The sequence below is a fragment of the Micromonospora sonchi genome (assembly GCF_014646235.1).
GTDB classification, from domain to species: domain Bacteria; phylum Actinomycetota; class Actinomycetes; order Mycobacteriales; family Micromonosporaceae; genus Micromonospora; species Micromonospora sonchi.
Window position 1 is genome coordinate 1 of record NZ_BMNB01000025.1, and the last position, 55,493, is coordinate 55,493.

Consider the following 55,493-nt stretch of genomic DNA (forward strand, 5'->3'; position numbering starts at 1 on the left):
GGTGGTCGAGCTGCTACCGAGCCTGCTGCGCGATGTGCAGCGCACCTATGCCCGGGATCCGACGGCTGGCCGGCTGGTGGTGGAGGCGTACCGGGTGACGGCGGCGTTGCTGGTGAAGCTGGACGAGGCGGATCTGGCCTGGCTGGCCGTCGATCGGGCCATGTCGGCCGCGACGGGGAACCGGGTGCTGGTGGCGTGCGCGGCGGTGCAGCTCGGCCAGGTGTTGCGGTCCTCGGCACGGGCGCGGTCGGTGCTGCTGGCCGCCGCGTACCGGATCGCTCCACCGGATGTTGACGCCGGCTGCCCGCAGGAGTTGTCGCTGTGTGGGGCGTTGCTGGTGCAGGCGGCGTTGGTCGCGGCCCGGTGCGGTGACGAGCATACGACCGGCGACCTGCTGGACGAGGCCGCCGAGATGGCGGCTCGGGTGGGCGACGGGCACGACCATCACCGGACCGCGTTCGGGCCCACGGCGGTGGAGTTGGCCCGGTGCGCTGCCGCCGTGGAGCGGGATGACGGGTCGGCGGCGATCGCGCGGCACAGGCAGGCGGTTCGGCGGGACGGGTGGCGATTGTTGCCGGTCGAGCATCGGGCGTCGCACCTGATCGACGTCTCTCGCGCGTACCTTCAGGCCGACGATCCGGGAAGCGCGGCTCGGGTGCTGCTCGATGCGGAGATCCTGGCACCGTACGAGGTGCGCCGCCGGCCGATAGGCCGGGACGTGCTCGCCCAGGTCGCCCGTGATCCGAAGGCTCCGGCGATGATCGGTGAGCTGGCCCTCAGCCTCGGGCTGGTGTGAGGGTGACCGCGCCGTTCCTGTCCCTGGCCCAGATCCGCAACCGGCTGACCCTCACCGCCCGGCACGCCCTCCGCAACCCGGCTCGGCAGAAGGACCGGTGCCCGGTGTGCGGGGCTCCAGCGGCAGACGCTGAAGTACAGCAGCGGAGTACAGCAACCCAGCCCACCGAACCCGACCGCGACGAGCGCCAGCAGGCCCAATGACCTCGCATGACACCCGATCCGACCGGCTTGCCGAGGGTTCGGGACGAAGCGTCGGAACGCTCAGGCCGAGCGTGTGGCCTGGTGGGCCGGCGACTGCACGATGTGTTCCGCCTTCGGAGCGCACAGTAGGCTGCAACTCGCACGTCATGGACGGGAGGCTGAGGTGGCCGGGACGACGGTGGCCGAGGTGATGGCCGAGCTGGAGGACCCGAAGATCCGCGCGGTGAACGAGCGGCACGGCGACGATCACGGGGTGAACCTCGGCAAGCTGCGCGCGGTCGCGAAGCGGCTCAAGACGCAGCAGGATCTCGCGCGCCAGCTCTGGCAGACGAAGGACACCGCGGCGCGGCTGCTGGCGCTCCTGATCTGCCGCCCGAAGGCGTTCGAGCGTGAGGAGTTGGACACCATGGTGCGCGAGGCGCGCGTACCCAAGGTGCACGACTGGCTCGTGAACTACGTGGTGAAGAAGAACCCGCACGCCGAGGAGCTGCGCCGGGCGTGGTCCGCCGATCCCGATCCGGTGGTCGCCAGCGCCGGCTGGGCGCTGACCGCCGAGCGGGTGGCGAAGAAGCCCGAGGGCCTCGACCTCGACGGGCTGCTCGACGTCATCGAGGCGCAGATGAGGGACGCCCCGGACCGCCTCCAGTGGGCGATGAACAACTGCCTGGCCCAGATCGGAATCGAGCACCCCGAGCACCGCGCCCGCGCGATCGACATCGGCGAGAGCCTGGAGGTGCTCAAGGACTACCCCACCTCACCCGGTTGCACGTCTCCGTTCGCCCCCGTCTGGATCGGCGAGATGGTACGCCGACAGCACGTCGGATAGAGGGCTGCCCCGTCGGGCGAGCAGCCGGCGGTACGCCTCCAGGCCGTCCGGCACCCATGTCCATTCGGTGAGCCGCCGGTGCAGCTCCGCCTCGGTGAGAAACGCGTGCCAGGCCACCTCCTCGGCCTGCGGAACGACCGTCGACGGGCAACGCACCTCATAGATGAAGGACCACCAGGTGTGCTCCGGCGATTCATAGAGGAATTTGAACAGCGGCACGGGTGCGGGCAGCCCGGTGACCCCCAACTCTTCCTCCGCTTCGCGTAGCGCTGCCTCGTCGTACGATTCGCCCGCACCCACGACCCCACCGACGAACATGTCGTAGCACGACGGGAAGACCAGCTTCTGCGCCGTCCGGCGGTGCACGAAGATGCGCCCGGCGGCGTCCCGCGCCAGTACGAACACGCAGCGGTGCCGCAACCTGCGGGCGTACGCCTCATCCCGCCGCGCCTGCCCGATCACCCGGTCCTGGTCGTCCACGATGTCCAGCAGTTCGTCGGCGGAGCGCGGCGAGTGACCATCCATGCGGATATGTAAGCAGCCGCGCGGGATGGCGACCAGGGTTCAGGTCAGGACCCGGGACGCAGCGCCGCGAGTTGGATCTGCAACGCCAGCCGCGCTCGCGGCGAGTCGAGGTCGACCTGGACGACCTCGGCGAGGCGGCGCATGCGGTGCCGGAGCGTGTTGGGGTGCACGTGCAACTGCCGGGCGGCCTTCGTCGGGTCGCCCTGCTGATCGAGCCAGGCCGCGACCGTGGCGACGTAGTCGGTGCCGTGCTTGCGGTCATGGGCGACGAGGTCGGGCAGCGGCCCGCCGACCAGCAGGTCACCCTGTGGCACCGCAGTGACCACACGGTGTACGACCACCTCGGCCCAGACGTCCTCGAAGCGCAGCAGTGGGCCTCGCTGTCGAGCCGAGCCGTGCAGCGTCAGCAACTCGGCCGCCTCGGCGCGTGATCGCGGCAGGCCCGTCAGCTGGGTGGCGACACTGCCGGAGGCGGCGCGCACCTGCGGGTCGTGCAGGGCGATGTCGTGAATCAGCCGCTCCATCCAGGCCCAGGAACCGGGCGACTCGCCCGTGTCGACCACGACGGCGAACAGGACGTCGCCGACGTCCGCGATGAGCGGCTGACGCCAACCGTGGCGGCGGGTGATCGACTCCCACAACGCCAGGTTGTGCACCAGTTCCCCCGTCCCGCCGTGCGCCCCGAGCGCGACGACCCGCCACGGGCCCCCGGGGAGGCCCAGGTCCTGCCCCACCGGGGCGGGGGCCCGCAGCGCCGCCCGCAGGCGGTCGGCCGCCGCCCGGCGGGCGACATCGGCCTGCACGCGCAGGCGCAGCAGGTGGAGCGCGAGCACGCTCGCCGCGCCCTGGAGATCGCGCAGGCGCTCCTGCGGCACGGGAGATTCGACGACGGCCCAGATCGAGCCGAGCAGCTCACCTCCGGCACGGATCGGGATCACGAGCCGGGGCAACGTCCCGTCCGGCCCCTGCGACACGAAGATGGGCGAGCTGCCCTTCGCGAGCTTGCGGAACACCCCGCGCGACCGGAAGTAGGCGATCACGTCGCCCGGGACGCGTCGCCCGACGATCGTCGAGACGCGCGCGGGGTCGGTGCGGTCCTGACGCGACGAGTACGCCAGCACCCGGGATTGGGCATCCTCGATCGTCACCGGCGCGTCGACGATGGCGGCAGCCGCGTCGGCAAGGGCGAACAGTTGGTCGTACACCCCGGCATCGCCGGTCTCGGGCGAGCCGGGTGCGGCGGCGGTGTCGATCACTCCCCGGAGCAGCCAGACCAGCTGGGCCCATGATCCGTGGCTCCGCAGCTCGACCAGGGGCAGGTTACGGTCGGCGGCGGACGACGTCAGGTCGGGGTGCGCGGCGAGCGGAGGCTTGAGGACGAGGCCGGCCGCTCCAGCCCGCGCGCAGCGCTCGATGACGGCGAGCGCCTGCTCCGGTGTGGCGATGCCCGCGCCGAGCACGAGGTCGCCGCTCTGGCCGGTCGACGCTTCGTCGAGGTCGGTGATGGTCACATCACGGACCTCCGCGTCAGTGCCGGGTACGACGATCTTGAGCAACGCGGCGCCGACCGCGTCCACCACGCCAGCAACGGTGATCATCACCAGATTATCCCTCGCCGTTGTTCGTTTCGACCAATGGCAGGCAGGAGTATTGGCCTCGCAGAACAATGACGTTCCGGCGCGGCGGGGACAGGATTGCCGCAACCTCGGTTGTTTCGAAGGAGAGATCCATGCCTGCCATCGAGTCCGTGCCGGTCCCCCGACGCGTCGCCGTCATCGGCGCGGGGATGGTCGGGCTGGCCACCGCCTGGTTCCTGCAGGAGCGAGGGGCACAGGTCACCGTCTTCGACCGCACGGGCGTGGCGGCGGGCGCGTCGTGGGGCAACGCCGGCTGGCTCACCCCCGGCATCACCACTCCCCTGCCGGAGCCGGCGGTGCTCCGCTACGGGCTGCGCGCCGTGCTGAGCCCGTCGTCGCCGGTGTACGTGCCGCCGCGCGCCGACGCTCGACTGCTGCGGTTCCTGGCGGGCTTCGCGCGGCACAGCACCCCGGCGAAGTGGCGGACCGCGATGCGGGCGTACATTCCGGTGAACCGGCGGGCGTTCGAGGCGTTCGACGACCTGTCGGCCGGCGGGGTCGCGTCGGTGACGAAAGAGGCGAAGTCGTTCATCGCGGCGTACCGGACCGAGACCGAACGGTCGACCCTGCTGGATGAGCTGGCGCACATTCACGCCGCCGGTCAGGAGATCGAGTTCGACGTCCTGACCGGGGCCGAGGCGCGTGAGGTGGAGCCCTCGCTGTCGGACGACATCGGCGCCGCCATCCGCCTGCACGGCCAGCGTTACATCGACCCCGGGGACTATGTCCACGCGCTCGCCGCGTCCGTTCGCGCCCGCGGCGCAGCGCTGGTGACCGGGGCGGACGTCGTGAACATTCACGACGAGGGGGCCGGGGTCCGGGTGGTGACCGCTGCCGGCACCGACGAGCGTTACGACGCGGTGGTGCTGGCCACCGGCACGTGGCTCGGTGAGCTGGCCCGACGCTTCGGGGTCCGGACCGTCGTGCAGGCCGGCCGTGGTTACAGCTTCAGCATCCCGATCGAGCACGTTCCGACCGGTCCGGTGTACTTCCCCGCGCAGCGCGTCGCGTGCACGCCGCTGGGAGACCGGCTGCGCGTCGCCGGCATGATGGAGTTCCGCAGCGCCGAGGCGCCGCTGGATCGTCGCCGAATCTCGGCCATCGCCGAAGCCGCCCGGCCGCTGCTGCGCGGTGCCGACCTGGACGTCCGCGCCGACGAGTGGGTCGGGTCCCGCCCCTGCACCCCGGACGGGCTGCCGCTGATCGGCCGCACCGGGTCACCGCGGGTCTACGCGGCCGGTGGCCACGGCATGTGGGGCATCACCCTCGGCCCGCTCACCGGCAAGCTGCTCGCCGAGCAGATCACCACCGGCCGGCAGCCCGCGGAACTCCAACCGTTCGATCCCCTGCGCTGAGCCTCGGCCCACACCCCGGCGTCGGCGCCGGTCAGCCCCGGCTGTCGAGCGGTACGTGCAGCGAGAGGTGCGCGGAGAGGGCGCGGAGGAAGTCCGGGGCGTCGAAGGCGGCCCCGGCGGAGACGACGCCGGTGGCCCTGGTCCGGCCGGTGAGGATCCGGTCGACGGCCTCCACCGCGAGCGGCGCGCTGACGGCGTAGATGTCCTGACCGGCGACGACCGCTCGGCGTTCGGCGTCGCCGGAGCGGACGAGGACGTCGACGACGAAGGTCTGCGCGGAGCGGCCGCGCTCGTCCGCGGCGGTCGGTGCCGACGGGTCGGGCGCGAACAGGTCCGCCGCGGCCTTGGTGGTCATGTAGGTGCGCACGTGCGGAACGGCCAGGTGGCTGGGGACGGTGACCACGTCGGCCATGGTGAACTCCGCGATGACCTGCTGGGGGCCGAGCGGAGCCGGGAAGGACCACTCCATGGTCGGCAGTTCGTCGTCGTGGTACTCCAGCCGACCATCGGCGTAGCGGACCCGCTGGCCGTCCCGTCGCTGTGCCGAGACCGCGCCGGACGCGAGCGTTCCGGCCGTCGGGTGCCAACTGCTCAGGCCGTACGCGATGTGCGCCTCGTCGGCCGCTGTCCAGTCGCCCATCGCGGTGGTGACCAACAGGTCACCGAGACCGCCGAAGAAGGCCATCGCCGGGACCACCACCGCGCCTGCGGCACGGGCACGCTCCGCGAAGTGCGCGAACGTGTCGACGTTCGCCTCGATCTCGGCTGCCACGTCGACGTACGGCAGACCGGCGCGCAACGCCGCCTTGACCAGCGGGGCCGCGGTCGAGGCGAACGGCCCGGCGCAGTTGATCACGGCAGCCGCGCCGTTCAGCGCGCGGTCGAGGGAGGCCGGATCATCGACCGACGCCGGCCGAACCTCGAGCCCCGGCTGGGCCTGCGCCAGCGCCAGCAGCTTGTCCCGGTCGCGACCGAGGAGCAGCGGGACGTACCCGCGCTCGCGCAACTCCGCGACGACGAACCGCCCGGTGTGCCCGTAGGCGCCGAACACCGCCACGTTCCGACCTGATCCCATTCCTGCTCCCACCTGCTCGAAGTGATCCATTACGTAGATCCTCTTCCCGTCGGCGCACCGGAGCCAGTGTCTGGAACGACACGACACGTACAGTTTCCGACATGACTTCTTTCCCGCGTTCCGTCGCGGTCGCCGCCACCGACGGGATGCTGCACTTCGAGCTGGCTCTCGCCTACGAGGTCTTCGGCTCCGCCCCGGCCGCTCTACCCGGCCCCTGGTACGACGTCCGGGTGTGTGGCACGCACGCCGTCCGGGTTGGCCGGTTCATGGTCGAGCCGGACTGCGGGCTCGACCAGTTGGCGCACGCCGACACCGTGATCGTTCCCGCCCTGGCAGACGTCGACGAGGACCCGCCGGTCGAGTTGGTCGAGGCGGTGCGCGTGGCCCACGAGTCGGGCGCGCGGGTGGTCTCGCTGTGCACGGGCGTCTTCGTGCTCGCCGCCGCCGGCCTGCTGGACGGGCTGCGCGCGACCACCCACTGGGCCCACACCGAACAGTTGGCCGCGCGTCATCCCCGGGTGCAGGTCGACCCGGACGTGCTCTACGTCGACAACGGCAGCGTGCTCACCTCCGCGGGCAAGGCCGCGGCGATGGACCTGTGCCTGCATCTGGTCCGCCGCGACCACGGCTCGGCGGTCGCCAACGTGGTCGCCCGACGCCTGGTCGTGCCGCCGCACCGGGCGGGCGGTCAGGCGCAGTTCGTCAGCACACCGGTGCCCGCCCAGGACGACCATCCCCTGGGCGATCTGCTCCCGTGGGCGATGCGGCGACTGGACCAGCCGCTCACCGTGGAGGACCTGGCCCGCCAGGCGAACATGAGCTCGCGCCACCTGGCCCGGCACTTCCGCGCGATCACCGGCACCACCCCCCTACAGTGGCTGTCGACGCAGCGGATCCGCCGCGCCCAAGAACTGTTGGAAAACACCGACGACAGCGTCGACACCATCGCCTCGGCCGCCGGCATGGGCACCGCCACGACGTTGCGCCGCCACTTCCACCGCGCGATCGGCGTTCCCCCGGACACCTACCGCCGCACCTTCCGCGCCCCGGAGCCGGCGCCTGCGGACCTCACATCTCGGAGCGCCGTTCCGTCGAACTGGTGAGGCAGCGCGACCGGACGTGGCTACGCGACGTGCTGCCGGCGTGGGCCGATTCGAGCCGGCGCGAAGCCGCCAGACGTGGGCTCCGCCTCAGCTCACCAGGTCGCCGAGAGGGATCCGGGGATCAGCCAGTCTGGCCGCGGCGACCGTCTTACCGGCGTGGCCTTGGCGGACCAACTCCTGGATCGGCTCGGTCACGTCCCAGACGTTGACGTTCATCCCGGCCAGGACCCGGCCGGCGCTCAGCCAGAACGCGATGAACTCTGGAGCCTTGCCGGCAACGATGGCTGGCTCGGGACGGAACACCACCTCGTCATAGCCGCCTGGTTCGACCCAGCCGCTGTATTCCATGCCCAGGTCGTACTGGTCGCTGAAGAAGTACGGTATCCGCGCGAAGCTCAGCGGCTCCCCGAGCATGGCCCGGCTCGCGGCGTTGCCGCCGTTGAGCGCGTTGGCCCAGTGCTCGACCCGGATCCTCCGCCCCAACAGCGGGTGCGCGACACTGGCCACGTCCCCGGCCGCGTAGATGTCCGGGTCGCTGGTCCGCAGGCTGGCGTCGGTGGCGATCCCGTTCTCCAGCGCCAGCCCGGCCGCTGCGGCCAGGTCGGTCGCGGGCGTGATGCCGATACCGACGATCGCCAGATCGGCCGGCAGGCGGGTGCCGTCGGTGAGCACCACCGAACTCAACCGACCATCGGCACCGAGGAACTCCCGTACGCCGCTGCCGAACCGGAACGAGACCCCGCGCGCCTGGTGCAGCTGCGTGAAGACCTCGGCCACCTCGTCGCCGAGGACCCGGCGCAGCGGCGCGCTGTCCTGCTCCACCACGGTGACGTCGCAGCCCCGAGCGCGAGCGGCTGCCGCCGTCTCCAGACCGATCCAGCCGGCGCCCACGACGACCACCCGGGGTGCGGTGGACATGTGCTCGACGAGCGTGTCGGCTTCGGACAGGGTGCGCAGGTACCGCACGCCGGACAGATGTGCGCCCGGAACGTCGAGCCGGCGGACCCGCGAGCCGGTCGCGAGAAGAAGCTTGTCGTAGCGCATCGACTCGTGCCCGTCGAGGATCAGCGTGTGGTCGGCGGGGACGAGCCCGGTCGCCCGCACACCGAGGAGCAGTTCCACATCGTGCTGGCGGTACCAACCCGGCTCGTGCACGTACGCCTTCTCGCGCGGCTGGGTGCCGAGCAGGTATCCCTTGGACAGCGGCGGTCGCTCGTAGGGCGGCTCGGTCTCCTCCCCGATGAGCACGATCCGGCCGGCGAAGCCGGCCTCTCGCAACCCTTCGGCGGCCTTGGCCCCGGTCAAGCCAGCTCCGACAATTGCAAACACCTGCGGGTCGGCCATCGTCACCTTCTCCTTCCGCGGTCAGGGATGTGTCGGTGCGGCGGATCACCGTTGGCCGAGACCATTTCACCAATCGGGACTTCCGTTATTCCTCATGTTGCTCCGCTCAGCCAAGAATTTCAATAGCCATGGCTGGTGATAAAATCCGGGTATGGGCGCAGGTGATCAATGGACGGTGGTGACTGCGCTGGCCGACACCTCGCGCCGGACCCTGTACGACTACGTGCGCCGCCAGGGCGACCCGGTCAGCCGGGAGGAAGCCGCCGCCGCCTGCCACATGTCCCGCAGCCTGGCCGCCTTTCACCTGGACAAGCTGGTCGCCGCCGGCCTGCTGCGCGCGCGCTACCAGGCCCCACCCGGCCAGCCCCGCGGCCGGGGCCGGTCACCCAAGGTCTACCAGGCCGCCGACAACGGCCTGGCCATCACCATCCCCGAGCGCCGCTACGAACTCATCGCCGAGATCCTCGCGGATGCCGTCGTCGACGACCCCGCCAACGCCGACGACGCCGCACGCCGCCACGCTGAGCAACGGGGGCGCCTGCTCGGGTCCCAACTGCGGGGCACCGCCCTGCTCGACGTGCTCACCGGCCTCGGCTTCGAACCCGAGAGTGGGACGGCGACGGTGCTGCGCAACTGTCCGTTCCACGCGCTGGCAACCCGACAGACCGCGCTGGTGTGCGGGCTCAACCACGCCTTCCTCACCGGCCTCATCGACGGCCTGAACGTAACGCAGGTGCACGCGCGGCTGGCCCCACGCACCGGCGCCTGCTGCGTCGAACTTGATGATCGATCGATCTGCCCGTCCCATGGTTGAACGCGAGCGCCTGCCGGGGTCGGGCACCCGGCGACCCAGGTTGAGGCCGTTGGCTGAGGTTTCCCGGCGGAGAGGGCTACGGGAAATCCGGCTCAGTTTCCGGCGGCTTCACCGGTCGACGCTGCCGCGTTCACGGGTCGAAGCCGGCTCATCCGGGCCGCCCCGGCGATCAGGCTCAGGCTGCCGATCAGCGCGAGCGCGATGACGCTGACCGCCAGCGGGTTGGCGATCTGGTTGGCCAGCGGATACAGGTAGTCGGCGGCGAACAGCACGCTGGCGGTGTCCGGGTCCGGGACCATGCTCAGCACGTTGTCCAGGGTGTTCACCCCGCAGGCGATGAGAGCCGGCAGGCCGAGCAGCAGGATCAGCCGCCGGATCGGCATTGGGGTCCGGGCGACCCGGTGAGCCATCCAGGTCATCCCCTGCCACACCACGATCAGCCCGATGGCGAACCCGGCGACCGCGCCAGCGAGCACCCCGCTCGGCTCGATCGGATAGGCGCTGACCGTCACGCCGGTCTGGTTGTCGTATCCGGACACACGCAACAGCACCCCGTCCTGGTACGCCCAGAACACCCCGTGCGGGCTGTGCACGCCGGCCTGACTGTCGACGCCGCCCTGGCTCAGGGCACCGGTCCGCCAGCCCGCACTCGTCAGGTGCTCGTAGGCATCGGCCAGGACGGTCGGTGTCTCGGTGACCTGCGCGTAGACCCGGCTCTGGCCCATCGGCGCCGGCCGCCCGCCGTCCCAGCCCTCCTCAGCGAAATCCTGGAACTCGCCATACGTCCGGTAGGCGTAGGCCATGTCGAGGAGGTCGTCGCCTGGGAGCTCAAGGGCGAACGAGGCCGGCCGGCCGACCAGATCGTCACTGAAGGCGGCAAGATCGGGCTCTTCGGGGTTGGCGAACGCCCAGACAGCCAGGGCGCCGGCCCCGCTGAGCACCACGGCCGCCCAGATCGCCACGAGGCCGGCCGCGAGCCGGCCGATCCAGGTGGGCGGCACGAACCGGTAGCGGAGACCGTTCACCAACAGATAGGCCGCCTCGCCGCGCGACGGCCGGACCTGCCCCGGCTCGGCCGCGTCGAGCAGAGTGGTGAGGATTTCCAGCCCGCGTTCGCGACGGTAGGAGCCGGGGTACGCACAGAGCAGACGGCGGTAGGAGCGCTCCAGGTCAGGCATGCTGAACTCCCCCGATGAAGCCGAACGCCTCGCGCAGCCGGGAGGCGGCCACCTGGGAGTTCGACTGGAGTCGCTCCACCGCGGCTTCGAGCGCCGCCCGGCCGTCGTCGGACAGCACGTAGTAGCGGCGCAGCCGGCCACCCACGGCCTCTTCCCGGTCGACGACGATCAGACCCTCCGTGCTGAGCCGGTCCAGCGCCGCGTACAGCGTCCCGGCCTTGAGCTTGACCCGCCCGCCGGACAACTGCTCGACGGCCTGGATGATCCCGTAGCCGTGCAGCGGGGTGGCGCGCACCAGCGCGGTCAGGATGAAGAACGTCGGTTCCTGCATCATCATGGCCTACACGATAGACCATCGCTATATACAGTCGATCTGGATATGGACTGGCGACTGGGCCTGCCCGGCCCGCCCGCCGCCGCGGCACAGGGCGCACCGTCGTTTCCGTGTCCCGCTCGGTCAAGCCCGTCCCGGCGCCACCCGGCATCAATCAGAAGTGGGGCTGGTGCGGTGGCGTGGGGTTACCAGGCCGGATTCGTAGGCGAGGACCACGAGTTGGGCACGATCCCGGGCATTGAGCTTGGCCATGGCCCGGTTGATGTGGGTCTTGGCGGTCAGTGGGCTGATCACCATGCGTTCAGCGACCTGGTCGTTGGACAGGCCCTGCGCGACCAGGGCGACGGTCTCGCGTTCACGATTGGTCAGCCCCTTCAACCCCTCGCCGACGCGGGTGTGGAACGGCTCGCTGACGTACCGACTGATCAGGTTGCGGGTGATCGACGGCGCGAGCAGGGCGTCGCCCCGCGCGGCGACGCGAACGGCGTGCAGGAAGTCTTCGGGCACGATGTCTTTCACCAGGAACCCGGCGGCCCCGGCGCGCAGGGCGTTGAACACGTACTCGTCCAAGCCGTAATTGGTCAGGATGACGACGTGCACCCGGGCCAGGGCCGGGTCGGCGGCGATGCGCCGGGTCGCCTCGATGCCATCCATGATCGGCATCTGAATGTCGATGAGCGCGACGTCCGGCAGGTGTTCCCTGGCCAGCGCCAGGCCCTCCTTCCCGTCGGCGGCCTCGGCCACCACCTCGATGTCATCTTCAACGTCGAGGAGCGCGCGGAAGCCGCTGCGAAGCAGCGGCTGGTCGTCGACCAGCAGGACACGGATCATGGCATTCGGCCCACGGGGAGTTCGGCCTGGACGGTGAAGCCGCCCTCGCCGCGCGGCTCCGCGCGCAAGCGACCGCCGAGGGCGTTGACCCGCTCACGCATTCCGAGCAGACCGACGCCGGGCATCGCCACGGTGTCCGGCGTGGCCTTCCCGTCATCGTCGACTCGGATCGCGAGGGCGTCCGGACGGTAGTCGATCCGGACCGAAGCCGTAGCGGCGGCGGCGTGACGGGCGATGTTGGTGAGCGACTCCTGAACGATCCGGTAGGCGGTCCGGTCCACCGGGGCCGACACGTCGTATCGCTGCCCTTCGATCATCAGCGTCGCGGTCAGGCCAGTCGCACAGGCCCGTTCCACCAGTTCCGGAAGATGGTCGAGCCCCTGCGGCGGGGGCTTGCCGTCGTCGTCGCGCAGCGCTCCCAGCGTCGCTCGCAGCTCACGGGTCGCGTCACGACCGGCCTCCCGGATCACCAGCAGGGCCTCGGGCACCTGCTCGCCCCGCTTGCGGGCCAGGTGGACGGCGACTTCGGCCTGCACCTTGATGATCGAGATGTGGTGGGTGAGCGTATCGTGCAACTCCCGCGCGATGTGCAGCCGCTCCTCGTTGGCGCGGCGGCGCGCGGTCTCCTCCCGGGTGCGCTCGGCTTCGTCCGCCCGCCGCTCGGCCTGCCGCAGCGCTTCGCCGGCGGCGCCGGCGGCGATCAGCCAGGCCAGCTCGAGGGCACCGCGAGCGTGAGCGAACGCCTCACCCGTGTCGCGCAGGGCGGCCAGAGCCGCGAACAGGAGGGCGGCCAGCATGGTCACGCTCACCGCTGCCGTGATGGCACGGTGTCCCGCCCGCATGGCGGCGTACACCGCGAACAGGTAGGCGACGGCAGGCACATCAAGACCGACCACCTGGTAACCCACCGTGCACAGCCCGGTGACGGCCAGGACGGCCACCGGAGCGCGGCGGCGCGCGGCCAGCGCCAGGCCGCTGGCCGCCAGCAGCGCGTAGCCGAGCAGGTCGAGGTCTCCTGCGGGGTGTTGCTTGGACAATCCGGTGGCCAGCAGAGCGGCCGTCACGCCGGTGGCGATCCCCCAGTCTCTGACACCGGCCGGGATACCGAACCGTCCTTCGTCCATGCGCGCACCCTAACCAAACCGTCGCCATGGGCGAGTCCCGCTCGCGGATGATCGGCTTCCTACCGCACCCGCGGTACCTCGCGGCGGCTCCTACGGCCGTCACAGCAGCGGGTTACGCCTCCGGCGGTAGCTCGGTACGCCCCCGGCGGCAGCGCAAAGTGCCTGCGTCCGCTGGACGACTGGCGGCGAACCAGCGGACATGATCAAGCGAAGTCCAATCGCAAGGAGAAGGAGCACCTCATGTCCGTTCGTCGCCTACTCGCCGCCGCCGCAGCCGGACTGCTCGGAGTTCTCGGGCTCGCCGCCCCGGCAGCCGCGCACATGCTGGTCCAGCCGGCCGACGTCAGTGCTTACACCATGACGGCCGGGCGTTTCTGGTCCCTGGTCGCCGTGCTGCTCGGGCTGGCCGGTGTGCTCATCGGCGGGGTGACTCTGGCTCGCTCCCCTCGTACGGGCGGCGGGAGAAGGGGGGCCATCATGGCCCTGCTGGCCGGGCTGACCTGCACGATCATCGGCGGGTTGGTGGTGGCTGCCGCCAACGGTGGCCCCGGCACCGGCTACGGAATAGTAGGAGGTTTCCTGGACCTGGTGATTGGAGCGATCGCCATGGTCCTCGGCGGGCTGGCCCTGGCCCGCTCCCGCCGCAACGTCTCATGAGCTGACCGCATCGAATCCGATTCGTAGCAAACGGGGCCCGAGGTTGCGATCGGGGCATTGGTCCCGTTTCCACCAACAGATCGACCGAGTTGGTGAAACGATGGTGGGCGTGAGAACCGCAAAATCTGCTACGCCTGCTATCTCGCCGCTCTCCGGCGAGCCGATCAAACGTGCCGATGCGGAGCGGCTCGCGGGAGTGCTGAAGGCATTCGCCGACCCGGCCCGACTCCGGCTGCTCAGTCTGATCCAGTCCGCTCCGAACGGCGAGGCGTCCGTCAGTGACCTCACCGCGCCGCTTGGTCTCTCCCAGCCGACCGTGAGTCATCACCTTCGGATCCTCACCGAGGCCGGCCTGCTCGAACGCGAGAAGCGCGGCGTCTGGGCGTACTACCGCCTGGTGCCGTCCGCGATCGCAGCGATCGCCGAGCTGTTGACGCCGCCCCGCAAACGGGCGACGAAGCGGGCACGCTGAGCGGCGCTGTCGAGGACCGCGCCGTCGTAGCAGGGCTGGCAGGATGGTCCCGCCCCTCGCCTCGTGCGTCATCCCGCGCGCCGGCGACGTGAAGCAGGTTGGCTGAGCCGGCGCCGTCCCCCGTGGCGGCGCAGGCTCAGCCCAACCTGCTCGGGTCCAGGCAGCGGCGCGTGACCGTCTCAGCGCTGCTCAGGACGCGCTCGGACCGGAAGGATCCGGGCGGGTGGCTGGCGGCCCCAGGAGGGCGACCTCGCGTAGCCGGCGGCGCTGCCCGCCCGCTACCGCGACCTCGACGATGATCAGCGTGAGGCAGATCGCGGTGAGGGTGGTCAGCACCCCCAGCGCCGGCATCGATCTGATGATCGGGGCCAGCCCGACGAGCAACCCCACGGCGGCCAGCCGGGGCGAGACGATCGTGGCCACCAGTCGCGTCACTCGCAACTGGAAGCCGACCTGGGCGAGCAGAAAGAGCACAACGCCGCCGTAGAGGGTGTAGAGGGTGACGCCGGGCAACGGCGTTTCCGGACGGTAGCTCTCAGGTGACCCGTAGCCCAGCTCCTTCTTCAGCCCGAGGGAGAGGATGATGATGCCGACGATCATCGGCAGGTGCAGAAAGGTGTAGGCGTCTCGGGCGAGCTGGGGCCGATGTTCGGGCGGGCAGCGCTGCAGAGACTGCTCACCGGCAATCGCCACGACGTCGAAGTAGATCCAGGCAAGGGCCGCGGTGAGGGCGACGCCGAGCAGGGCGGAGAACAGCAGCGGCCAGGACGCGGGAAGGCGGGAACCGGCCAGACCGACCGAGATGATCGATTCGCCGAGGGCAATGACGATGATCAGCGAGTGTCGTTCCGCCCAGTGCACGGGGGAGAAGATTCGTCGTTGGGGTAGTGGCAGACCGATTCCGACCAGGTAGTCGATCACGACGGCGAGGACCCAGAGCCCGATCTGGGCGAGGCTGATCTGCTCGGGACGATCGAAGATCCGCTGCGGTACGAACGCGGCGGCGAGGATGAGACCGGGCCCGGCGAGCGCTGACGCCCCGAGCCCCACCACCGGAAGGCCTCGCACCGCCGGCAGGCTGTACCAGCGCAACGCCAGCAGCAGCACTCGCACGACGAGGTAGCACACAGCGAACACCGACGGCCCGTTCAAGCCGCCGGAGCGGTCGGTGAACGCCTCGGGGGCAGCCACCGCGAGCAGGAACAGCACTGCCATCAACGTGAGGAAGCCGACCTGCACCACGCCGAGATCGACCCGCACCCGGGTGGTGAGCCAGGCGGAGATCGACCAGGCAGACCAGAGCACGGCCAGCACGAGCACCCCGTGTACCACACCTTCGCCGGTGAAGTCGTTGGCCATCAGGGTCGTGACCTGGATGAACGCGAAGACGAAGACCAGGTCGAAGATGAGTTCGGTGGTGGAGACGCGGGTGCCTTCCGCTACTCGCCACACCCCTCGCGGCATCCGGTCCGGTTGCATTGGATCTACCTGCCTCGGCACATGGCCAGTCTGGCAAGCAGCGCGCCCGCCACACGACGTTTTCCGCGACGGGCGCACCTGGCGGCGCACCCGATCCGGGCCGGCTGGTCGACGAGTACCAACTGCCCGACTCGGCAACGCCGCGTCCGGTTGCCGCCAGACGCAACCGCTTCGGCGAACCAGACTCAGCCCGTGTCGAACACGAATCCAGGTACGACCAGCGGCCCAGTAGGGTTTGAGCACTGGTACGACTTCATCGAGGGCGGGCCAGTGCACCGAGCGCTGCTGCCGTTTCCTTCGGCTGCGCCCGCCCCGTTCGAAGTCGCTCGCTGGTCAGTTGCCCCGAAGACGTCCAACGACCTTGATGTGCACCGGTCGCGCGAGGTGTGGATCATCGTTTCCGGATCCGGCACCTTGACGTGGGGGGCGAACCAGACGGCAGTTCTGCGCGCCGGGGACATTGCGGCGTTCGAGAGCAAGGTGCCGCACCAGATTCACAACGACGGACCGGATCCGCTCCTCGCCATCTCCCTCTACTGGCTGCAAGAAGGCGATTGACGCGCGTCCGGGGGTAAGCGTTCGCTGGAGAACTCGTGCCACGGGCGACGGCGCGTCCCTCGCCACCGCTGTGTCGGGGCTGTGCCCGGCCGATGATTCTGGGACGCTGAGCTACCTACCGTCACCACCAGGCTCGAAGGGAAAACCACGATGGCAAAAATCATCTCCACGCTGTTCATCTCGGCCGACGGTGTGGCCGAGATCGACCCCGAATGGCACTTTCCGTACTTCGACGAGAACATGGGACGCGCCGTCGGCGAGGACTACGACACCGCTGACGTGCTGCTCATCGGCCGCGAGACCTACGAGAGTTTCGCCGGGGCCTGGCCCGGGCGCGAGGCCGCGGGTGGGGACGACGCGCCGTTCGCCAAGCAACTCGGAGACGTACGCAAGGTGGTCGTCTCGCGCCAGCCGTTGGAGTTCTCCTGGCGCAACTCCGAGCTGATCAAGGGCGATCTCCTCGATGCTGTCACCTCGCTCAAGGCCGATGCCGGCATCCGGGGCATCCTCATCCCCGGATCGATCTCCGTGGTGCAGCAACTGCTCGCCGCCGGGCTGATCGATGAGCTGCGCCTACTGGTGCATCCCGTGGCGGCGCGTAAGGGCCGCAAGCTGTTCGACGACGGCGACTCGCCGTACCACCTGAAAGTGACCGCGACGGAGGCGTTTCCGACGGGCGTGATCCGCGTGATCTACTCGCCGACGGAGGCACCCACCAAGGCCGGCTACGACGAGGTCAAGGACCACGTACCCGGCGAGAAGTAGTGGCCTTCTCGCACGGATCGCCGCAGCCGCGGACCGGCGTCCGGAATGACGGGATAGCGCTTGGCGGTGGAGGTCAGGAGCAGTCCCGGCAGACCTCCCGGCGGTCGGGCTGTGCGACGAGCTGACTGCGGTGGTGCACCAGGAAGCAGCGCGGGCATCGAAACTCGTCCGGCTGCATCGGTACGACAGCCACGGTCAACTCCTCGCCGGAGAGGTCCGCGCCGGGCAACTCGAAGCTCTCGGCAGCCTCGGCCTCGTCGAGGTCGAGGCTCGCTGCCTGCGACGCCGCGCCGCGCGCCTTGAGTTCCTCCAGGCTGTCGTCTTCGACCTCGACAGCGGGTCGGCGCGGTGCGTCGTAATCGGTTGGCTTGCTCATCGTGACGGCCTCTCCCGCTTATGTGTTTGCACGACCGTAGACCGCGGGGGGCGTGTCGTGTTGCTCGAAAGAGCAGTGGATGAACCTTCAGCCGCTTCGGCGGTTACCCCATTGGCGCGGGTTCTGGACCGAACGCCGGCCGCCGAGGATCTGACCTTTTCCATACGGTTGCGGCGAGGTGACCTTGCCTTTTGCGCGCCGGGCAGCCCGATTCGCGTACCCGGCAGGCTCGTCGGTCTCGGCCGTGGTTGGCGTGTCGGCATCCTCGGCGTGCGCATCTTGATCGGGCTCGAGCTCCGGCATCGACATCTCCCTAGATTGGTGGGCCGCCCTGCGGACCATCGCCAGCCTGCGGACGCCGGCCTGCTCGACGCCGGTGTGGGCGCTTGACGGTACCGCAACACCGAGCCCGTCCGACCGACGGTCCGCAGGTCTCGCGTGCAGCACCGCCATCGGATCTGCGGCCGCCGATACGTGAGCGGAAGGCCCGCAGGCAGCCGCCGCTCTGCCGGGCGGTCTCAGCTGGCCGGGCCACCGGCATGCGCACCCGGCTCGTCAGCGAAGAAGAAAGGCGCCGGTAAGAATCCCCGCCCTGGGCGCACTACCTGGTGACGAGACGCCTTCATGGCGAAGGAGAAGGAGCCAGTGACGCATGCCGAACCAGACGAACGGTTCACCGTCCTCTATCACACACACCACCCTCGGGTGTACGCGTACGCGGTGAGCCGGGCGGGTCGCAAGCTCGCTGACGACGTGGTCGGGGACACCTTCCTGGTGGCCTGGCGCAAGCTTGACGACGTACCTGCCGTACCGCTGCCGTGGTTGCTGGGCGTGGCCCGCAACGTGATCCGCGAGCGCTTCCGTGACGACGTCCGGCAGGCGAGCCTCGCCGCGGAGCTGCGCGCGTGGGTCGTGGAGGCGGACGGCGACGTCGCCGACGGCGTCGTGGAACGCGCGACGATGCTGGCCGCGCTCGCGGGCCTAGGCGAGGACGACCGGGAGGCGTTGACGCTGACGGCCTGGCAGGGCCTGTCCGCCAAGGCCGCCGCCCGCGTCGTCGGCTGCTCGACCGCGACCTTCTTCGTGCGCCTGCACCGGGCCCGAAGACGCCTGGAACAGGCCATGTCCGACGCCGCCGCGGTGGATCGTCACCGCCCCGTCCGTACCGTGGAACAGGAGTAAACCCGATGAGTCACCGTGGCACCCTGTCGGCGCTGGCCGACGCCCGCCCCCGCAGCCTCGACCCCTCCGGCCAGCCGGATCCCACCCTGATCATGGCGCATTCCCGGCCGGAATCCACCACCCGCACCGCGCGGCGGCCGGTGGGCCGGCTCGTGCTCGCGGGCGCGCTGCCTGCCGTGGCGCTCGCCGCGACGGGCGCCATCCTGCTGAACAACGCCTCCGGGCCCGGGGCCTCCCCGGCGCAGCCGGCGGTCTCGTCGCCCGCCCCGGCCGACGCCGGCGGCCTGCTGCTGGTCGCCGCCGAACGCAGTGAATCCGCGCCGGCCACCGCCGGCCGCTACTGGGTGGTGCGGGCCGAGCACGGCGAAGGCGCCCGACGCGCGCAGGACGAGCTGTGGTTGGCCACCACGCCGGGCCTGCCCTCAGCCGCGTACGTCCGGGCCGCCGACGGTGGTTCGTGGACCTCCCGGCCGATGCAGGGCCACCCCGGGGAGAACAACGTCCTGCTCGCCGGGCAGCCCAGGTCCGCGCGGGAACTGGCCGCGCTGCCGGCCAGCCCCGCGAAGCTCAAGGACAAACTGCTCACCTGGTACGCCGACACCGGCGCCGCCGAGGGACGCGACCGTTTCCTGTTCCACTCCGGCGCAGCCCTCGTGCTCGACCTGCCGGTCTCCCCGCAGGTGCGCGCGGCGGCGTACCGGATGCTCGCCGCGATGCCCGGGGTGACGTCGCTGGGTCGGGTGACCGACCAGTTGGGCCGGCCCGGCGTGGCCGTGGCGGTGACCCACCAGGGCGACTTCGGCGCGGCGCAGACCCGCCTGATCGTCGACCCGGCGACCGGACAGGCACTGGCTCAGGAGACCTGGGTCGCGGACAGTCCGGCGAGCTGGACCGCGGTGATCGCCGCACGGTGGTCCGACGACGGTCTGCCGGAGGCGTCCGCACTGCGGTGACGGCATCGAGCGGGCATGAGGCGGTGTGGCCCCGACCGGGCCGCACCGCCTCGTCCGTTGACCGCCCGCCGTGCCCCAATGGCGCCAGCGGTCGACCACCCCGGTCTGCGCTGGGAGGTCACGCGCTCGCATCGCCGCAGATCACGGCGCCGGATCAGGGCCGACGCTCACCGCCCGGGCCGGCAGCACCGCGGTGATGCGCGACGGGGTCGCCCGCCTGATGCGACCGGCAACGGCGAGAGCTCCCGCGCGCACCCGTCGCGGCATCGGGATCGGCAGGTCGACCGGCCGCAGGTACAGCACCAGGGCCGCGAACATCGCCAGCCCGAAGCTCCACAGTCCCATGAGGACGGCGATGCCCAGGTGCAGTGCCAGCCCACCGGCCAGCAGCAGCGGCCACCGGCGGCGGGGCGCGAACAGGCCGAACACGAGCGCGAACTCCAGCGCCAGCGATCCCCACGTCAGTGCGGCGACCGCCGTTCCGTGGCTCAGGACGCCGATCAGCGCGTCCCGCATCCACAGCGGTGCGCCGAACATCGGGTCGGCGAGCCAGTAGTAGAGGGCCGTTCCATCACGCCATTCGGTGACGCCGAGCTTGGCCACGCAGGCGTGCAGGTAGATGCCGGCGACCTGGACGCGGATCAGCACCAGCGCGGTGACGGTCAGCAGCCGCGTCTCCCTGCGCCCCGTGTCGTCGGCTGGCGCAACCCAGTGCCAGCGGCGCCGGTCGGTGAGTGCCATCGGGAGCAGGAGCAGCGTGAGCACCTGGGTGACGTGGTCGCCGCCGTCCGGGATGCTGATCGACACGGGCACGCTGATCGACACCCACCAGTGCGGCAGTGCGGTGAGTCGCGGCCGCCAGCCGGACGCGACGACGACGAGCACCGCGACGGCCACGTACCGGGCGACACCCGGCTGATCGGGTGCCACGCAGAACAGGCTGATCCGCCCCAACCCTTCGCAGTACGGGGCGTCCGGCATGCCGGCCACCGGGGCGAACAACGCGCTCGGCGGGCTGAACACCAGCGTGCCCAACGTTCCGAGGGCGAGCAGGGTGCGCGCGAGACCGTACACGTTGGTCCAGGGTGCGTGCTCCGTCCACCGCAGGGCCGCGGCGCCGAGCCGGGTCAGCACGTGACCACCAGCCGTACCACCAACGCCGGCATGTCGATCGCGCGGTCCGACCCGCTCCATGCCCATGGCACCGGCACCTGGCCGGCGAGGCCCACGTCTCCGCAGAGTGTCGGGTCCGGGCTGGGGTTGTCCATCGGGACGGGCGCAGCCCGTTCCAAACAGGCCGGTATGTCGCGGCGGCACTCCTGCCACTGCTCCGCCTTGAGTCGCGTGGTCATGGTGGCGATCTCGACTCCCTGGGTGCGGGAAGCGCGGTTGAACCCGAAGGCGTTGTGCGGCTGGGAGTGCGGCGCGCGCAGGCCGTTGCGCCACCGCCGGTCCGTGCCGCGTACGAATGCCAGCACGTCCCGCTCGCGCGGGTTGCGGGTGAACATTGCCCAGCCCTGCGGCAGGACCTGCCGCACCGGCGTACGGGCGGACTCCTCGAACGGCAGCGAGACCGCGTTGGCCGGCATCTGCGCGTGCACCACGAAGCCGGCCAGCGCCGCGCCCGCCACCAGCAGCGCGAGTGCCACGGCACCGAGCCGTCTCGTGGCCCGGGTCGCGTCCGGTTGTGTCATGTTGTCGTCCCTTCCGGAATGCCGGAGACGGAACGGGTCGGCACGGCTCCCGCGCGTCCCGACCCGTACCGCTGGGTCACAGGGTGCGGGCGACCGCGTCGACCCACTTCTCGGCGGACAGCGTGCGGACGGCGGAACTGCCGACGGGCGGGGCCAGCATCATGTACTGGATGTTGATCACCGAGATCCAGTTGATCACCAGGACCGCGATCGCCGTCGTGATGTTCACCGCGGTCTGTATGGTGACGGCGAGCATGACCGCGGCGCACTGGCCGCTGCCGGTGCCGTCCGCCATCTGCGCGCGGGCCTCGGTCTCGACGACCCGGGCGATCACGTCGCCCACGTCCTCGAGGCCCAACTGGATCTCGACGTGGTCACCGCTGCGCATCGCGGTGGCGAACCGGTCGACGAACCCGGGATCCACCTTCTCCCCGTCGGCCAGCAGCCGGTCGATGGCCGCGACGTTCTCCGGCGTCGCCGGTACCGACGTCAGGGCCAGGTCCGGATGCTTCTGAGCGACCGGCCCGACCCCGAACACCAATCCCTTGAGCAGCGTTGCGGAGTCGGCGGGCTTTGCCGCGACCGTGACGATCGCGGCCGCAGGCCGCTGCGCCGCAGCCGTCGACGGCCCGACGGCCACCATGGAGCCGGCTGCGGTGACGGACAGCACCACCCCGGCGGCCACCCGCCGCCGGCGGGACCTTCCCCGTCTCTTCTCCATCGTTACCTCCCGATCTCTTGCAGGTGCACCGGACGGTAGATCGGCGCGCTGAACGGTCACTGGTCGCGGCTGAACAATCACTTGGTGCCGACTGACGATGCGGCGACGATTGATGCCTACGACTTGACGACGCTTACTTGCATCGATGGATCACGCGGCACTAGGCTCCGCGGTGTCGCGCGTCGGAGGTCCTGGTGCTGGTGGTGCAAGTCCTCGGACAGGTCCGGGTCTGGCACGGCACCGACGAGATTCCGCTCGGCCCACCCGGCCGGCGTGCAGTCCTGGGGCTCCTGGTGCTGGCCGGTGGCCGCCCGGTCACCCGCGCCGAACTGGTCGACGCGTTGTGGGGTGACGCTCCGCCGACCTCGTCCGCCAATGTGGTGCAGTCGCACGTCATGCACCTGCGGCGGGCACTGGAGCCGACCCGGAGCGCACGCTCGCCCAGCCGTCGCATCTGCACCGTCGGCGACGGGTACCGGCTGGTCACCGACGATGCCAGCGTCGACCTGACAGACTTCCGGGACCTGGTCGCGGCGGCCGACCGGGCCGAGCAGCGCCAGCATCAAGCGGAGGCCGCCACCCTGCTCGGCGACGCGCTCGGGCTGTGGCGCGGTCCGGCCCTGGCCGACGTACCAGCACTGGCACAGCACCGTTGGGTGGTCGGTGTCGGACTGGACCGCCGGCGTGCGTTGGCGCGGTACGTCGACGCGATGGTCAGCATCGGCCGTGGCGCCGGGGTCGTGAGTGCGGCGGTGGCCGACGCTGCGGAGCACCCGCTCGACGAGTCCGCCCAGGCCCGGCTCGTCCGCGTCTACCGATCGATGGGCCAGCGCGATCAGGCCCTCGCGGTCTACCACCGGGCACGGCAGCGCCTCGCCGAGGAACTGGGCGTCGCCCCCGGCCCCGGCCTCGCCGCCGCGCTGAGCGAACTGCTGCGCGACGAACCCGATTCGCCCCTGCCGCAGCCGCACCAGGAGCCGCCGCTGGTGGTGCCACCTCGAGACGGAGGAGGAAGACCGCGGCAGCTGCCCGCCGAGGTACCCGCCTTCGTCGGGCGCGGCGCCGAACTCGATCACCTCGACCGGTTGCGGGCCGGTGCGGGAGAGCCCGGGGATAGGCCGGTGACCGTGGTGATCTGCGGCGCGGCCGGCGTCGGCAAGACGGCGTTCGCGCTGCGGTGGGCACATCGGGCCCGCGACCGGTTTCCCGACGGTCAGCTCTATCTGGACCTGCGCGGCTACGGGACGGGAACGCCGCTGTCCGCGCCGGACGCGCTGGGGTACCTGTGCGTCGCGTTGGGCCGGGCCGAGGCCGAGCTTCCCGCCGACCCGGCCAAACGGGCGGCGCTGTTCCGCACCGAGTCGGCGGGTCGCCGCCTGTTCATCCTGCTCGACAATGCCGCGAACGCCGACCAGATCCGGCCGCTGCTGCCGGGCAGCGGGCCGAGCATGGTGGTGGTGACCAGCCGTGACCACCTCGGCGGGCTGGTCGCGTTGGACGGCGCGAGCCGGGTCGAGCTGGCGCCGCTGCCGACCGCCGACGCGATCGCGTTGCTGCTGAGCCTGATCGGCGGGCGAGTCGCCGACGATCCCGACAGCGCCGGAACGCTCGTCGAGCAGTGCGCGCGCCTACCGCTGGCACTGCGGGTCGCGGCCGAACTCGCCGCCTCCTGGCCGGCGGAGAGCTTGGCCAGCATCGTCGGAAAACTGGCCGACCGGCACGCGCGACTGGAGCTTCTCGATGCCGGCGGCGACACCAACGCCGCCGTCCGTGACGTGCTCTCCTGGTCGTTGCAACACGTGGACGGCGTGGTGGCGCTCGCGTTTCGGCGGCTCGCGCTGCACCCGGGTCCCGAGTTCGACGCCGCGACGGTAGCCGCACTGTCCGAACTGGACGCACGTACGGCGGGTCGCGCGCTCGCGGTGCTCGCCCGTGGTCACCTCATCGAGCCGCGCCGGACCGGACGATTCCGGATGCACGACCTGACGCGCGCGTACGCCGAGGAGATGTCCCGCCAACTCGACCCGCCGGCGGCCCGCGCGGCGGCGACCGAACGCCTGCTCGACCACTACCTCGGCGGGGTCTGCCGGGCCCGCGCGGTGCTGTACCCGACCTGGCACGGTTACCTGCCCGGGCCGTCCACGGCCCGGGCGCCATCCGCCCCGGACCTGCCGGATGCCGCCGCCGCAGTCGCGTGGCTGGACCGCGAGCAGGCAAACCTCAGCGCGCTGTGCGCCCACGCCGCGCGCAACGGGTGGCCGCGACAGGCGATCGGGATCGCCGCGAACCTGCAACGGCACTTCGAGGGTGGCAGGTACCGGGACGGGCTCACGATCCACTCGTTCGCCCTGGCGGCCGCGCGCGAACTCGGGGACGACACCGCCGTCGCGCACCTGCGCACTCATATCGGGGAGATTCACCGGCTGCTCGGCCACTACGACGTGGCCGTCGTCCACCTGCGCGAGGCGCTGTCCGGGCACCGCCGCACCAACGACGTACACGGTCAGGCGCGGGCGCTGTCGGCGTTGGGGGTCGTCGCCGAGCGGCTCGGCGACCACACCGAGTCGATCCGCAACCACCAGGACGCACTCGCCCTGTACCGCCGCTGCCGTGACCGGCGCGGTGAGGCGGGTGTTCTGGTCAATCTGGGCAACGCCTACAGCGGGCAGGACGATCCGAAGCGCGCGGCGGACGCGTTCGAGCAGGCACACGCGATCTTCCGCGACCTGACCGAGCCGACCGGGCAGGCCGCCGCCTTGTCGAATCTGGGCGACGTGCTCCTGACGCTGGGTGAGTACACCCGCGCCGCCGAGCGGCTCACCGAGGCGTTGCCGCTTTTCCAGTCCGCCGGGCACCGCAACGGCGAAGCGGTGGTCCGTGCGAACCTCGCACAGTTGAAGCTGCGGTTGGGCACTCCCGACGCCGCCCTGGACGAGCTCGACACGGCGCTGCGGATCTTCGAGGAAACCGGCCACCGCTACGGCGAGGCCAGTGCGCGCAACGGTATGGGCGAGGCCCTGCGCGCCCTCGGACGGTACCCGGAAGCGCTTGCCGCGCACCGGGCCGCACTGGCCATCGCCACCGATACCCAGGACCACGACGAGCATCGTCGCGCGCTGACCGCTCTGGAAACGCTGCGCGAGCATGGCGTACGCGCCACGGCCTCGCGCCCGTAGTGCCTCACCTGCCCCAGGGATTCGCCGGGCGGCGAGGGTAGGACAGTCCACGAGGGCGTCTGGCTCAGCCGCTACCACTACTACTTCAGCGGTCGGAGAGAGTCCGTCGCCGGGCACGGCTCTCGAATCATGGCGGGCAGGTCGTCCAGGGCGGCGAAAGCCGGGCCGCACCAGCTGGGGTCGGTGTCGTTGTGCTCCGTGGTCCGGAAGACGGTCATACCGACCGCTGCCGCCCCGGCCAGCTCACCGTCTGCGCCGTCGCCAACAAAGATGCATTCCGGCGGCTCAACGCCCAGGCGTTCAGCAGCAACGTGATAGATCGCCGGATCCGGCTTGGCCAACCCGACGTCGCCGGAGGCACTCCGATCATGACCGCCATCTCGCCGACCACCCGGTCACGCTCCTCGTCGGCACCCCGAATCAGGGTATAGAAGAGATCGAAGATCACTGGGCGCGACATGTGAGCATCCTATGGAGATCGCCACCGCGGTCGCCCTGCTTCCCATCCCATCTGCGCGTACTCGGCTTCGCGCTACCGCGACCCCAGGGCCTCCGAGACGTTCGTCGGCCCTCCGCGCATCCGGAAGACCAACGACGCGCGCTCATGCCGCTGATCGCGTGCCTCGGCAAGGAGTGCTGGCAATGACTGTTGGCTTCAGACGCGGCCGGGCAGCACAATGCGACAGTGCCAGTTTCCTCTGAACCACTCGGTTACCGGCTTATCACCGGACCCGATGACGCCGAGTTCTGCGCCCGCGTCAGTGGCCTTCTCGACCAGGGCTACCAGCTGTACGGGTCGCCAGCGCTGACCTTCAACGGGGAACGCGTCATCGCCGCTCAAGCGTTGATCCTGCCAGATTCCGCTGGTCCCGAGTCGTTCGAGGACGGGCACAGGTAGCGACCGCTCCTGCCGCAGACATCGTGCGCTCGTGACGAGCCCCTGCTTCTGCGTCGACTCCCGTCGGTGGTGTCTTGAACCCTTCCGGCGCTGAGGATGGTGGGTCACGGCCGGCTGTCTCTAGGATTCTGCCGAGCGAGGGAGGCGGGGCGCAGGTGCCGTTCACGGGGAGTCACATCGCGGCTGTGCTGCCGTTGACGCGGTCAGCGCGGCTGGTGCCATCGGCCCTGGTGATCGGGAGCATGGCTCCTGATTTTCCCTACTATCTGCCGCTGCCGCTGCCGGTGACGGCGACCCTGACCCACTCGCTCGTCGGCGTCCTCAGCGTCGACGTGGTGCTGGGTGTCGGGGCGATGATCCTCTGGCACGAGCTGCTGGCCCGCTTTCTGACCGCCATCTCACCAACCCGGCTGCGCGAACGCCTACCTTCGCCCAGACGTCGGCGTCAATGGTCGGCCGGTCATACGGCGATGCTGATCGTTTCCCTGGTGATCGGTGCGCTCACGCACGTGCTGTGGGACTCGTTCACGCACAACGGGATGTGGGGCGCCGCCCACATCGGCTGGTTGGCTGAATCGCACCTCGGCACGCCGGGCTATCGCTGGATACAGCGCGCGAGCACCGTCGTCGGCGCCGCCGTGATCATGGTCTGGCTGCTCCGATGGTGGCGCAGGCAGTCGCCCGTGCCCGAGCAACGGCCGCCCGCCAATCAGGTACTCGTGGTGGCCGCCTGGCTGGCCATCGGGCTCGCCGCCGCCAGCGGTGTCGCCCTGGCCGCCGCCGAGGACGTGACACCTCAGCGAATGGTGTTCCTAGCCGTCACCCAGGCCTGCGGTGCCGGTTCAACGGTCGCGATCGTCCTCGCCGCCTGCTACGCCGTCCTGGCCCGGCACGACCAACGGCCCGATGCTCGACCGGCGGCATCCGCCCCGGTTCCACAGCCAAGGCAGGCACATCGATCGTCAGCTGGCCGAACGTCAACTCCGGCAGGGCATCCACCCGGAACATCCTCGCGTGGCGCGGGACGCACCACCGATCCATCGGCCGCCGCCACGCCCGACGCTACCGATCCACACGCCTGACAAACCGTTACCTTCCAGTGCGCTTTGGTGAGCACACGATCGATAGTCCTGCCTTGCGGCGGGACGGTCCCGGTCTGACCCGCTGATGCGGTGCCGGGTTCACGTTTCGCGGCCACCTGCCCGCGTACGCGGGTCTTCTGGTCGGCTCCACGTGCTGCCACCGGGCCACTCCCGGCGGTGTCGAACTGCGCCGCCAGGGCGGCCAGGTTCAGTGCGGCGTTGCGGTCCCGGTCGATGACCAGACCGCACACCTCACAGGCGAACTCACGCTCGTGCAGGGCGAGCTTGGTTTTCACCGCGCCGCAGCCCGAGCAGGTCTTCGAGGACGGATACCAGCGGTCGGCCACGAGGAGCCCTGCGCCGTTCCAGGTGGCCTTGTACGCCAACTGGCGGCGGATCTCGGCGAATCCGGCGTCAGCGATGTGCCGGGCGAGCTTGCGGTTGGCGAGCATGCCGGTCACGTTCAGGTCTTCGACCACGATCGTGCCGTACGTCGTGGCGAGTCGGGTGGTGAGCTTGTGCAGGCCGTCACGACGTAGGTTCGCCACCCGGGCGTGCGCGCGGCCGAGCCGGGCCGCTGCCCGCTCCCATCGCTTCGACGCGCGTTGGCCGGTGCTCCGGTCTGGGCCGGCCTTGCGAGACAGCGCCCGGCCGAGTGCCCGCATGCGCCGCTGCCCGGCCACGAGGTGGCGCGGGTTGCCGACCATCTCTCCGGTTGACAGCACAGCGAGGTGCTTGATCCCGACGTCGACACCGACCACCGCGCCCGGCCGTGCCGGGCCGCGTTCGGCGCGTTCGACCTCGACGGTGAACGACACGTGCCAGCGCCCGCCGTCGCGTCGCACCGTGGCGGACATGATCCGCGCCGCGCCTGCTTCGAGGCGACGACCGAGTTTGCGTGCTGACTCGTGCAGCTTCAACCGCCCCAGCCGCGGCAGGACGACGTGCATCCGGTCGGGCTCGACGCGGATCGCGCCGGTGGTGAACCGCACCGATGCTGTGGTGCGGCGGCGGGACTTGAACCGAGGAAACCCAACCGGCCGTCCGGCGCGTTTCCCCGTGCGGGAATCGGCCCAGTTCTTCAAGCCGCGCGCGAGGGCGTCGAGGCCGGTGTTGAACGCCTCCTTGGACACCTCAGCCCACCACGGCGCAACGTCGGGCTTGGCGGCGTTCCACGCCTTGCGCAGGCCCGCGAGGGACCACGACAGCGACGGTGTCAGTCGCTCGTCCGGCACGCCGTACGAGCGCTCGGCCGTGCGCTGGTCCATCACAGCTTTGACCTTCGCGAGCGCCCAGTTGTGCGCGACCCGGGCGGCCCCGGCGTGCGCCAGGACGTCCCGCTCCTGGCCCGCGGTGAGATCGAGCGCAAATCGGTACGCCTGGACCGTCTTCACGCCAAACCCTCAATCTTCTCGCGATGTCCGCTGAGCGCCGAACCGACCTCGGTCACCACCCGCGACACGACAAGATGCTGCCCGGTAGCCCAGGTGGTGACCCGGGCAACCTGCCAGTCCAGGTCGGGTTTCTGATCAGCCGACGACACCCGGGCGTACACCACGGTCTGCCCGGTATCGATGGCCACGCCGGTCAGCGGTTCACCGACCATAACCAGCCGGCCAAGCCGGTACGCGGGAACAGGCAGCCTCCCGGACTCGTATCGCCGACGCGCGGTCACGTACGAGATACCCGTGGCCACTGCCCACTCCTTCAGATTCACGATGCCAACTACAGCCCACTATTGAGCACTATTGACGACCGACACGCCAGCAGTTGTCACCCCCTCACACGCCGACGACGCCCTTCGAAGGCGTCTTCGCGGGCGAGCCTGGTGGTCAGCCCGAGGTGCTCGACACGGAGCGCCCTACCCGGCATCACCGGGGCGAGCTCTCGATTTCCTCGCGCTCCGCCCTGGTCTGTCGTGCGGGGGCGATGCGCTGTGCTCGGTACACGAACGCGGTGACCGCAGCGATGAACACCAGGAGCCCGATCCAGACCATGGTGCGCGTGACGTTGAGTCCGGCGCCGCCGACGCCGAGAGTGCGCCCGCCGTCACGCCCACTGGCGGCCACGGCGAGCACCATGACGATGGTCGCCGCGGCGCAACTGCGGGCCACGGCGCGTCCCAACAGGTCGAGCCTGCGCTGTCCGGGTCGGCGCGCCGGTGCCAGCAGCCTGGTCAGCAGCAGTGCGGCGACGGGCAGTTGGAGCAGCCAGACGCTAGTGCGGAACCAGCCGTCGTACCACACGTTCGTGCCGTACAGCAGGGTGTGCCAGACGCTGAGGACGTACACCACCAGGATCGAGGCGTGCAGCACCCGCCAGGTCCGCGCGCCGATCGACCTGCGCGCATAGAAGGCGAGGCCGAGCGGGATGGCCAGGTAGAAGGCGAGCAGCCCGATGAAGATGGCGACCTTTCCCGTGCCGCTGGCATACGCCCCCGGGACGAACGTGTCGACGAAGGCACTCCAGGTCCGCCCGCCCCAGCCGCGTCGGTCCTCGTTCTCGCGGACGAATTCGGCGAACAGCCAGAACGCGTGGCCGAACATCAGCGCGATGGTGGTGAGGCTGGTGGTCCGGTGCCACTTCTCGATCCGGGCGACGGAGACCGGCAGCCAGCCGAGGCGACGGCTGGAGCGGAGCAGCCCCAGCATCACTGTGATCCACGCCCACAGCAAGGCCGACCACCCGAACGCCTCGCACATCCAGTACATCCAGTACCTGTCGGCGTCAGCCAGCATCGGCATCACCTGCAGCGTCATGGACACACCGGAATCGATGCGCCGGTAGAGCCAGACGAAGATGACCAGGGTGATCACGAGCGCCGCGGTGGCGTCGGCCAGGGCGGCGCGAAGGTCCTGACGGAACGCGAGGAAGTCGAACCACTGTGGTTGGCAAATCTTTTGGACGTCGGACACCAAAGCCTCCTCAACGACCGACATCGATCTTCCGGGCGAGGCTAACAAAAGATCACCGACAATCACAGTGAGCGATGCCCGGCGGCTCAAGGGGGCCGTCGGTGACCGGCCAGCGGTGGCGTACGCGATCTATGCTTCCGCCGTGGGCCGTCGCCCTACCTGGCGCCGGCGCGACGGCGGGGGAGGCCGGGCCGATGGGAATATCGACACTGGTCGTATCGCTGACCCGGCCGGGCGCGTACAGAGCAATCGGGGCGGCGGTGGCGGCTGCGCCGCACGACGCGGTGATCGTGGTGGAGCCGGGTCATTACGACGGCCAGGTCGCGGTGTGGGCGAAGGCAGTCACCATCCGGGCGGCCCTACCGACTGGGCCACCAGTGGTGGTGGAAAGCCGCGACGCCGCACCTGTGGTCTACTGCGAGGACGCGCAGGTCACGCTGCAGGGCCTCTTGTTACGCACGTGGAGTTCCGAGGCACCCGCCACCGTTTCGACGGTCCGTGGGACCTTGACCTTGGAGTCGTGCACCATCACCGGGCAGGCGGACTGCGCCGTGATCAGCGAACGGGGCACGGCGTACCTGCAAGGCTGTCACATCAGCGGAATGCGTCGCGGGGTGGCTTTCATCGATGCTGGCGGTGGTGTCGAGCACTGCCGGTTGTGGGACCTCGACGAGTACGCCGTGCTGTCTAAACGGGATAGCCATCCAACCGTGCGACACTGCCATGTCCAGGACGTCGGCCAGGGCTTCGAGGCGTTCGAGGGCGGCCGCGGCGCGGTGGAGGACTGCCAGTTCACCGGCGTACGGCAGGCAGCCGTGATGGCAAGCTCTCGTTCTCATCCCACGGTAAGACGTTGCCGTGTCTCTGGCGGCCGGGGCAGTGGGCTGACGTTCAGTGGGTCGGCCAGCGGGCAGGTCGAGGACTGCGAGCTGACGGATCTGGAGGGTTGCGGCGTTGAGGTTTCTGGCGGCGCGGAGCCGGACATCCGCCGCTGCCTCATCGACCGGGTGGGCCGCAACGGGATCCACATCAACGGCTCGCGCGGTACCTTCTCCGACTGCACCGTTACCGCCAGTCGGCTGCCTGCGGTCGCCGTGATCGACGGGGCGGCACCGCGAGTTGATGGCGCCGTGCTGCGAGGTGCGCAGGAGGACGCACTGCTGATCCGGGCCGCCGCCGGCCAGTATGCCAACCTCGAGATCTCGAACCCGGGCCGGTACGCCGTTGTGGTGCAGGGCGGTGGTCCGGTCTTTACGGACCTGACGGTCACGGGCGGCGAGGGCGGAATTGTACTCGACGGTGCCCTTGATGCGGACGTCCGGATCGTGGGTGCCACCGTACGGGGCGCATCGAAGGCCGGAATTGCCGCTGGGGGCCCCGGCCGGCTCGCCGGCACAGCGGTGCAACTGGCGGACGCGCTCGTGGGCCTGGTCGGGACCGAGACGACCTCGATCAGCCTTACCGACTCGACGATCTCCGGCACGGCAGCCGGGGTCATCGGGACGGGCCAGGCCAGTCTGCGCCTCGAACGCAGCACGGTCAGCGGCAGGGACGGGTCGGGGGTGGTGCTGCGGGAGCAGTCCCGGCTGGAGATGCGGACGGGCACCGTACGCGACTGCGGCAGCGACGGCGTGCAGGTGGAGACCGACGGCCCGGTACTGATTAATCAGTGCGAGTTCATCAACGTCACCGGCGAGCCAGTACGGGACGCGGACCGACCACTCGTGTCGGTCCGCGCCCCGCAATCGCCCGACGATTCCGACAAGCCGACCTCGATCGGCTCCGCAGCCAGCGGCGACGCCACCGGCCGCGACGGCGATCCAGATCGCCGCGACGCGGATCGCCCAGGAGGCGGTGCTGACGCCGGCGTCGACGCCATGCTGGCGGAACTGGATGCCATGATCGGCTTGGCGGCGGTCAAGCGTGAGGTGCGAACCCTGGTTCACCTGATCCGGGTGAGTGAGCAGCGGCGGAAGGCCAACCTGCCGGTGCTGCCGTTCAGCCGGCATCTCGTCTTCACCGGGCCGCCGGGCACCGGCAAGACGACCGTCGCACGCATCTATGGGCGGCTGCTCGCCCACCTCGGCATGCTGCCAAAAGGGCAGGTCGTCGAGGTAGCGCGGGTCGATCTGGTGGGTGAATACCTGGGCAGCACCGCGCTGAAAACCGCTGCGGTCTTCGAGCGGGCGCTCGGCGGCGTGCTCTTCGTGGACGAGGCCTACACGCTCGCCCGCCAGTTCGGCACCACCTCAGACTACGGCTTGGAAGCAATCGACACCCTGGTCAAGCTGATCGAGGACCGCCGCGACCAGGTAGTGGTGATTGTCGCCGGTTACCCCGCCGAGATGGAGCAGTTCCTGGCCACCAACCCCGGCCTCGCATCAAGGTTCACCAAGACCATCGAGTTCGTCGACTACACCCCCGATGAACTGCTCGCCATCGTCTCCGGGCTAGCCGGCCAGCACGGGTACGACCTGACGGAATCGACCGCCGTCGCCCTGCTGGACCGGCTCTGCGAGGCCGTCCGCGACCCCGACTTCGGCAACGGGCGCGGAGCACGGAAGCTGTTCGGTGCCATGATCGAACGGCAAGCTGGGCGGCTTGCCGATATACCGGCACCGACAACGGAGCAACTCCGGCTGCTGCTGCCGGTGGACATCCCGCCGACGGGCAACTGAACCCACTGCCTCCGGCAAGACGTCTCGAATGTCTCACAACCCCTCACACGCGGGTGGCTCTCCCCGCGCTTCGGGCAGGCTGGGCACTCCGTCCGGCAGGGTCCGTCCACGTCTGTGACCTCGAACGGCCGGCTGCCGACACCCTGGCAAACTTCCGCTATGCCGTCTGAACCGGAATCCTGGACGATCAGGCACTTCTCACAAGCGAACCCGGTCGGCCCCGGCCAGGACAGCGTCTCCGCGCTGCTCCGCCGCATCGCGGACAGCATCGATGAGCGGCCTGGTATCGAGGTCCAGGACGTCGTCCTGCACAGCGAGGTGACTGCCGACGGCGACTGGTGGTCGGCCACCGTCTACTTTCACGACCGGTCGGTTTAACGAAATCCGGTCAGGCTAGTGCCTCATTCGCCGCAGTTGTCGTACCTGTCCCGGCTGCCGAAAACCGCATCCCCCTTGTAGTACCGCACGTAACCTCTACGCAGCGGCCGGCCGCTCTGTACTTCACTGCGGCGTAGTACTTGTAGTCGCCATAGTCGGTAATGGAGCCCTCCACGGCGTAGATGGGTCGTCATCGCTACCGCGCCCTGGTCGCGCTGACTGTCGGTACTGGCCTGCGGTGGGGCGAGTGCACTCGTCCTCGCGGTGAGGGCTCACTCGGCGTTACTTACTTCTCCGCCTTGGCGGGTTATTGGAGCGCGCCATGGCGCGGCAAGCCAGCTCAGGATGTGTGGCGCAGGAGTGCTTCCACCGCCACCGGCCAGGCCCTCCGCGGCAGGCCCTGACCGATGCCGCGCAACGTGAGCAGTGCGGCGCCGGGGATCTCCTCGGCCAGCGCCACGCCGTTCCCGTACGGGAAGAACGGGTCCTCGTCGCCATGCACCACCAGCGTCGGCACGGCAATCTCGCCCAACCGCTCACGCCACCGGGGCCGGCAGTCGACAGCGGCGAACATGCTACCCAGGTGACTGGCACGCTGCGCCTTCGCCGTCCGTCCCGCCCGGTCGAAGACGAGCCCGGCACCGACGCGTGCGTCCGCCTCGTCGAATCCTCGCGTGCCTGACATCAGCCTTGCGGCTCCGGCCATGTAATCGATGACGCTGTCGCGATCGGTCCAGTCCGGCTCCGGACGGCCGAACATCTCCGCCATCATCTCCGGCGTGTGGTCGGGCAAATCGAGATCCACCGGACCAGGAGCGACGGGCCGGGTGGAAATCAGCGTCAGCGACGCAACCTGGTCAGGGTGGTCCAGCGCAAGCAGTTGCGCGACGAGGCCGCCGACGCCGAGCCCGACCACGTGCGTACCCCTCAGCTCCAGTGCCACCAGCAGCTCCGCCGCATCGGTCACCAGATCACGCAGGTCGTAGGCGGGCGCGTCAGGATCGACGAACGTCGACTGGCCCGCATCTCGCAGGTCATAACGCACCACATAGCGCCAACCAGCTGATCTCTCCCGATAGCAGGTTCGTCGCCGGTGGGCGGCCGACGCCCATCGCTCCCGGTTTTTCCTCGTCTCGCTGTGGACACGGAATAGACCAGCCGGGTCGCGAGATTTCATCGGCCCCGCCTGCGCAAGAAGCCGTTGCTTCGCCGCCTCCCGCTCGGCCGCCTGGAACTGCTCGCCCCGGCTCCCGGACGAAGAGTTCTCGCTCATGCCCCACCTCCGCTGGTAGGGGCGCGACGATGTGCCCTGGAAGGACCAACAGTGCCCGCCGCATCCCGCTGGCAGGGCGAGTGCACCAGGCGGGCGTCGTCCGACGTGCTGGGGATGCCCTCGGCGATCAGGTATTGCTTGGTGATCGCCTTGCGCGTGGTGCGATGCCACTGTTCCACAGGCGCCGCTGTCGCGGTCGCCGAAGACCCACCGGTCCTGGCTGGCGGGGTTGAACCGGCCGTAGTACCTGGAGCCCCTGCCGGCAGCTTCCTGAACCCGTCAGGTGCCGTTGCTGTCAGCGGTTGCTATCAGGTGTTGCGGACACCCGGCCGGTAGCTAGGGAAGCGGCTGTCGGCCTCAGTCGCCCCGAACGTGAACCGTGCGATCGAGTGGCTCGCCGCCGGTCCGAAATCCCGACCGGCCCAACGCCGTGTCCGTGTCTGCAAACCGCCACCGCCGCGCCTGAACGATGCCAGCATGCACCCACTCCTCCCGTACGATCGGCCGGCGCAGCTGGGCTGCGAACCACACCGCTGTCGCCTCTGCGCACTCCTCGACAGATCCGGCAGCATCAAACGCAAAAGCCGTTCGCTCCTCCGGGAGGTGCAGAAGTTGGTTGTGGATTTCGTCGCCGCGTACTCGTCCCCCACCCAGATACGCCCCGAGGGTCAACAGAACCTCACTTTCGGCATCATCGACAACGTCCATCCAGGCCAGCAGCTCGTGGCCGTCTGCACCCCACGCGGCTACCTCTGCAACGTCGTCCGGGTCAGGCAGAAGGAGATACGTATTGACAGGGTCTGCCGGCCATGTCCTTGCCCGGCGACGCAATATCGCGACGAACTCGGCGAGAGGTGGAGCGAGCGGCCCGTCAAACTCGAACCAGTCAGCTACGTCCACGCGCGCACTGTAGCCGAGCAAGCAGCGCGGCAAGACAGGCGAAACCCGTGAGCGTAGGCCGACACCGGGCCAGGGCTGAACCGGGAAAGCATGGTCGACTTCGGCGCTCGACAGTGGCAGGCTCGCGCTGACCGCGTCGAACGGTTCGGTGACACCACCGCCACCGAGGGGCAGTCCACAGCGTTTCGGTCGTCGCCGCATCCGCACGCAGGCATTGTGATCGTCCAGCCCAGTACAGCAGAAAGGCCGAGAGCGACACGGCGGGGGCGTGCCGTAGGTCGTACGGTCGGCGACTCAGCGGGGAGCGCTGCTGTGCCGGTGTGAGCACCTTGCCCGCGCGTCTTCTTGGCGGCTCAGTGCATGATCTTGCGTTGGATGGATCGAGGCAGGCCGGCTGCCTGCTGCGCGACCTACGGCCCTTGCCTGGCGACCTGGCCGGGCAAGGGCCTGAAATCAATTCGAGCCCGCTCGCCTCGCCCGGTACGATCGCGAGCTTGTTCTCACTGCAGGGAGCCCATGAGATCCGCGTGCGGCGACCCCGGCAGTTCCCATGCTGAGAGTAGGTTTCGTCAATGGCATGCCGTATCAGTGAACTCGTGCTCAAGTGCCGCGACCCCGAGTTGCTGGCGCGGTTCTGGTGCGAGGTCCTGGACTTCGTAGAGCTCGATCGCGAAGAGGAGGGCTGCATCGAGATAGGCCCGCGCGAAGGGTTCGGTGGCCCCCAGCCGACGATCTTCCTCATCCGCACCGACGAGCCGAAAAATGGGCATGCCCGGCTGCACATCGACGTCAACCCCACCGACCGCGATCAGGACGCCGAGCTCGAGCGCCTCTTGGCCGCCGGGGCCAAACTCGTCGACATCGGTCAGCCTGCGGATGCGTCCTGGCACGTCCTCGCCGATCCAGAAGGCAACGAGTTCTGCCTGCTCAAGCGCCGCCTCGACCCACTCTGACGGCCCTCGCCAAAACGATCGAGGCAGCCGCCGCCCCGCACCCGCCGACGGCTGTGACGCACGGACGGACGCTGACGGTCCCGGCGGCGGGCTGCTCGGCTCGCCCCGGGTCTTTGGCGGTGGGGAAGCACCTGTCGGGGCGGTGTGCTCCGTGCTCAGATCAGCGGAGAGAGCGCGACAAACGGTCCCTCTCGTGGCGGAGAAGAACGGTGAGGCGAACCGGGTCAGGCGCCAGCTTCTTGTTGGCGCTGGTAATTCTCGTTTTGCCGGAGGGCTTCTTCGAGCTGGTCCTCGAGGATGATGATCCGGCAGGCGGCTTCCAGAGGGGTGCCTTGGTCGACCATCTCCCGAGCCCGGGCGGCGAGGCGCAACTGGTAGCGGGAGTAGCGGCGGTGCCCGCCAGCTGACCGGAACGGGGTGATCAGCTTCGCCTCGTCGAGCCGGCGCAGGAAATCCTGCGAGGCGCCGGCGATCTCCGCAGCGCGGCCCATCGTGTAGGCGGGGTAGTCGTCGTCGCCGAACATGTCATCGGGTTGGGCCATATACATCTCTCTCCATGACGAGGGCCCCGGCGCGAGAACGCCGGGGCCCAGGGTTTCGGGTCGAAAACACCATCTACCGACAGGTTCGTCGGGTTGTCGTATCCGCACCTGCCGCCGTCGGCGGTGTGGGGTGCGAGGATCGCATAAGCGTGACCGGAGACCACCTCTCGTTCGATGGAAACTGCGGTGTCCGCCCCAGAGTTGAAACTGCGTCCTGGCGGCGGGCGATCCAACGGTGTTCAGCCCTCCCTTTCCTCCGCTTCCGATACCTGTGGTGCTGTCGTGCTGCCCGCCGGTGTCGAAGCCCCACGCAACTCCATGGCCCCGCACACGTACGGCGAACTGTCCTGCCAGGCCGGGCGCTCAATCAGCATCGCCCCGCCTGCTTTGCCCTGACCTGGGACTACATCAGGGCTTACCTTCCACGTGCCTTGCTGCGTGCGGTGATGCGTACTTCCGCCGCTGTGCCGAGCGAGCCACGAAATGGGTCCGGGCCCTGCTTGACGCTCGGTCTGACTCGTCTGCGTTTTCCTCGGATCTCTTCTACCAACACCAGGAACACTAGCCAGTCGCGGCAAGAATGTCTAGCACGTTGGCCATAGATTTTCTCGGCGACGGTCCGAGCTTCCAGGATGGCGACGGTGGTTACCCACGGTGGTGACGCTCCGCATCACCGCAGACGTCGATGCCGGGATGTCACGCTCATCGCTGCGGCACGCCTCGCCCACATCACAACGAAGAGGTCACCGAGCAGGAAGCCCTGCTCAGAAGGTTGCCGGTGGGGTTCGCGTCTCAGCCCCCGGGATCCATGCCGACGCCACCACGACGGCACCCAGAGTCATCCGTCGATGCACCATGGCCCTCGTGAATGGCGTCAGCGGTTCCCCGGACGACAGCCGGCACCATCCAGACGGGAACGCCCGGCCGACGGCGTGAGCGAGCGGTGATTTGCCATAGTCAACGCGTGCCGTCACTTGCCACACCTGCACTGCCGCGCGGTTCGATGGCGGCGCTGGCGCAGCCTGAGATCCACGCGAACGACCTACTGCTTCGCCCCTGGCAGCCGTCGGATCGCCACGCTGTCGTGGCTGCCTACGCCGACCCGACCATCCAGCGCTGGCACTGCCGCTCGATGACCGCCGACGAGGCTGGCGACTGGATAGCTGCCTGGCCAGGCCGGTGGCGCAGTGAGACCGGTGCCGGGTGGGCCGTGCTCGTCGCGGGGTGCATCGTAGGGCAGATCAGCCTGCGCCGGGTCGACCTTGCCGAGGGCTTGGCCGAGGTGTCCTACTGGGCGCTGCCTGACGCGCGAGGTCGTCGCATCGCCCCACGCGCGTTGTGCACGGTCACTGCACCACCCTCCGGCTACACCGCGTCGAGCTGTCCCACTCGACGGAGAACGTGGCGTCCTGCCGTGTCGCGCAGTACGCCGGCTTCGCAACGGAGGGCACGAAACGCCGCGAGGGACGCCATGCCGACGGCTGGCACGACATGCACCTCCACTCCCGCCTCGACAGCGACCTGTGAGCGGAACGCTCGCTCATCGGCTACATCCGGACGCCGATGGCGAGCCGAGGTCACCTTCGGTGACGAACACCTCGCGGAAATGAGCGTGCGTCTTCAGCTTTCGCTAAGGAGCGTGGTGTCGGCAACCGATGGCGACCGTGGCTGCCCGCAAACGAACGCTCACGAGCCGCGGGTCTGCTCAGGGTGCCGCAGCCGGGCGGGATTGATGTTCGCCGTGCTGGCGGCGCGTTGGCCGGACAGCGTGACGGTCTGCTGCCGAGCAGCGGCGGCCATCGCCTCGGCGACTTGAATGGCGTTCTTGACGTGGCCGCGCCGGAGCAGGGCGGTGATCCGGTCGACGCCGGCGTGCCGGATCGCGGCCGGGGTCTGCCAGCACGCGAGGACCATCATCGGCCCCTTCCGGTTCAGGTCCACGGCCCGTTCCAGGGTTGGGCTGATCCCGGTGAGCAGCTCCTGCAACCGGAAGAGGGTGGCGACGCGCTGCCCGACCAGGTCGGCTCGGTAGCTCTTCAGGACGGTGAGTTCGGCGAGGAGCCGGTCGCAGGGTTCCAGGACGGGGATGTCGGGGCGCATGCAAATGGTCTGGGCGGCCGATGACCGCGTCGAACGCCGACTGCTCATCGAGCGGATCAGGCAGTTCCACCCCGGTCACCGACAAGCGCCACGCCGCAGCAGTGTGGCCCGGCCCCGCCGGTCGTCCACCTGGTCGCGTCGTGGCTTGAGCACGCTCGTCAGGTGAAGCTGCGCGTCTTCCGGAGCGCCGCTCATCGGCACCTCGTACGTCGCCACCCGCTCCAGCCAGTCGTGGGCCAGGTGGCCCCGGTCCGGATCGCCAACAAGGACCCGAGCGCCTTTCGCCACGACGCGGGCGAGGAACGGCAGCATCCGGGCCGCCACAGCCGGGTGGTAGAGCGCGTCACCGGCCAACACCACATCCATGCCGTCAACGTCGCCGTCAAGCAGGTCACTCGACGACAGGGCCAACTCGACGCCGTTGGCGTGGGCGTTGGCGTTGATTGCCGCGATCGAGTAGGGGTCGATGTCGTTGGCGGTGACTCCGGCGGCGCCGGCTATCGCCGCGGCGATAGCGACCAGTCCGGAGCCGGATGCGACGTCGAGGACATGGCGACCGGCCACGGTGTCCGGGTGATCGAGGATGTAACGCGCGAGACCCTGCCCGCCGGTCCAGGCCGACGCCCAGAACGGCGGCGGGAGGACGTGGCCCGCCTCGGCTTCGAGTCGTGCCCAGAGGACGATCGCGTCCTCTGCCATGACCAGCCGCACCTCCGGCACCAGCGGCACCGGGGCCAGCCGGAGCCGGTCGATGCTGCCGGTCCCGGCCGCGTACGCGGGGGCGGACAGCGCTTGCGACACCAGCGGTTCGAGGCCGGGCAGGACCGCGGTGTCGCAACGAACCGGCATTCGCCGGTCCGTGGTCTCAGCCACCGCCGTGGCGACGGGCGAAGCCTTGCCGCCACGGCTTGGCGGAGTCAACGTCAGACCAGGCGGATGTTGGCGGCCTGGAGGCCCTTCTGGCCCTGCTCGACGTCGAACTCGACCCGCTGGTTTTCTTCCAGGCTGCGGAACCCGCTCGATGAGATGGCCGAGAAGTGGGCGAAGACGTCAGCGCCGCCACCATCCTGCGAGATGAAGCCGAAGCCCTTGTCCGCGTTGAACCACTTGACTGTGCCGAATGCCATGTCTTCTCCTCTGAGTAACTGATGCAGTCACGTACCGGCCCTCGGTTGCCGCCCCTGCTGGTCCGGAAGAACCGGCAGAACAAAGCGCCCGGCGGGTTAGATACCCACCAGGCGCTGGCAAAGTATGCGACAAACCGAAGGTTGCAACCCGATGAGACTAGCACGGGCGCGCCGCGCGGTGGTGTCAGCGCCGACCGCGCCGGCTACCAACCCGCGTGCCGGAAGAGAACGCCGCCGCGCCCCGTGGCGCGGACGTGGTTTCCGCAGCACTCGCCCGACGACCTTCCGAGCCTCTCCCACGCGCTGCGCTGGCGGTCGATCCGCCCGCCGCCGTGCGCGGATCCGGGCGCCGCGTGGCGCTGTGGCCTCGTCCGTGATGCGGCGGCGTCATCGCTACGGGAGGCGCCACGAAGCGGCGCTCGCCCGGGGCGAGTTCGGTGAGCAGCGAGTCACCGGGCCCAAGCTGGGTGATGGTCGGGTTGATGCCGGCCTGGCGGGTGAGGTCGCGCACGTCGGTGACCTGGTCGTCGGTCATCAGGGTGACGACGGTGCCGCTCGCTCCGGCACGCGCGGTCCGCCCCGAGCGGTGCAGGTATGCCTTGGGTTCGGCGGGCGGGTCGGCGTGGATCACGAGAGCCACATCGTCGACGTGGATACCGCGCGCCGCGATGTCGGTCGCGACGAGCGTACGGGCGTCGCCGGCGGAGAACGCCGCCAGATTCCGGGTGCGCGCATTCTGCGCCAGGTTGCCGTGCAACTCCACGGCGGGCACGCCCGAGGCGACCAGTTGGCTGGTCAGCTTCTTGGCGCCCCGCTTGGTGCGGGTGAATACGAGCGTGCGCCCCGGGGCTGCCGCCAGGTCGATCAGGACGGGGAGCCGGTCAGCGTGACGCACCCGGAGCACGTGGTGGGTCATCGCGGCGACCGGGGACCTCGCCGAGTCGACGCTGTGGGTGACTGGGTTGGAGAGGTACCGCCGCACGAGGACGTCGACGCCCGCGTCGAGCGTCGCCGAGAACAGCAGCCGCTGGGAGCGGGGCGGTGTCTTGTCGAGGAGTCGCCGTACGACCGGCAGGAAGCCCAGGTCGGCCATGTGGTCCGCCTCGTCGAGCACCGTGACCTCGACGGCGTCGAGGATCGCGTGGCCGGTCGACACGTGGTCGGCGAGCCGGCCGGGACAGGCGATGAGGATATCGACCCCGGCACGCAGTGCACCGACCTGTGGCCGCGCGCTCACCCCACCGAAGATCGTCAGGGTCCGCAGCGACAGCGCGGTGGCCAGCGGTGCGATCGCCGCTTCAATCTGGGTCGCCAGCTCGCGGGTGGGCGCCAGGATGAGCGAGCGCGGGCGGTCGGGCAGCCGCGGAGACGTGGCGGCCGAGAGCCGGGCGAGGACCGGGAGAGCGAAGGCGTACGTCTTGCCCGATCCCGTCCTGCCACGACCCAGCACGTCGCGTCCGGCGAGTGCATCCGGGAGCGTCGCGGCCTGGATCGGGAATGGCGTGCTGATGCCCGCCTGCTCGAGCGCGGCGACCAGGCGGCCGGGCACGCCAAGGTCGGCGAAGGAGGTGGGTGTGACAAGGGGTGTCTGGCTGGGGCGGCGTGCCGCCATGGGAGTCTCCGAACGTGGAAGGGGTCGCCCTGCACGGCGCTGACCGATTGGTCGCGGCGCGTGGTGATCGACATCAGAGGCAGGCCGTGGTCGGAACCGGCGGACTGGTTGATCAATCTACCCGCACCCGGGCCCAGGCCGTACACGATGGCTTTTTGGGTTAGGGTTCGACGGGCCGAGCGAAACGGATCCACGCCCCCGGGCGAGCGGCCGGATCCGCCCCGCTCGTTTTCCGCACCCGGATTGCATGTGCGAGCGGGTAAGTCGCGCGTTGGCGCGTAAACTTGGAGCAGCTCTTGACTGATGTAACCGGGCATGACCCGAACTTGTTCCGTGAAGCACCGGGAGCAGATGCGGCTTTCGACCACGCACCTGCCGTCGACGTAAGTTCGGCTGCGATGACCCGCCTGCGCACCCCGTTCCGTGTCGAGGGTGACGCCGACCGGAAGCCGACGACTCGTTAGGCATCACGACGCAACGGAGCCCAGCCGGTAAGGGCTACCACGCGTGTCGGTTCGACGCGTCGCAGGTACCGACGTCCTGCGCAGGTCGATCAGCACCTCTCCACGACTGGACCACCAGATCGGGCGGTTGGCGGTGGACCGCCGCTCGGCCTTGCCCGCGTACGTTGTCAGTCATACATCATGCGTCACCACCGGCGATGAAACACCAGTCCACCTAGAGCGGCATGTGCGGACCTTGCCGACACGCGCAGATAGACCGGATGTGCCCGCGTTGGCGTGGTTACGCGTGGCCACCTTGGATTACCGTGCCGATAGTCAGTTGTGGTCTTCCCTCCAGAACCCTCCCGATACGTTCCGCCTGGTCTTCGAGATCCCGGCGCTCGGACACGGTGAGCGGGGTAAGCGGCTCGACCGTGATGGCCAGCTTGGGTCCGCAGCGGCGGTGGTGCCAGACTCCGGCAACGGTGCCGTCGATGAGCAGTACCGGAAAGTTGCCGGCCTGGCCGCCGGAAAGCGCGCGTTGCGCGGCAGGTCCGGGGAAGAGCTGCTCGCGCGGGTGGCAGCCGACGGTGTAGGCGTCGAAGTATGGCAGGAGTCGCACCCCGTACGGCGGCTCGGCTGCCGACGCGGTGTCGCCGGCCGGGACCCAGGCGACAGTTCCGGCGAGGTCGACCTGTTGCAGTTCGTCGGCGAGGGAGTCGAACAACTGGGCCGCCCAGCGGCGCGGCGCGGACAGCCACTGCGCGAACTGCTGCGGTGTGGCCGGCCCGTACGCGTGCAGGTAGCGCCGGATCAGGTCGGCGAGGGCGCCGGGCGCCGGGGCGGGCTGGAATCCTGGCAGCCACCGTTGCGGACTGGTGTAGGTGACCTTCCGCCCGCGGTTCGGGCCGAAACACAGTGCCCCGCGGTGCGCGGCAAGGTGCATCGCCTGCCGCCAGCGCGGCCACATGCTCCCAAATGCGGGCACCACCGGGTCGGCGGCCCAGGGGCCGGTGCGGGCGGCCACCGCCGCGGTGAGTTCGTCGATGGTCAGTTCCGCGTCGGCGAGTGCTTCCGCGAGCGCCGCGACGACCTGGTCGATCTGGTCGGGGGCCAGGCGCGCGTCGGCGGGCATGCTGTTTCGAGCTGGTGGCAACGCGCCGAGCGCACCGGTCCACAGTGGCAGCTCACGCGCCGGCAGCAGGTGCACGGTACCGCGCGGGCCGAACGTCTTGACCAGGCTGCGTTCACCCCACAGCGCGGTGCGGACGTCATCGCGGGTGGCACCGGCTACGCGCAGCCCGATGGACACCTCGGCGGCGGAGAGCACCTGAGCGTGCGCTCCGCACATGGCGGCAACGGCATCGGCTGGCCGGTCGTACACCGCTGCGGACAGGCCGTGCCGGTCGAGCCGTCGGCCCCAGACATCGGGCCAGGACAGCCGCGGCAGCACAGGGATCGGTTGGTCATCGAGCACGTCTCCCGCTGTCGTGGTTCGGGTGGGCGCGGCGGCGGAGGAGGTCAAGGCTGGCCTCAGCCAACCCCGACCTCCTCGCTGCCGTCAGCGGAACTGCCGGAAGAACTCCCGCACGTCGCCGACCAGCAGGTCGGGTGCTTCCAGGGCGGCGAAGTGCCCGCCGCGATCGAACTCGGACCAGTGCGCCACGTTGTGGTCGCGTTCAGCGAGGGGCCGGATGGTGATGTCGTTGGGGAACACCGCCACCCCGGTTGGTACCGATGAGCATGGCTGGGTCTGACCCCAGGTGCGGGCACCCTCGTAGTAGATGCGGGCGGCGGATCCGGCGGTGCCGGTCAGCCAGTAGACCGAGACGTCGGTGAGGATCAGGTCGCGGTCGATGGCGTCCTCGGGCAGGTCGGCGCTCGGGTCGGTCCATTCCTTGAACTTCTCGACTATCCACGCGAGCTGGCCGACGGGTGAATCGGTGAGCGCGTAGGAGATTGTCTGCGGCCGGGTTGACTGGACGACGGCGTACCCGGCCATGTCCCGGCCCCAGGTCGTCATGAGCGCGAGGCGGGCTTGGTCGGCCTCGGTGAGGCCGACCAGTTCGGCCGGGTCGCCGGAGGGGAAGGTGCCGAGGTTGTTGACGTGTACGCCGATCACGTGATCGGGATCGATGCGGCCGAGCTCAGGGGAGACGACCGATCCGGTATCGCCGCCTTGGGCGCCGTAGCGGTGGTAGCCGAGGCGGTTCATCAGCTCGGCCCAGGCGCGGGCCACCCGGCTGGTGTCCCAGCCCGGGGCGGCGAGCGGGCGGGAAAAGCCGAAGCCGGGCAGCGACGGGGCCACGACGTGGAACGCGTCGGCGGGGTCGCCGCCGTGCCGGGCGGGATCGGTCAGCGGGCCGATGATCTTCATGAACTCCACGACCGAGCCGGGCCAGCCGTGGGTGAGGATGAGCGGCAGCGCGTCCGGCTCCGGCGAACGCACGTGCAGGAAATGTACGTTCTGCCCATCGATGACGGTGGTGAACTGGGGAAATTCGTTCAGCCGTGCCTCGTGGACGCGCCAGTCGTATTTTGTCCGCCAGTAGTCGGCCAACTCTTTCAAGTAGTCCAGCGGCACCCCGGCCTCCCAGCCAGCGCCGGGCACCTCGTGCGGCCAACGGGTGCGGGCGAGCCGGTGGCGCAGGTCGTCGAGGCAGTCCTGGGGAATCTCGATCCGGAACGGGATGATCTGTTCGCTCATGAACATCACGCTACGAAGGAGCTAGGACAGGTTCGGCCCTAGCTTGCTGGCAGACTTCCGGGCATGTTGGAAACCTCAGCCCGGCTGCTGCGCCTGCTCTCGCTGCTGCAAACCCCGCGTGATTGGACCGGCACCGAGCTGGCACAACACCTTGAGGTCGACGTGCGAACCGTGCGCCGCGACATCCAGAAACTGCGCAACCTCGGCTACCCGGTGCACGCCACCGCCGGTGCGGCCGGCTATCGGCTCGGCGCCGGAACGAAGCTCCCGCCCCTGCTATTGGATGACGAGGAGGCCGTCGCCGTCGCCGTCGGGCTGCGTACCGCCGCCAGCGGCACGGTCACCGGCATCGAGGAAACGTCGCTACGCGCACTGGCCAAGCTCGAACAGGTACTGCCCTCGCGCGTACGGCACCGCGTCAACCTGCTGAACTCGGTCACCGTCACGGTCCCCACCACCGGCCCCACCGTGGACCCAGCTGTGCTGACCGCCGTCGCTGCTGCCTGCCGCGAGCACCAGCGGCTCCGCTTCGACTACCAACGTCACGACGGCACCGACTCGGTACGCGACACCGAACCGCACCGACTGGTCCACACCGGCCGGCGCTGGTACCTGATCGGCTGGGACACCGACCGGCGCGACTGGCGCACCTACCGGGTCGACCGGATCCGCCCCCGCATCCCGACCGGCCCCCGTTTCACACCACGACCAGCACCCGACGTCAACCTCGCCGGCTACCTCGCGCACGGCGTCTCTACCGCCGCCTACCGCTACCAAGCCCGGATCACCCTTTACGCCTCAGCCGAAGCCGCAGCCGAGCGAATCCCACCCACCGTCGGCGTCATCGAAGCCGTCGACCCGCACACCTGCCTCCTGCACACCGGATCCAACTCCCTCGACGAACTCACCATCTACGTCGCACTGTTCGGCTTCCGCTTCCAGGTCCACGGACCACCCGAACTGATCGCACACATTCAAGACCTCGCCAAACGACTCACCGACGCCGTCCGCTGACCGTCAAAACAACGGCCGCCTAACGTTCGCCGCAGCAGCGCGCTTTCACATCGGCCAGATCCAGTCTCCAACGCGCTATCAGCGGCAGCGGCGAATGCCCGCCACGGCCCCGTGCTCATCCGCCGGACACGACATGATCGCGCCCGACCACCAAGGATCCGGTGGCCCTCGTGTCGGCTGGTCGTCCGGAGATTCCTAGCCAGTGGGCGGGCGGTGAAAGTCAGATTGTATGGATCGTGATGAGGTCTTCGAGGCCTGCAAGGTCCTCGGCGTTGCGAGTGTAGACGGCGGCGCCGTGGGCGTGTGCGGTTGCGGCGATGAGCAGGTCCATTACCCTAGCCCGCGGCTGGCGGCCGGTCTCGACGACGCGTGCGGCCAACCGTGCGTAGCTCGGCGATCGCCTCGTCGATGGGAAGCGGATCAAATCGACGTTGGATGGCGCTCAACCGCGCCAGACGCAGCGCCCTCGCCTCGGCAGTCTTCGCGACCCGGACAACGAACTGGAGTTCGGCAAGACTCGCGACGCTGATAGCCAGCTCGCCCGGAATCGTGGTTACGTCGTTGGCGATGAGGATGCTGGTGTCGAGAATGCCGCGGCTCACCGCTCAACCCACGGATCGGTCACGGTGCCGTCGAGCAGGTCCCGGTCACCCGCCCATCCTGGGTCTGTGGCGGCACCGACTCTGACCTGCGGAAACACAAAGCCGCAGGTGGCGCCGGTGCCGTTGAGTGCAGTTGATCGCCGTTGGATGCAGTTGACTGCCGTTCAGCGCACCCGGCTGCTCCCATCCCGCTCCCCGATCCTCCTACCCACAGTCGCGGCAGATACGGATCACCGGGCGGCAAAGAAAGCCGCGATTCCGGCGAGTCCCCTCGGCGTCGAGTCCGCACTTCGGACGAGTCGGGTTCTGGCGCTCACCTCAAGCGCGGCGGCACCCGGCTCAGCGAGGCGGCCCGGCCGTCGAACGGTCAAACCCGACGGGCCAGTCGTAGCGGAGCGCAGCCGAGGGCGTCGTCACGATGCCGCAAGACGAGTGACCGGTAGCGGCATCGACTGGCCAGCGCGCGGAAAGCGGCATGAGCGGATGCCTTCAATAAGCGATGGCCGGTGGCGTGGTGACGGCGATGGACCAAATCTGGACGAGTCGTCCACCGTCGTAGCAGCTCAGGATTCGTCGACGTCGGGCCCCGGCCGGCCGCGGAAGAACGGCCTGAGGGCGTAGCCGACCAGGCGCATCCATAGCGGGGGCCGGCCCGCCTTCCCCGATCCGCCCCAGCCCGCGACGTTGCTTCCGGATTCGTAGCTGACTGGCGATTCGTGGGTCCACGCGTCGCCGGTGCTGCGCTTTCATAGCGACATAAAGCAGAGGTTGGTTCTGAGCGCGAGTTGCGGTCCTGAATGGGCGCGAGTTTGGGTCTCGGCGTCTTCCGGCGGGTTTCGCTGGGCGTGAGTTTGGGACCCGCCCTGGTCGTGGGTGCTTGGCCTTATCGCCACGGGGTCGTGAGGAATGCTTCAGGTTCGTGTCAAGCAACCCGCGCGCCATCGACCTCGACTGCTTCGAGCACTCGCCAAGCGGGGACTGGCAGACAGACCGTCCGGTGGTGCTCGCCGACGGGCAAGACCCACCTGGCGCGTCGCATCGTCGCCGAGGTCGAGCTGGCGACGTCCGCGAGCGAGCGCAGGCTCGTCCAGACCGACGACTTCAACGAGACGCGGCGCGTGTATCTCGAGCTCGCTGACGCTACGCCCGCACAGGCCGCGACGCCGTGTCGTGGCGCTAGACTCGCCGGCTATGGGTCTCCTCACCTTCAGCCTCAACCTCACCCTGGACGGTTGCGTCGACCACCAGGAGGGGATCGCCGACGATGAGACGCACGCCCGTTTCACCCGGCTTTTGGACGAGTGCGGGGCAATGCTGTGGGGCCGCGTCACCTACGAGATGATGGAGAGCTACTGGCCAGCCGTCGCGCGCGGCGACCAGGAGGCGCCGCCGGCCATGCGCGAGTGGGCGGTCAAGCTGGAGGCCAAACCCAAGTACGTGGTGTCGTCGACGCGTAACGATTTCCCGTGGACCAACAGCCACCACATCGCCGACGATCTGCGCGAGAGCGTGCAGAAGCTCAAGGACGCGACCCCGGCCGGGGTCCTCCTCGGAAGCGGCAAGCTCGCGACCGAGCTCGACCGGCTAGACCTGATCGACGAGTACCAGCTGCTCGTCCATCCCAGGATCGCCGGCCACGGCCCGACGCTGTACCAGGGCGGACTGCCCGGCACACGCCGGCTCGAGCTGCTCTCGGCGGAGCCGCTCCGCAACGGCGCGGTGGCCATGCACTACCGCCGCGCGCGCTGAATCACAGAAGTCCATCGCCGCCAGCTCACCGGCAGCACGGTGTCCTCTCCGCTCGCCGCGCAGCGCCGAACGACTCCTCGAAGGCGAGGACGTCTTCGAAGAGCCGGTCGAGGGCTCCGTGGATGTCACCAGCGGCGCAGGGGATCATGGCCCGTCCTGCGCTCACTCGCCGACGCCTTCAGGGCGGGACCCAAACTGCCGCATATTGATCATGAAGAAACTCTACGCCCTGGGCCCAGAAGAGACGGCTATCTGGGCCCCGTTTCCACGACCAAAGCCAAGAGGCTCTGCTTCCCGCCGGGCGAACCGTCTCAGCTCTTTCGGATCCGCGAGAACTTGCTGATAGATGGAACTGCCGGAGGAGACGGCGGCGCAGCGGACGTAGAGAAACCAGTCTCCTCGGGCGCGGGCGGCACGAGCGTGGTCGCACGTATCCAGTGAGTAGAGAGCGGATGCCACCTGATCCTCAAAAGCGAGGATCTCCCAAGCCTGACGGGTGGCGAGTTCGTCAGCCAGCCGCTCGAAAGCATCGTCATCCGGCTCGGTGCCCATGCTCTCGACGAGGCGCCAGAACTCTTCCTGCTCCATCCAAAGATCATCTCAGGTCCGCCACCAGTAATCGCAACATCCGCTCTTCGGCATGAGCGAGCATGCATCCCGGGGCGATTACCTGCAGCCCGACGGCCGACGCCTTCGGGTGCGCCGAAGAGGTCACCAATCAAGCGGCCCTGGTCAGCGAATTGCCGGTGGGATCCGAGTCTCAACTCGCGGGATCCATTCCGGCGCCACGACGAAGGTGCCCATAGCCGCACCTCGATGCAGCACGGTCTTCGTGAATGGCGTCAGCGGGCCCCAGGACGACAGCCGACATGATCCAGGCGGGGAGCAGCGAACCCTGACCACTTCGGTCCTCTCTGGGAGGTCACGCCGGCCTGCTCGCCCACATCACCGCAGGTCGGCGCGCTGTTCGGCGGCCGACTGCGGTGAGCACTTCGGGCGCGGTGACCACTTCGCCAAGCTGCTTCCAATCTGCACCCACCTGCAAGGCCCGACCATCCATGAGCTCCTTACCGCCCTGACCTGCGGTACTCCCCTACCAGGCGACATAGAGCACCCTCGACTGCTGCTCGATACGGCTGAGCAATCCGTGTGAAGCAGGGCGCCGCACCGCTTCCGACCTGCGGAAACGCAGAACCCCAAGTAGGGGCGGGTGCCGTTGAGTGCTGTTCGGCGCCGTCGGGTGCAGTTGACTGCCGTTCAGCGCGCCCGGCTGCTCCCATCCCGCTCCCCGATCCTCCTGCCCACGGCGGGCAGCAGACGGGCCTCGGCCTCCAGCGCCGCGATGCCGTGGTGATCAAGCTCAGACCGGTCGCTAGATCGTCCGCGTGCAGCTGGTAGTCCAGCATCGAGGAGGTCCGCGCACGTCGGGATGGCGTGGCACCCCGATCTGCCGGAGGTGTGGGAGGCAGCGCATCCAGAGGTGTTCGGGGACGGGCTACACACCTGCCAGCTGACGATTCGTTGCTTGGTCGTGGTCGTCGCGCTGCTCGCCCTGCCCTGTGCCGTAATTTGTCGCGCCCCGGGGCCGACTGCCTCTTGCCGAGGCTAACGTTGTTAGCCTACGGTCCGGCTAACGATGTTAGCCAGATGCGAGGAGGGTTTATGATCACCAGCAGTTCCACCGTGTCGACCACATCGGCGCGGTCGCCGCGATCTGGTCGCGATCGGATCGCGAGGATCATGTTGTGGCTTGCCGCCGTCGGCGCCGCCGGTGCCGCGCTCACCGCGGCCAGCACGGTTTGGGACGCCGATGGCGGGACCAAAGTCGTCGAGACCTGGCGAGCCTACGGCCTCGTCGTCTTCGCGGGCCTGTTCGTGCTGCTTGCGCTGGCGCCGCGCAGCTACCGGGGTGTGTGGGAGCTGGTGATCTTCCACAAGATCGCGCTCACGGTGACCGCCTTGCTCTACGCCGCTCACGGTGGCATCGCCGACACCGCAACGATCGTCGGTTGGGATGGCACCGTCTCGGTGCTCCTCGTCGGCGCCTACGTGCTGAGTCGCGGTTGGACGTCGTCCCCGGACTGGCGCGGCACCACCCAACGCGCCGGATGAGGACGCTGCTAGCGATCCCGGCTTGTCCGAGGCGGCGGTGGTGAACCGCCGCGACGAGGTGGTCGACGCGGCCGAGCGGATCCTGGAACATGAAGGCCCAGACGCGGTGACCATGCGGCGCCTCGCCGACGAACTGCGGATCCAGGCACCCTCGCTGTACAAACACATCGCCGGCAAGACCGAGATCGAAGCTGCACTGCAACAGCGCGCGCTGCAACGGCTCGGTGCCGTGCTGGCCGGGGCCAGCGCCGACCTAGCCACGCTCGTCGCGGCCTACCGGCGATGGGCGCTGGAGCACCCTCGCCTCTACGAGCTCAGTGCCCGCCATTCCCTGGATCGTCCACGTCTCGCGTCCGGCGTCGAGGCCGCGGCGGCCGCGCCCCTGCTGAAGGTCACCGGCGGCAACATCGCAGCCGCACGTGCCATCTGGGGCCTCGCACACGGCCTTGTCGATCTCGAGCTCGCCAACCGATTCCCACCCAACGCCGACCTCGACGCGGCCTGGGCACACGCGATCAACGCGTTCGCCATCTATTGCACACCACAGCCCGAAGGCAGCCCGTGACAAACGCACCTTTTCCAACCACGCCGAACGGCGGTCGGCCTCATGGCGGACGCAGGCTCTCACGCCGACGAACTGCCGTCCGTGCGCATCGTGGCTACCTATTGACTGGTGGTACGACCGCAGCCCGGCCAGGCTTGGTCGAGGTGACCGGTGGAGTCGCTCTCATCGCGGCTGCCCACCGCAGGCTGGTGTGGCTCTCTCGGCAGATGGTCGCCGACGCGAAGCTGGTCAAGACGGGCCCGGGAGGACACACGGAGGCGACTCTGCAATCCAGCGCGGCCGACCCAAACCCCGAGATCGACACTTCGGAAAAGTCACTTCCCGGACCCGCCAAACCCCAGCCTAGAACAACCCTCGCCACGACCTCTTGACACAGAGGGGGTGCCAGATCCGCGCACGTGATCTCGGGTTCATTGCGTCCCAGGGCCGTGGCGGGCCGCTCCCGTGCAAGTGATCTACTCGATGGGTGAGCAACCTGCGAGATCTCATCGTCCGCTGGCAGCGCGGCTGGGGCGTGGCTCGCGCGCTGTCCGTCGCCGAAGACGTAGGCGGCGCGTTGCGGGTCCGGTGCATGCAGCCCGGCCGCGACATCGAGTATGTCGCGCTCGATGCCGGCGAGGACCCCGCGTCGCTCACCACGCTGGCTGAGCTAGTCGCCGGCGAGGACGCCGTCACATGGCTGACCGTGCCCACCACCGACCCGGCGAGGGCGGCCTCGGCTCTGGCGGCCGCCGGCCTGATCGTGCTTAAGCACTCGGAACTGCTGATGAGGGCCGATCTTCGCGGGCATCCGCAGAACATTCCCGTGACACCGTACCGGCTCCTGACCCAGGTCGACTCGCACGGAGGCGACAGCGTGGTCACGGCCACGGTACGGCACGAGGCGGGAGAGGTCGGTGCGCGCGGGACGATGGGACTGGCCGGTACGGATGCGGTCGCAGACCGGATCGAAACCATGCCGGCTCATCGCCGCAAGGGCCTTGCCAGCGCGGTCATGAGTGCACTAGCCCGTTCCGCGATCGAAGAAGGCGCCGAACAGGGCATCCTCATCGCCAGCGAGGACGGTCAGCGCCTGTACATGACGCTCGGCTGGCAGCCGGTGGCCGATGTACTGATCGCAACGACGCCTGGCAACGCGTACCCGTCCTGAACGGCGCAGATGTTCGCGGCCGACCCACGCTCCTCGTCGTCGCCCAGGCGAGCGCGCAATCCAACGTCCGACGACAACGGCGCACTGATCTCGGCATGTCCGCAAGGGAGTCGCAGCGAGGCCGTTCTGACGCAGCGTGACCGGTCTCGACTCAGCGCGCACGACCTGCGGCAGATGAGGGTGGCCCCACCGCTCGATAGGTGAGGTCCAGGTTTGTGGCGATGGGTCATTGCCGGCCAGGTGAGATATCTCGGGTCATCTGATCGACCCTCCGGAGCCTTCCGTCCGCCGAGCGCTGGCCGAACATGTAGATCTCCGTCGCGATGACGGTCCCATTGGCCATGTCGGCGGTCAGGGTGTACCGCGCGGCCACGCGGTCAGCCGTACTTACCGCCTCATGCACCTCGACGCGGACGTCCTTGACGCGCTTGCGAGCCGGTCGTACGTGCGCAAGCAGCTTCTCCCGATCGAGCTGGATGCCGTCGCTGCACATGACATATTCCGGTGTGTGGTATCGGTCGAACACTGCTTCCGCGGCGTCCTCGCCGAAGGCAACCTGCCGGGGGTAGTGAATGAGGTAGTCGGCGACGTCGAAAGTCATGTGCTCGGCCCCCACTATGTCGAGTAACTCTGACAGTGCCGTCAAGGTTAAGCGAATCCGATAGACTTGACAACCATGTCTGACCTACGGGATCCGGGGCAGCGGCGGCAGCGAGCCGACGCGCGACGCAGCATCGCCGCGGTCCTGGGCGCATCCGTCACGCTGCTGGGTCGGCACCCCGACGCGTCAATGGAAGAGATCGCACGAGCAGCCGGAGTCTCCCGCCAGACGATCTACGCTCATTACCCGTCCCGTGACGCGTTGCTGCGGGCGGTGACGCAGCACGTCACAGCTGAGGTCGCGCGAGAAGTCGCCGACTTCGGCTTCGATGGGGGTAGCGCCGTCGACGCCCTGGGCCGTTGGGCCGACGGCAGTTGGGCGCTGTTGGAGCGTTACCCGGTGCTGCTCACCTCGGCGATGCTCGCAGCCACGAACGAAGATGAGTTGAAGCGCCACGAGCCGATCATCGGAGGACTGCTGGACCTGATCGAGCGGGGGCGCCGTCGCCGCGAGTTCGACCGCACGATGCCCACCACCTGGTACATCGCCGCGATCATCGGCCTCGGTCACGCCGCCGGCCAGGAGGTCACCGCCGGCCGGATGACACCGACCGAAGCCGGCACCGCGTTCCGGGAAAGCGTACTCAGGGTATGTCGTGCCGCGCTGTGACGGCTCGCAGCATCCCGCCCAGGTAACGGGCCTGCCCTACAGTTGACCGACGCTCGCTACCAAGATCGGACGCACTGAATTCGGCAGTTCCGGTCGGCGAGCGGCGAGCTCTACCCTCACGCTACGTGATGCGCGGATTGCGGCAGAAGCGTGCATGTGATCTTCGTGTGGACTGCTGCGCTCAGGCGGCGGTGACGCAACGACGCGGGATGATGAGATCGTGTTGATCAGTGAGACGAGGTCGCTGCTGACGTCGATGCTTGATCTTGCCGGGGTACGCCCCGGAGAGGTCTCCGCCGCCGACGTGCGGACGATTGTCGAGGTCTTCCGGCGATTCGCCACCGTCGCAGCCGATGACGCCGTCTCACCCGAGAAGGACGGCGACGGGATCCTCGCCCAGACCGGAACGTTCGACTTCGACGGCGTGCGTGAGTTCTGTGCTGATCTCACCCGGCAGTTCATCGAGGCCGACGACCAGGACGTGATCCGGCAACTGCGCTGCACGCTCCACTGGGCTCCCAGCGCCGAAACCGAAGCGCTCGGGTCCAGGGTTCTATGGTCCTTCGGCATGCCTCTCGACGACTTCTTCGCCGAGGCTCTCAGCCTTCCCGGCTGGGCCTGGGCGCTGTCCGGCGTACAGGCACCTCAACACCTCACGATCGGACTCGAACAGATCTGAGCGCACCTTCTCGGGACGAGCGCGTACCGGCCAGTGGGCCGGGCAGACCGGAGCGGCATGCGGCGCGTCGTATTCGATGGCGAATTGCCTGCCCGGACGGCGGCAGAAGAGTGCGCCGTGACGCTGCCACCACGACCGTCAGACTACGGCCGGCGCGTAGTGTCTTCGACTGTTGCGTCGGCTTCTCAAAGATGGGGCTTTCACATGGTATCGGGTTCGGCCGACGTCCATGCTCAGCGGGAAGCCGAGGACATCAAGGTCTGGTTCCGGTTCGTACCGCGGGAGAACTGGCTGCCCTTCGAAACGGAAGGGTTGTGGGCAACACGGATTTGGCCAGGATCTGGCCCAGGTCCGCAACGTGCCGTTTCTGCAGGACGCAGTGGCCGAGGATGACGTCGTGCTGCTGCAACGTGGCCAGAACAACGGCTGGTGGCACTACGAGGTGGGATCCGGGACCACACGATGGCGGGACGCCTAACTTCCCCCACCCATCGATTCACGATACGCCGCCGAGCGACAACTCGCACGATCAGCGGCAGATCCGGATTTTCTAACCATGGTCGGGAGCCTCATTGTCGGCCCGCAGCACGAGGCGAGGCGCGGGAGCTAACTCGCTGCTATCCCTGGCCTGACGAGACAATGCGCCACGGGCCGTGGAGGCCCTGACGGTGCAGGTAGTAGTTGCTTCCGGTGCGGCCATCAGGCTGACCGGCTGCTGCCTCGTCGAATACGTGGATCGTGAACTGGGCATCGACCCGAACAGTGCCGTTGCCAGCCTGCGCCTCAGCACTGGGAACTCCGGACGTGACGCTCACACCGTCGATGGCACGTACGTTGCAAGCAACCGAACCCGGGCCGTTCGGCGGCGGATACAGCTCGGCCGCAGTGTCCCCATCGTGGGCGTCGAGTGCGCGCAGATAGGTTCGGACGACATCCTCCGGGGTCGCATCGTCAGGCGGCACGTCCACAGATGCGAACGACACCAAGCCCACCACGCAGCCCCACTTCTCGGGGAACGAGACCCGTATCCCGGCCAGTACCGCCGTTGCGGCGAGCACCAGGAACAGCGCGAACGCACCGATACGTCGGCGAGGCGACGACAGAAAACGCGGGCCTGAGGTACCGATCGGCATGTCGGCATCGTAGAGACCAACTGCCATTACGAAGGACGGGCCAACGCTCCAGGCCAACGCACTCACATCGGCATGAGCGAGCGTGCGTCCCGGGGCGATGACCTGAAGCCCCGAAGGCCGACGCCTTCGGGTCCGCCGAAGATGTCACCGAGCAGGAAACCTTACTCAGAAGGCTGCCGGTGGGATTCGAGTCTCGGCCCTCGGGATCCATGCCGATGCCACCACGGCGGCATCCAATGCCGCACGTCGATGCGGCACAGCCCTCGTAAATAGCGTCAGCGGATCCCAAGACGACAGCCGGCACCATCCAGGCGGGAAGCAGCGAACCCTGACCACTTTGGTCTTCCCTGGGAGGCCACACCGCCTCGCTCGCCCACATCACCGCAGGTCAAAGCCCTCGGGCAGGTGCGCCAGGCCCATGGCGGCGATCAGG

Annotated in this window: 56 protein-coding genes and 3 pseudogenes; 26 read left to right on the forward strand and 33 right to left on the reverse strand. The window is 69.2% G+C overall.

The features are described from left to right. The 3 genes from IEY61_RS22660 to IEY61_RS22670 all read left to right on the forward strand — a co-directional run. Positions 1-796 (forward strand): XRE family transcriptional regulator (locus IEY61_RS22660; protein WP_189047604.1); only part of this gene is annotated, 796 nt, incomplete at its 5' end. A 2-nt stretch (positions 797-798) separates the two neighbouring features. Continuing rightward, positions 799-999, forward strand: coding sequence for a hypothetical protein (locus tag IEY61_RS22665; protein ID WP_189047606.1), 201 nt, complete (start codon positions 799-801; stop codon positions 997-999). 190 nt (positions 1,000-1,189) lie between these two features. After that, complete coding sequence (locus IEY61_RS22670; protein ID WP_373293200.1) at positions 1,190-1,825, forward strand: DNA alkylation repair protein; 636 nt, start codon at positions 1,190-1,192, stop codon at positions 1,823-1,825. On the opposite strand, the gene IEY61_RS22675 is transcribed toward IEY61_RS22670, so the two are convergent. Both IEY61_RS22675 and IEY61_RS22680 read right to left on the reverse strand, forming a co-directional pair. Continuing rightward, a complete protein-coding gene (locus tag IEY61_RS22675) occupies positions 1,754-2,350 on the reverse strand; it encodes an NUDIX domain-containing protein (protein WP_189047610.1) in 597 nt (198 codons plus the stop codon). The genes IEY61_RS22670 and IEY61_RS22675 overlap by 72 nt on opposite strands. A gap of 44 nt (positions 2,351-2,394) precedes the next feature. Continuing rightward, the gene (locus IEY61_RS22680) at positions 2,395-3,948 is read right to left on the reverse strand and encodes a helix-turn-helix domain-containing protein (RefSeq protein WP_189047612.1); all 1,554 of its coding nucleotides are present in this window, start codon (positions 3,946-3,948) and stop codon (positions 2,395-2,397) included. 131 nt (positions 3,949-4,079) lie between these two features. On the opposite strand from IEY61_RS22680, the gene IEY61_RS22685 reads away from it, so the two are divergent. Next, positions 4,080-5,342 (forward strand): NAD(P)/FAD-dependent oxidoreductase, encoded by a 1,263-nt coding sequence (locus tag IEY61_RS22685; protein ID WP_229706347.1) that lies wholly within the window; start codon positions 4,080-4,082, stop codon positions 5,340-5,342. Positions 5,343-5,373: 31 nt separating this feature from the next. Here the strand turns inward: IEY61_RS22685 and IEY61_RS22690 are convergent, their stop codons facing one another. Beyond that, on the reverse strand, positions 5,374-6,417 hold the full coding sequence (locus tag IEY61_RS22690; RefSeq protein ID WP_189047617.1) for a saccharopine dehydrogenase family protein: 1,044 nt from the start codon (positions 6,415-6,417) through the stop codon (positions 5,374-5,376). 101 nt (positions 6,418-6,518) lie between these two features. Here IEY61_RS22690 and IEY61_RS22695 point away from each other — a divergent pair, with 101 nt between their 5' ends. Then, entirely contained in the window at positions 6,519-7,520 is a 1,002-nt protein-coding gene (locus tag IEY61_RS22695; RefSeq protein ID WP_189047619.1) for a helix-turn-helix domain-containing protein, read from the forward strand. 87 nt (positions 7,521-7,607) lie between these two features. Here the strand turns inward: IEY61_RS22695 and IEY61_RS22700 are convergent, their stop codons facing one another. Further along, the gene (locus IEY61_RS22700) at positions 7,608-8,864 is read right to left on the reverse strand and encodes an NAD(P)/FAD-dependent oxidoreductase (RefSeq protein WP_189047622.1); all 1,257 of its coding nucleotides are present in this window, start codon (positions 8,862-8,864) and stop codon (positions 7,608-7,610) included. Positions 8,865-9,015: 151 nt separating this feature from the next. Here IEY61_RS22700 and IEY61_RS22705 point away from each other — a divergent pair, with 151 nt between their 5' ends. Then, positions 9,016-9,678, forward strand: coding sequence for a helix-turn-helix transcriptional regulator (locus IEY61_RS22705; RefSeq protein WP_189047624.1), 663 nt, complete (start codon positions 9,016-9,018; stop codon positions 9,676-9,678). A 92-nt stretch (positions 9,679-9,770) separates the two neighbouring features. Here IEY61_RS22705 and IEY61_RS22710 read toward each other — a convergent pair whose 3' ends face one another. The 4 genes from IEY61_RS22710 to IEY61_RS22725 form a co-directional block, all read right to left on the reverse strand. Beyond that, positions 9,771-10,856 (reverse strand): hypothetical protein, encoded by a 1,086-nt coding sequence (locus tag IEY61_RS22710; RefSeq protein WP_189047626.1) that lies wholly within the window; start codon positions 10,854-10,856, stop codon positions 9,771-9,773. Continuing rightward, positions 10,849-11,193, reverse strand: coding sequence for a PadR family transcriptional regulator (locus tag IEY61_RS22715; protein WP_308424587.1), 345 nt, complete (start codon positions 11,191-11,193; stop codon positions 10,849-10,851). Before IEY61_RS22715 ends, IEY61_RS22710 begins: the two co-directional genes overlap by 8 nt. A 147-nt stretch (positions 11,194-11,340) precedes the next feature. Continuing rightward, a complete protein-coding gene (locus IEY61_RS22720; RefSeq protein WP_189047628.1) occupies positions 11,341-12,021 on the reverse strand; it encodes a response regulator in 681 nt (226 codons plus the stop codon). Then, positions 12,018-13,145, reverse strand: a complete 1,128-nt coding sequence (locus IEY61_RS22725; RefSeq protein WP_189047631.1) for a sensor histidine kinase — start codon at positions 13,143-13,145, stop codon at positions 12,018-12,020. The genes IEY61_RS22720 and IEY61_RS22725 overlap by 4 nt, the downstream gene beginning before the upstream one ends. Before the next feature lie 240 nt (positions 13,146-13,385). Here IEY61_RS22725 and IEY61_RS22730 point away from each other — a divergent pair, with 240 nt between their 5' ends. Continuing rightward, positions 13,386-13,802 (forward strand): DUF6223 family protein, encoded by a 417-nt coding sequence (locus IEY61_RS22730; RefSeq protein WP_229706349.1) that lies wholly within the window; start codon positions 13,386-13,388, stop codon positions 13,800-13,802. 100 nt (positions 13,803-13,902) lie between these two features. Beyond that, a complete protein-coding gene (locus IEY61_RS22735; RefSeq protein WP_189047633.1) occupies positions 13,903-14,274 on the forward strand; it encodes an ArsR/SmtB family transcription factor in 372 nt (123 codons plus the stop codon). A 189-nt stretch (positions 14,275-14,463) separates the two neighbouring features. Here IEY61_RS22735 and IEY61_RS22740 read toward each other — a convergent pair whose 3' ends face one another. Further along, positions 14,464-15,753, reverse strand: a complete 1,290-nt coding sequence (locus IEY61_RS22740; protein ID WP_189047635.1) for a low temperature requirement protein A — start codon at positions 15,751-15,753, stop codon at positions 14,464-14,466. Between the two features lie 192 nt (positions 15,754-15,945). On the opposite strand from IEY61_RS22740, the gene IEY61_RS22745 reads away from it, so the two are divergent. Next, positions 15,946-16,311: a cupin domain-containing protein gene (locus tag IEY61_RS22745; protein ID WP_189047637.1), complete on the forward strand. Its 366-nt coding sequence runs from the start codon at positions 15,946-15,948 to the stop codon at positions 16,309-16,311. Between the two features lie 150 nt (positions 16,312-16,461). Then, a complete protein-coding gene (locus tag IEY61_RS22750) occupies positions 16,462-17,076 on the forward strand; it encodes a dihydrofolate reductase family protein (protein WP_189047639.1) in 615 nt (204 codons plus the stop codon). Between the two features lie 73 nt (positions 17,077-17,149). On the opposite strand, the gene IEY61_RS22755 is transcribed toward IEY61_RS22750, so the two are convergent. Further along, a complete protein-coding gene (locus IEY61_RS22755) occupies positions 17,150-17,452 on the reverse strand; it encodes a DUF4193 domain-containing protein (protein ID WP_189047641.1) in 303 nt (100 codons plus the stop codon). Positions 17,453-17,539: 87 nt separating this feature from the next. After that, the gene (locus IEY61_RS22760; protein ID WP_189047643.1) at positions 17,540-17,755 is read right to left on the reverse strand and encodes a hypothetical protein; all 216 of its coding nucleotides are present in this window, start codon (positions 17,753-17,755) and stop codon (positions 17,540-17,542) included. A 321-nt stretch (positions 17,756-18,076) separates the two neighbouring features. On the opposite strand from IEY61_RS22760, the gene IEY61_RS22765 reads away from it, so the two are divergent. Beyond that, positions 18,077-18,634: an RNA polymerase sigma factor gene (locus IEY61_RS22765; protein WP_189047645.1), complete on the forward strand. Its 558-nt coding sequence runs from the start codon at positions 18,077-18,079 to the stop codon at positions 18,632-18,634. A 5-nt stretch (positions 18,635-18,639) separates the two neighbouring features. Continuing rightward, positions 18,640-19,587 carry a CU044_5270 family protein gene (locus tag IEY61_RS22770; protein ID WP_189047647.1) on the forward strand — a complete coding sequence of 316 codons (948 nt, stop codon included), beginning with the start codon at positions 18,640-18,642 and terminating at the stop codon, positions 19,585-19,587. Positions 19,588-19,728: 141 nt separating this feature from the next. On the opposite strand, the gene IEY61_RS22775 is transcribed toward IEY61_RS22770, so the two are convergent. The 3 genes from IEY61_RS22775 to IEY61_RS22785 form a co-directional block, all read right to left on the reverse strand. Beyond that, positions 19,729-20,721 (reverse strand): sporulation-delaying protein SdpB family protein, encoded by a 993-nt coding sequence (locus tag IEY61_RS22775; RefSeq protein ID WP_189047649.1) that lies wholly within the window; start codon positions 20,719-20,721, stop codon positions 19,729-19,731. After that, positions 20,715-21,281, reverse strand: a complete 567-nt coding sequence (locus IEY61_RS22780; RefSeq protein ID WP_189047651.1) for an SdpA family antimicrobial peptide system protein — start codon at positions 21,279-21,281, stop codon at positions 20,715-20,717. The genes IEY61_RS22775 and IEY61_RS22780 overlap by 7 nt, the downstream gene beginning before the upstream one ends. A gap of 76 nt (positions 21,282-21,357) precedes the next feature. After that, positions 21,358-22,002 (reverse strand): sporulation delaying protein family toxin, encoded by a 645-nt coding sequence (locus IEY61_RS22785; RefSeq protein ID WP_189047653.1) that lies wholly within the window; start codon positions 22,000-22,002, stop codon positions 21,358-21,360. Positions 22,003-22,196: 194 nt separating this feature from the next. Between IEY61_RS22785 and IEY61_RS22790 the strand changes: the two genes are divergently transcribed. After that, a complete protein-coding gene (locus IEY61_RS22790) occupies positions 22,197-25,178 on the forward strand; it encodes an AfsR/SARP family transcriptional regulator (protein ID WP_189047655.1) in 2,982 nt (993 codons plus the stop codon). An 80-nt stretch (positions 25,179-25,258) separates the two neighbouring features. On the opposite strand, the gene IEY61_RS31415 is transcribed toward IEY61_RS22790, so the two are convergent. Next, entirely contained in the window at positions 25,259-25,498 is a 240-nt protein-coding gene (locus IEY61_RS31415) for an HAD family hydrolase (RefSeq protein WP_229706365.1), read from the reverse strand. Next, on the reverse strand, positions 25,393-25,638 hold the full coding sequence (locus tag IEY61_RS31420; protein ID WP_229706369.1) for a hypothetical protein: 246 nt from the start codon (positions 25,636-25,638) through the stop codon (positions 25,393-25,395). The genes IEY61_RS31415 and IEY61_RS31420 overlap by 106 nt, the downstream gene beginning before the upstream one ends. A gap of 225 nt (positions 25,639-25,863) precedes the next feature. Here IEY61_RS31420 and IEY61_RS22800 point away from each other — a divergent pair, with 225 nt between their 5' ends. Both IEY61_RS22800 and IEY61_RS32210 read left to right on the forward strand, forming a co-directional pair. Then, positions 25,864-26,076: a DUF1737 domain-containing protein gene (locus IEY61_RS22800; RefSeq protein ID WP_189047657.1), complete on the forward strand. Its 213-nt coding sequence runs from the start codon at positions 25,864-25,866 to the stop codon at positions 26,074-26,076. Positions 26,077-26,231: 155 nt separating this feature from the next. Beyond that, positions 26,232-26,930 (forward strand): annotated as a pseudogene (locus IEY61_RS32210) (DUF4184 family protein); the annotation flags it as partial. A 17-nt stretch (positions 26,931-26,947) separates the two neighbouring features. Here IEY61_RS32210 and tnpB read toward each other — a convergent pair. The 3 genes from tnpB to IEY61_RS22820 all read right to left on the reverse strand — a co-directional run bounded on the left by tnpB (position 26,948) and on the right by IEY61_RS22820 (position 30,073). Beyond that, complete coding sequence (gene tnpB, locus IEY61_RS22810) at positions 26,948-28,552, reverse strand: IS607 family element RNA-guided endonuclease TnpB (RefSeq protein ID WP_229706350.1); 1,605 nt, start codon at positions 28,550-28,552, stop codon at positions 26,948-26,950. Continuing rightward, entirely contained in the window at positions 28,549-28,854 is a 306-nt protein-coding gene (locus tag IEY61_RS22815; RefSeq protein WP_189047661.1) for a recombinase family protein, read from the reverse strand. Before IEY61_RS22815 ends, tnpB begins: the two co-directional genes overlap by 4 nt. Positions 28,855-29,029: 175 nt before the next feature. Then, the gene (locus tag IEY61_RS22820; protein ID WP_229706351.1) at positions 29,030-30,073 is read right to left on the reverse strand and encodes a ferric reductase-like transmembrane domain-containing protein; all 1,044 of its coding nucleotides are present in this window, start codon (positions 30,071-30,073) and stop codon (positions 29,030-29,032) included. 194 nt (positions 30,074-30,267) lie between these two features. Between IEY61_RS22820 and IEY61_RS22825 the strand changes: the two genes are divergently transcribed. Next, on the forward strand, positions 30,268-32,751 hold the full coding sequence (locus tag IEY61_RS22825) for a right-handed parallel beta-helix repeat-containing protein (protein ID WP_189047665.1): 2,484 nt from the start codon (positions 30,268-30,270) through the stop codon (positions 32,749-32,751). A gap of 159 nt (positions 32,752-32,910) precedes the next feature. Then, positions 32,911-33,129 (forward strand): hypothetical protein, encoded by a 219-nt coding sequence (locus IEY61_RS22830; protein ID WP_189047667.1) that lies wholly within the window; start codon positions 32,911-32,913, stop codon positions 33,127-33,129. 340 nt (positions 33,130-33,469) lie between these two features. On the opposite strand, the gene IEY61_RS22835 is transcribed toward IEY61_RS22830, so the two are convergent. Both IEY61_RS22835 and IEY61_RS22840 read right to left on the reverse strand, forming a co-directional pair. After that, positions 33,470-34,402: an alpha/beta fold hydrolase gene (locus tag IEY61_RS22835; protein WP_229706352.1), complete on the reverse strand. Its 933-nt coding sequence runs from the start codon at positions 34,400-34,402 to the stop codon at positions 33,470-33,472. Positions 34,403-34,759: 357 nt separating this feature from the next. Further along, entirely contained in the window at positions 34,760-35,302 is a 543-nt protein-coding gene (locus IEY61_RS22840; protein ID WP_189047669.1) for a hypothetical protein, read from the reverse strand. Between the two features lie 572 nt (positions 35,303-35,874). On the opposite strand from IEY61_RS22840, the gene IEY61_RS22845 reads away from it, so the two are divergent. Next, complete coding sequence (locus IEY61_RS22845; protein ID WP_189047671.1) at positions 35,875-36,255, forward strand: VOC family protein; 381 nt, start codon at positions 35,875-35,877, stop codon at positions 36,253-36,255. 224 nt (positions 36,256-36,479) lie between these two features. On the opposite strand, the gene IEY61_RS22850 is transcribed toward IEY61_RS22845, so the two are convergent. Continuing rightward, a complete protein-coding gene (locus tag IEY61_RS22850) occupies positions 36,480-36,779 on the reverse strand; it encodes a helix-turn-helix domain-containing protein (protein WP_373293198.1) in 300 nt (99 codons plus the stop codon). Between the two features lie 982 nt (positions 36,780-37,761). Here IEY61_RS22850 and IEY61_RS22855 point away from each other — a divergent pair. Further along, positions 37,762-38,324 (forward strand): annotated as a pseudogene (locus IEY61_RS22855) (GNAT family N-acetyltransferase). A 216-nt stretch (positions 38,325-38,540) separates the two neighbouring features. Here IEY61_RS22855 and IEY61_RS22860 read toward each other — a convergent pair. From IEY61_RS22860 to IEY61_RS22885, 6 genes and pseudogenes are all read right to left on the reverse strand, one after another. Then, a pseudogene (locus IEY61_RS22860) lies at positions 38,541-38,912 on the reverse strand (IS110 family transposase); the annotation flags it as partial. Between the two features lie 60 nt (positions 38,913-38,972). After that, positions 38,973-39,746, reverse strand: a complete 774-nt coding sequence (locus IEY61_RS22865) for a class I SAM-dependent methyltransferase (RefSeq protein WP_189047675.1) — start codon at positions 39,744-39,746, stop codon at positions 38,973-38,975. A gap of 74 nt (positions 39,747-39,820) precedes the next feature. After that, a complete protein-coding gene (locus tag IEY61_RS22870) occupies positions 39,821-40,024 on the reverse strand; it encodes a cold-shock protein (protein ID WP_189047677.1) in 204 nt (67 codons plus the stop codon). Between the two features lie 184 nt (positions 40,025-40,208). Continuing rightward, positions 40,209-41,636: a DEAD/DEAH box helicase gene (locus IEY61_RS22875; protein ID WP_189047679.1), complete on the reverse strand. Its 1,428-nt coding sequence runs from the start codon at positions 41,634-41,636 to the stop codon at positions 40,209-40,211. Positions 41,637-42,380: 744 nt separating this feature from the next. Beyond that, positions 42,381-43,532 carry a winged helix DNA-binding domain-containing protein gene (locus IEY61_RS22880; RefSeq protein ID WP_229706354.1) on the reverse strand — a complete coding sequence of 384 codons (1,152 nt, stop codon included), beginning with the start codon at positions 43,530-43,532 and terminating at the stop codon, positions 42,381-42,383. A gap of 108 nt (positions 43,533-43,640) precedes the next feature. Continuing rightward, positions 43,641-44,774, reverse strand: a complete 1,134-nt coding sequence (locus IEY61_RS22885; RefSeq protein ID WP_229706366.1) for an epoxide hydrolase family protein — start codon at positions 44,772-44,774, stop codon at positions 43,641-43,643. A 75-nt stretch (positions 44,775-44,849) separates the two neighbouring features. On the opposite strand from IEY61_RS22885, the gene IEY61_RS22890 reads away from it, so the two are divergent. Beyond that, entirely contained in the window at positions 44,850-45,800 is a 951-nt protein-coding gene (locus IEY61_RS22890) for a helix-turn-helix transcriptional regulator (RefSeq protein ID WP_189047683.1), read from the forward strand. Between the two features lie 335 nt (positions 45,801-46,135). Here the strand turns inward: IEY61_RS22890 and IEY61_RS22895 are convergent, their stop codons facing one another. Continuing rightward, positions 46,136-46,402: a PIN domain-containing protein gene (locus tag IEY61_RS22895; RefSeq protein WP_229706355.1), complete on the reverse strand. Its 267-nt coding sequence runs from the start codon at positions 46,400-46,402 to the stop codon at positions 46,136-46,138. Between the two features lie 1,191 nt (positions 46,403-47,593). Here IEY61_RS22895 and IEY61_RS22900 point away from each other — a divergent pair. Further along, positions 47,594-48,151: a dihydrofolate reductase family protein gene (locus IEY61_RS22900; RefSeq protein WP_189047685.1), complete on the forward strand. Its 558-nt coding sequence runs from the start codon at positions 47,594-47,596 to the stop codon at positions 48,149-48,151. Positions 48,152-48,176: 25 nt separating this feature from the next. Here IEY61_RS22900 and IEY61_RS22905 read toward each other — a convergent pair whose 3' ends face one another. Continuing rightward, positions 48,177-48,317: a hypothetical protein gene (locus IEY61_RS22905; RefSeq protein WP_189047687.1), complete on the reverse strand. Its 141-nt coding sequence runs from the start codon at positions 48,315-48,317 to the stop codon at positions 48,177-48,179. A gap of 56 nt (positions 48,318-48,373) precedes the next feature. Beyond that, on the reverse strand, positions 48,374-48,739 hold the full coding sequence (locus IEY61_RS22910; protein ID WP_189047689.1) for a DUF4240 domain-containing protein: 366 nt from the start codon (positions 48,737-48,739) through the stop codon (positions 48,374-48,376). 1,074 nt (positions 48,740-49,813) lie between these two features. On the opposite strand from IEY61_RS22910, the gene IEY61_RS22915 reads away from it, so the two are divergent. The 3 genes from IEY61_RS22915 (at position 49,814) to IEY61_RS22925 (ending at position 51,978) form a co-directional block, all read left to right on the forward strand. Beyond that, entirely contained in the window at positions 49,814-50,263 is a 450-nt protein-coding gene (locus tag IEY61_RS22915; protein ID WP_229706356.1) for a hypothetical protein, read from the forward strand. Positions 50,264-50,285: 22 nt separating this feature from the next. Further along, the gene (locus IEY61_RS22920) at positions 50,286-50,828 is read left to right on the forward strand and encodes a TetR/AcrR family transcriptional regulator (RefSeq protein WP_229706357.1); all 543 of its coding nucleotides are present in this window, start codon (positions 50,286-50,288) and stop codon (positions 50,826-50,828) included. Between the two features lie 466 nt (positions 50,829-51,294). Continuing rightward, positions 51,295-51,978 carry a GNAT family N-acetyltransferase gene (locus tag IEY61_RS22925; protein ID WP_189047693.1) on the forward strand — a complete coding sequence of 228 codons (684 nt, stop codon included), beginning with the start codon at positions 51,295-51,297 and terminating at the stop codon, positions 51,976-51,978. Positions 51,979-52,204: 226 nt separating this feature from the next. Here the strand turns inward: IEY61_RS22925 and IEY61_RS22930 are convergent, their stop codons facing one another. Next, positions 52,205-52,579, reverse strand: coding sequence for a nuclear transport factor 2 family protein (locus IEY61_RS22930; protein ID WP_189047695.1), 375 nt, complete (start codon positions 52,577-52,579; stop codon positions 52,205-52,207). 75 nt (positions 52,580-52,654) lie between these two features. Here IEY61_RS22930 and IEY61_RS22935 point away from each other — a divergent pair, with 75 nt between their 5' ends. Further along, positions 52,655-53,248 (forward strand): TetR/AcrR family transcriptional regulator, encoded by a 594-nt coding sequence (locus IEY61_RS22935; protein WP_189047698.1) that lies wholly within the window; start codon positions 52,655-52,657, stop codon positions 53,246-53,248. Between the two features lie 220 nt (positions 53,249-53,468). After that, entirely contained in the window at positions 53,469-53,927 is a 459-nt protein-coding gene (locus tag IEY61_RS22940; protein WP_189047700.1) for a hypothetical protein, read from the forward strand. 617 nt (positions 53,928-54,544) lie between these two features. Here the strand turns inward: IEY61_RS22940 and IEY61_RS22950 are convergent. Next, positions 54,545-55,060, reverse strand: a complete 516-nt coding sequence (locus tag IEY61_RS22950) for a hypothetical protein (protein ID WP_189047702.1) — start codon at positions 55,058-55,060, stop codon at positions 54,545-54,547. Positions 55,061-55,493 lie beyond the last annotated feature (433 nt).

Excerpts from the sequence above, each read along its gene's own strand:
- IEY61_RS22670 (WP_373293200.1), top strand. The coding sequence starts at position 1,190 with ATGGCCGAGCTGGAGGACCCGAAGATCCGCGCGGTGAACGAGCGGCAC.
- IEY61_RS22675 (WP_189047610.1), bottom strand. The coding sequence starts at position 2,350 with ATGGATGGTCACTCGCCGCGCTCCGCCGACGAACTGCTGGACATCGTG.
- IEY61_RS22680 (WP_189047612.1), bottom strand. The coding sequence starts at position 3,948 with ATGATCACCGTTGCTGGCGTGGTGGACGCGGTCGGCGCCGCGTTGCTC.
- IEY61_RS22685 (WP_229706347.1), top strand. The coding sequence starts at position 4,080 with ATGCCTGCCATCGAGTCCGTGCCGGTCCCCCGACGCGTCGCCGTCATC.
- IEY61_RS22690 (WP_189047617.1), bottom strand. The coding sequence starts at position 6,417 with ATGGGATCAGGTCGGAACGTGGCGGTGTTCGGCGCCTACGGGCACACC.
- IEY61_RS22695 (WP_189047619.1), top strand. The coding sequence starts at position 6,519 with ATGACTTCTTTCCCGCGTTCCGTCGCGGTCGCCGCCACCGACGGGATG.
- IEY61_RS22700 (WP_189047622.1), bottom strand. The coding sequence starts at position 8,864 with ATGGCCGACCCGCAGGTGTTTGCAATTGTCGGAGCTGGCTTGACCGGG.
- IEY61_RS22705 (WP_189047624.1), top strand. The coding sequence starts at position 9,016 with ATGGGCGCAGGTGATCAATGGACGGTGGTGACTGCGCTGGCCGACACC.
- IEY61_RS22710 (WP_189047626.1), bottom strand. The coding sequence starts at position 10,856 with ATGCCTGACCTGGAGCGCTCCTACCGCCGTCTGCTCTGTGCGTACCCC.
- IEY61_RS22715 (WP_308424587.1), bottom strand. The coding sequence starts at position 11,193 with ATGATGATGCAGGAACCGACGTTCTTCATCCTGACCGCGCTGGTGCGC.
- IEY61_RS22720 (WP_189047628.1), bottom strand. The coding sequence starts at position 12,021 with ATGATCCGTGTCCTGCTGGTCGACGACCAGCCGCTGCTTCGCAGCGGC.
- IEY61_RS22725 (WP_189047631.1), bottom strand. The coding sequence starts at position 13,145 with ATGGACGAAGGACGGTTCGGTATCCCGGCCGGTGTCAGAGACTGGGGG.
- IEY61_RS22730 (WP_229706349.1), top strand. The coding sequence starts at position 13,386 with ATGTCCGTTCGTCGCCTACTCGCCGCCGCCGCAGCCGGACTGCTCGGA.
- IEY61_RS22735 (WP_189047633.1), top strand. The coding sequence starts at position 13,903 with ATGGTGGGCGTGAGAACCGCAAAATCTGCTACGCCTGCTATCTCGCCG.
- IEY61_RS22740 (WP_189047635.1), bottom strand. The coding sequence starts at position 15,753 with ATGCAACCGGACCGGATGCCGCGAGGGGTGTGGCGAGTAGCGGAAGGC.
- IEY61_RS22750 (WP_189047639.1), top strand. The coding sequence starts at position 16,462 with ATGGCAAAAATCATCTCCACGCTGTTCATCTCGGCCGACGGTGTGGCC.
- IEY61_RS22755 (WP_189047641.1), bottom strand. The coding sequence starts at position 17,452 with ATGAGCAAGCCAACCGATTACGACGCACCGCGCCGACCCGCTGTCGAG.
- IEY61_RS22760 (WP_189047643.1), bottom strand. The coding sequence starts at position 17,755 with ATGCCGGAGCTCGAGCCCGATCAAGATGCGCACGCCGAGGATGCCGAC.
- IEY61_RS22765 (WP_189047645.1), top strand. The coding sequence starts at position 18,077 with ATGGCGAAGGAGAAGGAGCCAGTGACGCATGCCGAACCAGACGAACGG.
- IEY61_RS22770 (WP_189047647.1), top strand. The coding sequence starts at position 18,640 with ATGAGTCACCGTGGCACCCTGTCGGCGCTGGCCGACGCCCGCCCCCGC.
- IEY61_RS22780 (WP_189047651.1), bottom strand. The coding sequence starts at position 21,281 with ATGACACAACCGGACGCGACCCGGGCCACGAGACGGCTCGGTGCCGTG.
- IEY61_RS22785 (WP_189047653.1), bottom strand. The coding sequence starts at position 22,002 with ATGGAGAAGAGACGGGGAAGGTCCCGCCGGCGGCGGGTGGCCGCCGGG.
- IEY61_RS31420 (WP_229706369.1), bottom strand. The coding sequence starts at position 25,638 with ATGTCGCGCCCAGTGATCTTCGATCTCTTCTATACCCTGATTCGGGGT.
- IEY61_RS22825 (WP_189047665.1), top strand. The coding sequence starts at position 30,268 with ATGGGAATATCGACACTGGTCGTATCGCTGACCCGGCCGGGCGCGTAC.
- IEY61_RS22830 (WP_189047667.1), top strand. The coding sequence starts at position 32,911 with ATGCCGTCTGAACCGGAATCCTGGACGATCAGGCACTTCTCACAAGCG.
- IEY61_RS22835 (WP_229706352.1), bottom strand. The coding sequence starts at position 34,402 with ATGAGCGAGAACTCTTCGTCCGGGAGCCGGGGCGAGCAGTTCCAGGCG.
- IEY61_RS22845 (WP_189047671.1), top strand. The coding sequence starts at position 35,875 with ATGGCATGCCGTATCAGTGAACTCGTGCTCAAGTGCCGCGACCCCGAG.
- IEY61_RS22850 (WP_373293198.1), bottom strand. The coding sequence starts at position 36,779 with ATGTTCGGCGACGACGACTACCCCGCCTACACGATGGGCCGCGCTGCG.
- IEY61_RS22865 (WP_189047675.1), bottom strand. The coding sequence starts at position 39,746 with ATGCCGGTTCGTTGCGACACCGCGGTCCTGCCCGGCCTCGAACCGCTG.
- IEY61_RS22870 (WP_189047677.1), bottom strand. The coding sequence starts at position 40,024 with ATGGCATTCGGCACAGTCAAGTGGTTCAACGCGGACAAGGGCTTCGGC.
- IEY61_RS22875 (WP_189047679.1), bottom strand. The coding sequence starts at position 41,636 with ATGGCGGCACGCCGCCCCAGCCAGACACCCCTTGTCACACCCACCTCC.
- IEY61_RS22890 (WP_189047683.1), top strand. The coding sequence starts at position 44,850 with ATGTTGGAAACCTCAGCCCGGCTGCTGCGCCTGCTCTCGCTGCTGCAA.
- IEY61_RS22900 (WP_189047685.1), top strand. The coding sequence starts at position 47,594 with ATGGGTCTCCTCACCTTCAGCCTCAACCTCACCCTGGACGGTTGCGTC.
- IEY61_RS22910 (WP_189047689.1), bottom strand. The coding sequence starts at position 48,739 with ATGGAGCAGGAAGAGTTCTGGCGCCTCGTCGAGAGCATGGGCACCGAG.
- IEY61_RS22915 (WP_229706356.1), top strand. The coding sequence starts at position 49,814 with ATGATCACCAGCAGTTCCACCGTGTCGACCACATCGGCGCGGTCGCCG.
- IEY61_RS22930 (WP_189047695.1), bottom strand. The coding sequence starts at position 52,579 with ATGACTTTCGACGTCGCCGACTACCTCATTCACTACCCCCGGCAGGTT.
- IEY61_RS22935 (WP_189047698.1), top strand. The coding sequence starts at position 52,655 with ATGTCTGACCTACGGGATCCGGGGCAGCGGCGGCAGCGAGCCGACGCG.
- IEY61_RS22950 (WP_189047702.1), bottom strand. The coding sequence starts at position 55,060 with ATGCCGATCGGTACCTCAGGCCCGCGTTTTCTGTCGTCGCCTCGCCGA.